Below are 57,165 nucleotides of genomic sequence, written 5' to 3' on the forward strand. Positions count from 1 at the left end.
TGCCCCGGATGCGGGCCATGTGGTGTTCCACCGTCTTGCCGGAGATGAAGAGCTTGCTGCCGGCCTGTTTGTAGGTCAGGCCGTCGACGACGAGGCGGGCGACTTCCAGCTCGCGTTCGCTCAGTGCGCTCAGGCCGGCGCCCGCCGTGGGTTCCGGGACGTGGGACTCGCGGCGGTTCGTGATGCCCTGGAACTGGCGGGCGGCCTCCAGCAGCTGCACCATCGCCTTGCGGTCGGACGTGCGGATCGCCGCCTGGCCCGCCAGGCGCGCCGCGTCCCAGCAGAGGCCCAGCTCGTGCAGCTCGGCGGCGGCCGCGGAGATGGTCTCGGGCTCGAAAGCGCCACTCAGGACGGCCAGCCAGCACGACGCCGCCCGCGCGAGCGCCGACGGGTATCGGCCACAGTCCGCGAAGCCCGCCAGCGCCGTCAGCTGCTTCTCGACGGTGGCGCGATCCTCAAGCGTGATCGCCGCGTGCAGCTCGTGCCAGCACAGCGACACCGTCCACAGTGGAGGGCTGTCGAGGCGGCCGAGCATCTCATGGGCGCGTTCGAGCTGACGGGCGAGCTTCGCGTGCGCGCCGGTGCGCGCGGCGGCGATCGCCAGCTCACCCAGGGGCAGCAGGGTGAACAGGTCGGTCTGCTGCCGCATCGACGCCTGGTATGCGCGGTCCCACGACCGCTGCAGCCCGACGAGGTCACTCGCCCGGCGCGCCAGCCCCAGCTCCAGCGTGGCGAAGAACAGCTCGTCCCTGGCTTCGAGCCGCCCGGACGCCGCGACGGCGTTCCGGTGCTCGTCGGCCGTGGTCAGGTTGCCTGCTGTCATCGCGACCCAGCCGAGCAACAGGCGGTGCCGCGTCGCGAGCAGGTCGCCGCCGACGTTGCTGGCGAGCGCGCGCGTGAGGACGGACTCGGCGAGCCCCAGCTCACCCGAGTGCAGCCCGACGATCGCCGCGAGCGCGGCCGGGCTGTCCGGCAACGGCGCCCCGCCCCCGGACGGCTCCAGCATCGCCGCCGCACCGACCAGCGCCGACAGGCTTTCGGTCCCGTGCCCGGTCACCGACTCGGCGATCCCGTCCGCCGTGCGCCCGGCCGCGCCCGCGAACAACGTCGGCGCCATCCCGGGTGCCGGGGACCGCAGCAGTTCCCGCGCGCCGGCCGGCTCGCCCGTCCCGACGAGCGCGATCGCGGCGAACGCGTTCACCGCGCCCTGGCCCGTCCAGCGGTAACCCTCGCGGGCGGAGTGCGGAGTGCTCGCCGTGCTGGGGTACGTGTCGTGGCTGGTGGTGAAGTCGTCCGGCTGAGTGCCGGGCATGCTTGGGGCGACGCCGTCCTGATTCGGCTCGGCACCGGTACCGCCGCTGGATCCGGCGCCAAACCCATTACCAGCACCAAATCCGACACTGCCAGACAAGCCGTCGCGAGGAGTGGCCTGCACAACCCGAGCGGCTTCCGCGGCGCAGCGGCCCGCCCAGCGGTACAGCTCGGCGCTGCGGGCCAGTTCACCGCGGTGGGCGAGGACGGTGGCGGCGATCTCGGCGCCCGCCGCGCGCGTGTCCAGATCGGCGGCGCTCAGCATGCCGTCGCCGAGGCGGAGGGCGGTGTCGAGGTCACCGGACAGCGCGGCGGCGCGGGCCCAGCCCGTGGTCACCAGTGGGTCGCGGGTGCCGGCTTCCGAAGCGGCTTCGAAGAGGCGCGCGGCCAGCTTCGCGTCGCTCGGCAGGGCTTCGCCCGCGGCGGCGGCGAAGGCGGCGGCCGCGCTGGAGCCGGAGCTTCCCGCGTCCAGCAACGACTTCGCGAGTTCCAGCACCGGCAAACCGTTGCGCAGCTGCAGCTCCACCAGCTGCTGCAACGCCGTCAGCCGCCGCGCCGGGGGGCCGCAGGTGCGCACGGCTTCGGCGGCCACCGGGAGCAGCGCGTCCTCCGCGTCGAGCAGGCCCGTGGCGCGGGCGCCGTCGACGACCTCCGGCAGCCGGTCCGGCGAGCGGCCGAGCAGGGCGCACAGCAGGTCCAGGTTCCGGCCCGCGCCGGCCTCGGCGGCGATGAGGTACCGCAGCACGTCGTCGTCCAGTTCGGCCAGCTCGGCGCGGAAGTCGGCCAGCCGGCCGGTCACCACGCGCTCCACCAGCCGCGGCACGCCGCCGGTGCGGGTGTGCAGCGCGGCGGCCGTCTTCGCGTCGACGGACCGGCCGGTGAGGTGCCGGGCCAGCGCGGCCACCTCGTCGGGGGCCAGCGGCGTCAGCACGATCTGCGGCGCCTGCCGCCCGAACGCCTCGCCGAGCGTGCGCAACGCCTCCGAACCGGCGTTCGGCCGGTGGGCCAGCACGATCGGGCCCTCGGCGGTGGTCGCGAGCGTGCTCAGTCTCGCCAGGTCCTCTTCACCGAGCTGGTCGGCGTCGTCGACGAGAGTCGCCTCGACGCCGGCCGCGCGGTAACCGCGGTCGAGGGCGCCGAGCAGCGCGGTCTTGCCGTAGCCGCCCGGCGCGACGACAACAAGCCGCGCGGGCGCCGCGGGGGTAGCGGCCAGCTCGGCGAGGAGCCGGCGCGCGACGGGGTGGACGGCTTCGGTGCCGGTCTTCGCCAGCAGTGCGTTCAACAGTGACCTTCACCGGTGGGGGCTGCGCCGGGATGGGCGCAGGAGCTCAGAGTGGCGGAGTGGGGCGGGGTGGTCCCCTTGTCCGCGGTGGCTTCGTGGGACGAGAGGGTGGCGATCAGGATGGACGAGCCGATCGCGAGGACCGCGGCCGCGGCGGCGAGCGGGCGCCACCGGCGGAGCAGTTTCGCGGCCCCTTCGGGCTCGGGCAGCTCGAACGGCTTGATGTCGACCGGCGGCCGGGCGGGCCGCTCGGTGAGCTCGGGCGGGTGGTCGACACGGGGCAGCAGGGTGGTTTCGGCGGCCGGCCGCTCCCGCCGCGAGGGCGGGCTCGTCCGTTGGGCGGCGAGGCTACTCGCCCCGAACGCCGCCGTCAGCGCGGGCTGGGGACCGGCGAACACGGGGCAGGGCAGCCGCCCCGGCAGCGCGCCCGGGCCGGGCTCGCCGCAGAACACGATGCCCGCCAACGCATCCGGCATGACCGAAGAGGTGTGCGCGAGCGCGAAAGCAGTGCTCACGGCCGCTGCGGGGGCGACGCCCTCGGTGCTCGTCCGCGCCACCCAGCCGCTCGCGCCGGACGCGGTCGCGAGGGTGACCGTGACGCCGTCGGGCCCGAATTCGCAGACGGCCGCGGTCTGGTCGCCCGCGCCGGGCTCCGGCAGGTGCGCGTACAGCGCCGCGATCGAGCCGGGCAGCAGCGTCACCGCGGCGAACCCCGATTCGGCCAATGCGCGGCGAAGCAGGTCCCGCCGGTAGTCGCCCCAGTCACCGGGGTGGGTCACCACGAGGTGGCGGGGCGCGCCGCCGAACTGCGCGGCCGCGTGCTCCGCGATGCCCTCGACGAGCACGGTGGTCAGCGATTCGGGCGAGAACGCGTCCCCCTCGATCAGCATCGGCACGTCGTCGCCGATCCGCCGGTGGAACCCGGTGAGCAGGCGCGACGGCACCGCGGCCCCGGCGCGCGCGGCGGCGTCGCCGGTCAGCAGGTAGCCCTCGTCGTCGAGGAACAGCGCGGACGCGGCGGCGGGGGTTTGCTCACCCAGCCACAGCGGTTCGGGGACGTCCCAGCCGTCCCCTTGCCGGAGACGGGTGGCGGCGTGGGTCCGGGCGTGGGCGACATCAATGCCGAGCACGTAGGGCAACGCCGCTTCCTCCCTTCGTCGTACAGGGGGGCCGCCAATCGGCCTAAGGGACCACTAGGGGTAGTCCATCCTCACCCGTAAGGGTCATTCGGGCAAGGCGACCGTGGGATTTTGCCCAACATCATCTCGCTCGAACGAGCCCCTAACCCCCTAACGATCTCATATCGACTCCCTAACGGCTGAGCGAGTCGCGACTGGGAGTAAACCCCGATGTAGCCGGGGGTCCGGGGTCCCTACCTTGAGCGCCACCCAGACCGGAGACGGTCGGGTCAATCCCCCGTACAGACGAACAATCTGGAGATCTCCCCATGGACCCGGTGCAGACCCTGCACGATTTCACGCTCAACCTGCTCGGCGACCCGGCCGCGCTCGCGTCGTTCGGCCAGGACCCGCAGGCCGCCCTCGCCGCCGCCGGCCTCGGTGACATCAGCGCCGCCGACGTGCACGAGGTCATGCCGCTCGTGCTCGACTACGTCCCGGTCGACAACCTGACCGCGCTCGGCCACCTGCCCCAGGCCGGCGACCTCACCGGTGTCCTGTCCGACGGCCCGCAGGGTGCCATCGAGCAGCTGCAGGCGCTGACCGCGTCCTTCGGCCTCCCCGCCGTCGGCGCGCCGTCGCTGCCCACGCTGCCGGGTGTCGGCGACCTGCCCGTGGGCGACCTGCCCCTCGGTGACCTGCCCGTCGGCGCGATCCCGGCCCTGCCCGCGCTGCCGACCGTGCCGGGCGCCTCCGTGCCGGCCCAGCCCGGTGTGCCCGCCGTTCCGTCGCTGCCGGGTGTGCCGGCGCTGCCGGGCGTGCCCGCCCTGCCGGGTGTCGGCGAGGTGCAGAACACCGTCGCCGGCCTCACCGCGGTGGCGCAGAGCCCCGCCAGCTCGTTCGCCTTCGGCAACGACCTGTCCCGCGGCCTCGACTCCGACGCCGTCTCGAAGGCCGCCGGGATCGCCAACGGTGCCGTCTCACAGGTCCAGCACCTGGGTGGCGAGGTCACCAGCGCCGTCGAGCACGCGTCCCCGGTGGACGCCAGCGGCCTGACCGCGCAGGTGCCGGACATCAGCGGCGCCACCGCGCCGGTCGGCGACCTCGCCGGTCACCTGACCGAGGCCGGCGGCGGCGTCGCGGGCCACGTCAGCGACCTCACCGGCCAGGTCACCGACCAGGTCGGCAACCTGACCGGGGCCCTCGGCCACGGCGGCCTGCAGCACGCCGCCGCCGGCCTGACCCACGAGGCGCAGTCGGCCGTGCACACGCCGGACCTCGGCGCCGAGCGGGCCGACACCGGCACCGACGCGATCCACAGCGGGACCGACGCGGTCCACAGCGGCACCGACGCCGGTGTCGACGCGGTGCACGACACCGTCTCTTCGGTGACGGCCCCGCTGCACGACGCGGTGGGCGGCCTCGGCCTCCACGCCGGTGTCGAGTCGCAGCACGGTGGCGGCGACCTGCACATTTCCCTCTGAGCAGAGGTTTGACGGAGGTGGCTCCGCGGTCTGGGTGCGACCGCGGAGCCACCACCGGGTTTGGATACTCCGCGTACACGGGGGACACTGCTTCGTCGTGACCGCTCCACCTTGGCTCGAAGTGCTCGACGAGACCTTGGCCGCCTGCCGGACGCACGGCCGCGAGGACCTGGCGTTACGCCTCCTCCGCCGCCGGGACCGGCCGTCCGGGGGGACCCGGGTTGCCGTGCTCGGCTTTCCGAAGCAGGGCAAGGGTTATCTCGTCAACGCGGTGCTCAACGCGCCCGTCTGCGCGGTCGGTGACGCGCCCACCCCGGCGGTGCCGGTCGAGATCGGCTACGCCGCCGAGCCCGCCGCGACGCTCATCGGGCGCTCCGACGAGCGCATTCCAGTCGCCGTCGAGCGGATGACCGGTGAGATCGGCGCGCGGCCCACGGGATCGCTGCGCCGCGTCGAAGTCGGCGTGCCGCGTGAGCTGCTCTCCGCGGGGCTCGTGCTCGTCGACACCCCCGCCATCGGCGATCCCCGCTCGGCCCGCACGGCCGCCGCCCTCGACGTCCTCGCCGACGCCGACGCCGTGGTCCTCGTCTCCGACGCCACCACGCCGCTCAACTCGGCCGAGCTGGCGCTGGCCCACCACGTCCGCACCTGGTGCCCGCACGTGATCCTGGCCCTGACCAAGATCGACGTCTGCCCGAGCTGGCGCGCCGTCGCCGAGAAGGACCGCACGGCGCTGTCCGACGCCGGCATCGACGCGCGGGTGCTGCCCGTCTCGGCCACGGTCCGCCAGGCCGCGGCGAAAACGGGGGACCAGGAGCTGAATGCCCGCTCCGGTTTCCCGGAACTGCTGTCGTGGATCGCCGAACAGGTCGCGCGGCCCGCGGAACGCTCGAGCGCGCTGCTTGCCGCCGTGAGTGTGCGGGCCGCGGCCGCGGAGCTGGTCGAGACGCTGCGCACGCGCGCCGAGGTGGCGGGGCGGGACGCCGGCGTCGACCAGACGACGTTGCTGCACCGCGCCCAGCGCAAGGCCGACGACCTGCGCAAGCGCAACACCCGCTGGCAGAACCTGTTGTCCGACGAGATCGCCGACCTGCTGTCGGACGCCGAGTTCGACCTGCGCGAGCGGACCCGGCACATCGTCGAGGTCATCGACGAGACCTTCGACCGCGGCGACCCGATCAAGGTGTGGGACGAGTTCGGGCCGTGGCTCGGCGACACGCTCACCAAGGCCGTCGAGACCAACTACGCCTGGGCGGCCGAGCGGGCGGAGTGGATCGCGCAGGCCGTCGCGGTGAGCTTCGGGGAGCAGTACGACCAGCCGGACCTGCAATTCGTGGATGCCGACGCCGAGCTGATCGGCGAGGTCCGCCAGCCGCGCATCGAAGGGTTCAAGATCGGCCAGAAGATGTTCACCGGCCTGCGCGGTTCTTACGGCGGCGTGCTGATGTTCGGCCTGATCACGAATATCAGCATGGGGCTGAGCATGTTCAACCCGATTTCGGCGGCCGCGGGCGTGGCGTTCGCCGCCAAGACGATCAGCGACGAGGGCGGCATGCGGCTGCAGCGACGGCAGGCCGTGGCGAAGATGACCGCGCAGCGCCACGTCGACGACGTCTTCCTGCGGTTCAGCAAGGACTGCCGCGACGCGATCCGTGGTGTGCAACGGAAACTGCGCGACCACTTCACCGCGCTCGCGGACGAGCTGTCCGAGCAGCTGGCGAGGGAGCGCGAGACGATCATCGCGGGCTCGGCGGAGCGGGAGCGCCGGACCGTCCGGCTGCGGCGGGAGATCGAGCGGCTGGCCTCGCTGCACCAGCGTGCCGGGGAACTGGGCCTGCTCGCGGGCCGCGCGCCACGGGAGCTGCCCGCGTGACCGAGGACGTCCGCGGCCTGCTGGCCGACGCTTTTTCGCTCTACCGCGGCAGTCCGCGTGCGGCCGGGCTGCTGCGCGAGGCGCTGGACCACCTCGAACAGCCGCTGCGCGTCGGTATCACCGGCGCGGCCGGCACGGGGAAGTCGACGCTCGCGGCGGCGCTCGGCGACTGGCCGACCCGGGCGTTGCGTGATCTCGCGCTGCTCGACGATCCACCGCCGGGCACGCTCACCGACGCCACCGTCCGGCTGTTCCGGCACCTCGAGCCGGACGAGCTGGCGGCCGCGCTCCCCACGCCGCGGTCGGCGTTCGCGCGCCAGACGGCCGTCGACACGATCCTGGTGCTTGCGCGCGCCGACGAGACGGGCGCGGGCCGTATCGACGCCCTTCTCACCGCGAAGCAGCTCGCGCGGCGCGCCTGGCGCGAAGACCCGCTGTGCAGCGGTTCCCAGGGCGTGATCGCCGTCGCCGGCCAGCTCGCGTACGGGGCGCGCGCGTTCGACGACGACGAGTTCGAGCTGCTCGCCGCGTTCGCCGCCGTGCCGCGCGAAGAGCTGGAGCGGTACTTGATTTCGGTGGACTCCTTCACCGATCCGGCGTTCCCGGGCCCGGTGTCGGTGGACACGCGGCGCTCGCTGGTGTCGCGCTTCGGGCTCTTCGGCGTACGGCTGGCCCTCACACTGATCCGCACGGGCTGCGACAGCCGGCTGAAGCTGTCCGCGGAACTGGTGCGCCGCAGCGGGTTGGGCGAGCTGCGCGACACGATCGCCGGCTGTTTCGCCGCGCGCGCCGACGCGTTGAAGGCGCGCACCGCGGTGGTGCGGCTGGAAACCGTGCTGCAGGCCGAACCCCGTCCGCACGGCGACCGGCTGGCCGCGCGAGTGGAGCGTTTCGCCGCCACCGCACACGACTTTCGTGAGCTGCGCCTGATCGCCGATATCCGCGGCGGCCGCACCGCGCTGTCCGGCGACCCGGCGGAGGAGGCGGTGCAGCTGCTGGGCGCGCAGGGCACGGCGCCGGAGGAACGGCTGGGCCTCGCCCCGGACGCCGACCCGCGCGAGGTCTACGCCGCGGGGATCGACGCCGTCCGCCGCTGGCGCCACGAGGCCGAGCGCCCGGACCGTCCGCCGGCCGAGCGCGCCGCCGCACACGTCGTGGTGCGCAGCGCCGAGGGATTGCTGGCGCTGTTCGCCTGAGATGCTTGTGAGTGTTTATGACGGTTCTAACCGTCATAAACACTCACAAGCACTTCAAGCGTTCCCGAGCACGCGCTTGACCGCGATCTCCAGGACCACGCGCTCCGGGTTCGGCTTGGGCTGGCGGTACCGGGCGGCGTAACGGTTCACCGCGTCGTCGACGGACTCCGGGTCGTCCTTGACCGTCATACGTCCCTCCAAAGTGGACCAGCGCGGTCCCTCCAGCTGGCACACGGCCGCGGCGACGCCCGTTTCCCCGGCCGCCCGGACGAGCTTCGCCTTGTGCGAGCCGTCGAACGTGATGACCCGCGCGATGCCCGTCTCGAAGTCGACGGTGACCCCGACGGCGACGACGTGCGGGGTCCCGTCGGGGCGGACCGTGGTGAGGCTGGCGAGACGGCGTTCGGTCCAGAACAGGCGGAAGTCCTCGCCGCGGTCCGTGAGGTCGATCTTCATGAGGCCACGGTATCGGTTACCGCACCTCGGCCGTTTTCGCCTGTGCTGACTGGTTTTCCGCGGTGCGGCCGTGCTCGGAATCGGCGAAGGCCCGGTTGATCAGGGGACGCAGGATCCGGGCTTGGAGGGTGCGCATGACCCAGGCGTTGAACCGGATGCCTAGCGCGGTCTTCGGGGCCGCGGCGGCCACCCGGCCGGGCGGGAGCTTCTGCGCGGAGACGACACGAGGGCGCATCGCCGCTTCGAACGCCGCCAGCGCGGCGGGCACGGGGTCGGCGCCGGACCGAGCGTGGTCGCGCAGTGCGGCGGCCAGTTCGGCCGCGCCGCGCAGGGCCAGCGCGGTGCCGAGGCCGCTCAGCGGGCTGGCGGACCAGGCGCTGTCGCCCAGCAGGACCACGTGACCGTCGTGCCAGCGGGGCACGTGCACCTGGTCGAAGGTGTCCAGCGCGAAGTCGTCGGCCTCGCGGGCCGCGGCCAGGAACTCCTTCGTGCGCCAGCCGACGTCGGCGAAAGTCCGTTCCAGCAAGGCGATCTGAGCTTCGCGGTCGTGCCGTGACGGCAGCGTCCCGGCCGCGAAGGTCAGGCCGACCTCCTGCTGGCCGGGGTGCCCCGGCCGGGCCTCCACCGACCGGCTGCCGGGAGCGTTGTGCATCAGGAACCAGCCGTCCAGGCTGGGGGTGCCGGGCTTTTCGGTGAGGGTGAACCAGGCGTGCGCCAGGCCCAGCGGCTTGCGGTAAGCCGCCTCGGGGCCGAAGCGCAGCGCGCGCACCTTGGAGTGCGAGCCGTCCGCGCCGACCACCAGGTCGAACTCCTCCTCGTCGCCGCTGCGGAACCGGGCCAGCACGCGGTTTCCCTGGTCCAGCAACGCCTCCACCGTTTCGCCGAAGCGGTGCGTCACGCCGGGGCCGGCCGCGTCGTGGATGATCCGGGCTAGGTCGGTGCGCAGCAGTTCCTCCTTCGACACCAGGCCCCGGCCGTCGAACGCCTCGACCGGCATCGCGGCCAGCCGCCGCTCGTCCGCGTCGATCCACGCGGCCCCGGCCTGCGGGATCAGGCAGCCGAGCGCCTGGTCCAGCAGGCCCGCCTGCGCGAGCACCTCGCGGCTGTCCCCGCGCATGTCCACGGTCTGGCCACCCGCGCGCGGAGCCGGGGCGATCTCGGCGACCGTCACCGCCCAGCCGTCCCGCTCCAGCAACAGCGCGAGGGTGTCCCCCGCGATCCCACCACCGACGACAAGTGCACGTGCCACGACATGTCCTCCCTGCTCGCGTAACCCGTCCACATGTCTGATGCGAACGTTTCGCGTTAACGGTAGCCCCGACGGACGTGCTAACGCAAGAGTTTCGCGGTAGTCTGAGGGCATGGCGCAGGCAACAGGGGTGACCCGTCCCGGCGGCCGGACCGCCCGCACTCGCGAGGCCGTGCACGCGGCGACCCGTGAGCTGCTGGCGGAATCCGAGGACGGCACCGTCGAAATCGCCGAGGTGGCGGCCCGGTCCGGGGTGCACGTCGCCACGATCTACCGGCGCTGGCGCACCGCCGAGGGCCTGGTCATCGACACGATCGTGGAGGAACTGGCCGACCGCTCACCGCTGCCCGCGACCGGCGATCTGCGCGCCGACCTGCTTGTCTGGACCACCAACCTGCTCACCGACCTCCACAAGCCGGTCCAGCTGACCCTGGCCCGCGCCATGGTCAGGGCGGGCGACGCCGGTGAACAGGGCTTGGGTGACGTCGCCCGGTTCTCCGAACCCCGGATCCGCGGGATCGAGGCCACGCTGAAGGCCAGCGCCACGACCGCGATCGGCTGGCGGGACGTCTTCGAGATCGTGCTCGCCCCGGCCTACGTCAGCGCCCTGCTGTCCAGCCCCCTGGACCCGGCCGTCGACGGCCCCCGCCTGGTCGACAACCTCATCGCCGTGCGCGACCACCGGGCGGCCACTGGCTGACCGGGTGTCTGGTTACGGCGTGGGAACCCGTGGCTCCAGGCCTGCGGCCCGGTAGATCCCGTCCACCACCGTCATCGTCTCGATGGCGTCTTCCGGCGGCGTGCTCACCGGACCGTCACGCAGCACCGCGTTCGCGAAGGCGTCCAGCTGGTAGTCGTACGACGGCCGGTGCGTGAACCGTTCCACGCGCCGGCCGCCTGGGCCGCGGACCGACAGGCGGTGCCAAAATTGCGGGGACAGCGGGTTGATCGCCCGCAGCTCGCCCCGGGTGCAGGTGACGCGGGCGGCGATACGGATCACGTCGGAGGACCACAGGGAACAGCGCACACGGCCGGTGGCGCCGGTGGGGAACCGCAGCGAGGCCGTCATCGCGCGGTCGACGCCGGGGGAGCGGAGCTTCGCGCTGGCCGAAACCACCGTGGGCGTCGAGGCGGCCAGGACGCGGGCCATGTGGACGGTGTAGCAACCCGCGTCCATCATCGCGCCGCCGGCCAGCGGGAGGCTGTAGCGGATGTCCGAGAAGCTGGGCAGCGGGAAGCTCATCGCGGTCTCGACGTGGAGCACCGTGCCCAGCTCGCCGGAAGCCAGGATCTCCTCCATCCGCAGGGCGAACGGGTGATACCGGTAGTGGAACGCCTCCATTACCACCAAGCCCGATGCCGCCGCGGCCCGCGCGACGGTGGTGGCCTCGTCCGCGTTGGCAGTGAAGGGTTTCTCGCACAGGACGTGTTTGCCCGCCTCCAGCGCGGCGAGCGTCCAGCGGCCGTGGAGGCCGTTGGGGGTCGGGTTGTAGACGGCGTCCAGGGACGGGTCCGCGAGGAGCTCGTCGTACGTCGTGTGCACCTTGGGGATGCCGTGTTTCGCGGCGAATTCGGCGGCGCGGCGCGGGTCACGCGCCGCGATGGCCGCGACCTCCACCTCGGCGTTGCCGCGCGCGGGCTTGACCAGCGCGCTCGGCACGATCCCGGCTGCTCCCAGCACTCCGATCCGCATGCCGGAACCTTAGCGGTCCAGCTGATTTCAACTGACTGTTGACCTCTTCAACAACGAGTTGTAGCGTTCGCGCCATCACGACGTCCTGGAGGTCCCCGATGCCGTCGCCGTCCCGTACCCGCGCCTGGCAGGCCGCCCTGCTCGGCGGGGCGCTTGTCCTTGCCACCACGGCCTGCGGGGGTGGTCCCGACGGTGCCGGTGGTCAGCCGGCCGCGGGGAACGGCCCGTCCGCCATCCCGGACAACGCCGCGCTGATCACTGCCATCAAGGCTGACCCGCAGCTCGCAGGCGCGCTGCCGCCCGCCGTCGCGCAGGCCAAGACGCTGCACCTCGCGTCCAACATCCAGTCCGCGCCGAACAACTTCTACTCGGGCGACGGCAAAACGCCGATCGGCTACGAGGTGGACCTCGCCAAGGCGGTCGGCGCGAAGCTCGGTGTCACGGTGTCGTACCAGGACATGGCGTTCGGCTCGCTGATCACCAGCCTGCAGTCCGGCCGCGTCGACCTGACCATGGCCGCGATGAACGACACGAAGGAACGCCAGCAGCAGATCGACTTCGTCGACTACTTCTCCTCCGGCATCACGATCATGGTCGGCAAGGGAAACCCCGAGGGCATCACCGGCCCGGACACGTTGTGCGGCAAGAACGTCGCCGTCGTCCAGGGCACCAGCCACCAGAAGTTCGCCGCCGCGCAGAGCGCGAAGTGCACGCAGGCGGGCAAGCCGGCGATCGCCGTCACGGCCACCGACAGCGACACGCAGAACCAGAACCAGCTGCGCACCCGCCGCGTCGCCGCGATTCTCAACGACCTGCCCAGCGCCGTCTACATCTCGCGCACTGCGGGCGAGGGCAAGTTCTTCGAGGTCGTGCCCGGTCAGCCGATCGAGGGCGGCCCGTACGGCATCGGCTTCACCAAAGCCAACACGAAGCTGCGCGACGCCGTGAAGCAGGCGCTGCAGTCCCTGATCGCCGACGGCACGTACGGCAAGATCCTGCAGTCCTGGGGTGTCGAGCAGGGCGCGGTGAAGGAGGCGGCCGTCAATGGCGGAAGCTGAGCCGCTGCCGATCATCCGGCTGAAGCACTGGGGGCGCTGGGTCAGCGCCGTAGTCATCGTCGCACTGCTGGTGCTGCTCGGGTTCGCGCTCGCGCAGGCCCAGATCGAGTGGGACTCGGTGCCGGACTTCGTGTTCTACCGCGTGATGGCGCTCGGCCTGCTCAACACCGTGGTGCTCGCGGTGATCTCGCAGGCCGTGGCGATCGTGCTCGGCATCCTGATCGCGCTGCTGCGCCGGAGCGCGAACCCGGTGGCGAAGTGGTTCGCGGCGGCCTACATCTGGCTGTTCCGCGGCTTGCCGGTGCTGCTGCAGATCCTGATCTGGTACAACCTCGCGCTGATCTTCCCGACGATCTCGATCCCGCTGCCGTTCGGCGGCTACCTCCTCCACGAGCAGACGAACGTGCTGATCAGCGCGTTCACCGCGGCCCTGCTCGGGCTGGCGCTGAACGAGAGCGCGTACATGGCCGAGATCGTCCGCGCCGGGCTGAACAGTGTCGACAGTGGACAGACGGAGGCGGCGAAGTCCATCGGCATGACCCCGGGCGCCACGCTGCGCCGGGTGGTGCTGCCGCAGGCGATGCGCGTGATCATCCCGCCCACCGGCAACGACTTCATCAACATGCTCAAGGGCACGTCGATGGCGTCGGTGATCGGCGTGACCGAGCTGATCCACGCGGCCAACAACATCTCGTCCAACAACCTGCTGGTGATGGAGACGCTGATCGCGGCCGCGGTCTGGTACATGGTGGTGGTCACCGTCGCGGGTGTCGGCCAGCATTACCTGGAACGCGCGTTCGGCGCCTCGGACCGGGGTCCGGCGTCGCGCGTGGGCAAGGCGCTGCGGGGAGTACCGCTGGTGAGGAGTGCCCGTGTCTGAACCACTGCTGCGCGCTGTGGGCGTGCGTAAGAGCTACGGGCACACCGAGGTGCTGAAGGGCATCGACCTGGAGGTCCACAAGGGACAGGTGGTCTGCCTGCTCGGGCCGTCCGGCGCGGGCAAGAGCACGTTCCTGCGCTGCCTGAACCACCTGGAGACGATCGACGCCGGGCAGGTGTGGGTCGACGGCGAGCCGATCGGCTTCAAGCTGCGCGGCGGGAAGCTGTACGAGCTGCGGGAGGCCGACGTCGCCCGGCAGCGCCGTGACATCGGCATGGTCTTCCAGCGGTTCAACCTGTTCGGCCACCGGACGGCGCTGGAGAACGTCGTCGAGGGGCCGATCCGGGTGCTCGGGGTGAAACCCGACCAGGCCCGCGCCGAAGCGCTCGAACTGCTCGACCGCGTCGGCCTCGCGCACCGCGCCGACGCGTACCCGGCGCAGCTCTCGGGCGGGCAGCAGCAGCGGGTCGCGATCGCGCGGTCGCTCGCGATGAAGCCGAAGCTGATGCTGTTCGACGAGCCCACGTCGGCGCTCGACCCGGAGCTGGTGGGGGAGGTGCTCGCGGTGATGGGTACGTTGGCGCGGGAGGGGATGACGATGGTGGTCGTGACGCACGAGATGGCCTTCGCCGCCGAGGCCGCCGACGAGGTGGTGTTCCTCGCCGACGGCGTGGTGGTCGAGACCGGCCCGCCGGGCCAGGTGCTGAAGGCGCCGGAGCACGAGCGCACCCGCCAGTTCCTCGCGCGGGTCCTGCCATGACGCGGATCTCGCCCCGGTACCTGCTGCAGTTCGACGAGCCCGCCGGTTACCTGGACTTCGCCCGGTTCGGCCCGCCGTCCCACGCCGTGCTCGACACCACGGCTCGTCTGCTCGAAGACGCCACGGTCGCCGGTCCGTCCACTGTGGATGAACTGATGCGGCAGGAGACGCGCGCCAAGGCGGCGGCCGCGCGGCTGTGCGGCAGCGACACCGACCACACCGTGCTGCTGCCGCACACCAGCCTGGGGCTGTTCCAGGCGGCGTTCAACAGCCCGGGCGGCGAAGTGCTGGTGTCGGCCGCGGAGTTCCCGGCCAACACCTACCCGTGGGCCCGCGCCGAACAGGCCGGGCTGGTCAAGGTGCGACGGCTGGAGGGTGGCCCCGTCACGGCCGACCGGCTGGCCGCGGCGCTGACGCCGGAGATCACCACGGTCTCGGTGAGCGCGGTCGACTTCCGCACCGGCTACCGGGCCGACCTCGCCGCGTTGCGCGAGGTCACGGGCGACCGGCTGCTGGTCGTCGACGGCATCCAGGGCTTCGGCGTGACCGAGGCGCCGTGGGAGGTCGCGGACGTGCTGGTGGTCGGTGGCCAGAAGTGGCTGCGCGCGGGCTGGGGCACGGGGTTCGCCGTGCTGTCCGACCGCGCGCTGGAGCGGATGGACCCGATCCTGTCCGGCTGGACCGGCGCGCGCGACCCCGGCCTGTTCGACAACGAGATCCACCCGGCCGACGCCACGGCGGCGGGCTGGTCGATCTCCAACCTCAGCCCGATCACGTCCGGCGCCTTCGCCGCCGCGCTCGAGCTGGTGGAGGAGGCGGGCGTCGGGGCGATCGCGGGCCGGATCGCCGAGCGCGTCGGCTCGCTGGAGGACGTGCTGCGCTCCTGCGGCGCGGAGATCGTGTCGGCGACCGAACGGCGCGCGGGCATCCTCGCGTTCACGCTGCCCGGTCACCCGGCCGAGCAGGTCGGCGCGGCGCTCGCGTCGGCCGGGATCGCGGCGACGGTCCGGCCCGAGCACGTGCGCCTCTCGCCGCACGCGTCCACTCCGGTGGCCGCCGCCGACCAGCTGCGCACAGCGTTGGAAACCCTTACCCGGCCACGAAAGCCGCTGTCCGTGGTCCCGCCCGCCGCGTCCGGCTCGGCGACGCCGGAGCTGCTCAGCGCGCTGGTCCCGGCCGTCGACGGGCTGGCCGCGATGCTGGGCCCCGGCAACGAGGTGCTGCTGCACGACCTGAGCCGCCTGCCGGACTCGATCGTCGCCATCGCCGGCGACCTGACCGGCCGCACGGTCGGCGGCCCGATGACGGACCTGCTGCTCGGCCTGGTCCGCCGCGGCACCACGCAGGACCTGACGAACTACCGCACCCACGGCCCGGACGGCCGCGCCATCCGCTCGTCCACCCTGTTCCTGCGCGACGCGGCGGGCGTGGCGGTCGGCTGCCTGTGCGTGAACAGCGAACTGCCGGGCGCGGCGCAATCCGAGACGCCCCAGGAGACCTTCCCCCCGGACGTCGACAGCCTGCAGCGCTTCCTGGTGACCCGCGCGATCGGCAAGGCGGGGATTCCGGTGGAGCTGATGAAAAAACGGCACAAGGCCGCGGTGGTCCGCGAGCTGGACGAGGCCGGTTTTTTCCTGATCAAGGACGCGGTCGACCACCTCGCGGGGCAGCTGGACGTCACTCGTTACACGATTTACAACTACCTCAACGAGATCCGCGGCTGAGGGTCCCGGCTGATACGCCCCAATGTGGCGTTGGTTGCGTTGGACGCACCGAACGCCACATTGGGTGCGTTGAGCGCACCGAACGCCACATTGGGGCGCATTCGGCTACTTAAGGAAGGACTCCACCGCGTCGGCGGCAATGGTGACGCCGCCGTTGGTGCGGGCCTCCTGCTTCAGCGCCGCCAGCCGGGCGGCGATCTCCGGGTCCGAGGACACCGCGTCGACCGCTTCACGAAGCGACTCCGCGGTGACCTCGGCGGCCGGCAGGTGACGGCCGATGCCCAGTGAATCCAGCAACGCCGCGTTGCCGAACTGGTCGACGGCCTGCGGGATCGCGACCGTCGGCACGCCGAACCACAGCGATTCCGTGCAGCTGCCCATTCCGGCGTGCGTGATGAACGCCGACGCGGCCGCCAGCACCGCCAGCTGCGGCACGCTTTCGTGCACTTCGAACGAATCCGGCAGCGGGCCGAGGTCGTCGGCCGACACGTGCTTGCCCACCGAGAGCACCACGTGCCAGCCCGAGTCCGCGAACGCCGTGACGCAGGCCCGGTAGACGTCCAGCTGATCGTTGAACGCCGTGCCGAACGACACCAGCAGCACCGGCTTCCCGTCCGCCGGCGGGGTCCAGCTCCGGTCCGCCAGCCGCACCGGGTCCAGGCACGGGCCCACGAACCGCACGGTCGACGGCACCCGCTCCGCGTTCGGCTGCATCGCGCGCGGGATCAGGGAGAGGACCTGCTCGGGCTGGCTGATCCAGTCCCAGCCCTCGGCGATGATGTCGTTTTCCTTCAGCCACTGGGTGTACGTGCGGTTGTAGTCCACTCCGGACGGTGAGGACCGGAGCGGGCCGAGCACCTCGGCCATGTCCTCCTCGTAGCCGTCCCACGCCACCATCGACGGCGACAGCTGCACGGCCGGGACGTCGTAACGCCGGCCGAGCAGCGGCGCGCCGAGGCCGCCGATGTCGTACAGCAGCAGGTCCGGGCGGTCCTCGTCGAACCGCGAGGTGAGCTGCGGATAGATGGTGATCGCCTCGTCGAGGAAGACCCGCATCCCGTCGGCCGGGTCGTCCGGCCACGACGCGGCGTCGCCGATCGGGAAGATCGTCGGGTGGGCCACGACCTCGGCCCCGGTGGGCTCGACGAGGCCGGTGAGCGGCTCGCCGACGACGTAGCTCACCCGGTGGCCGCGCTCGGCCAGCTCCCGGATCAGCGCCAGCGACGGGTAGACGTGGCTGGGCGCACTGCAGCCGACCATGACGATGTGCTTGCGCAATGAACTGTCCTTTCCGGACTCAAACGGAACGGACGGCGCGCAGAAGCGGGGCCGCCCGGTGGCGGGCGGCCCGGAGAGTCACGCCGTCTCAGTACTGGCGAAGGCGCATGAAGTAGGTCATGCGTGCCACGTTAACCGGGCAGCGGGTGGTGATCAACCGGATTTCCGCCGCACACCAGGGCTCGTGAGTGTTTATGACGGTTCTAACCGTCATAAACACTCACGAGCCCTGCGCTGGGACTTTGCAGGGCCGCGAGGTTTGTGTTACAAAGTTCAGGCAAGGTTTGCGAAACAAAGTCCTGGGGGAGCGAAGATGAGCGAGGCGTTCAGCCTACGAGGGTTGACCAAGAGATTCGGCCCGGTGCTCGCGGTGGACGACCTGTCCGTCGAGGTCGGCCGGGGTGAGGTGGTCGCGCTGCTCGGGCCCAACGGGGCCGGCAAGTCGACCACCATCGACATGCTGCTGGGGCTGACCCGCCCGGACGAGGGGTTGGTGCGGGTCTTCGGGGCCGAGCCGCGGGAGGCGGTCGACGGCGGGCGCATGGCGGCGATGGTGCAGAACGGGTTCCTGCTGCGTGACGTCAGCCCGGCCGAGCTGGTCGGGCTGTTGCGCTCGATGCACCGCAAACCGTTGCCGGCCAAGGAGGTCTTCGACCGGGCCGGGATCACCGAGTTCGCGGACCGCCGCTGCGGCAAGCTCTCCGGCGGCCAGCTCCAGCGCGTCCGGTACGCGCTCGCGCTGACCGGCGACCCGGAGCTGCTGGTCCTCGACGAGCCGACGGCGGCCATGGACGTGGACGGACGGCGCGCGTTCTGGGCGTCGATGCGCGAGTTCAGCGCGTCCGGGCGGACGGTCGTCTTCGCGACGCACTACCTCGCCGAGGCCGAGGACTTCGCCGACCGCGTGGTGCTGATGCGCCACGGCCGGGTGGTCGCCGACGGGCCGGTCGCGCAGGTCCGCGCCGCCGTCTCCGGGCGGGTGCTGCGCGCCGTGGTGCCGGGTGCGGACGAGGCCGCGCTGGCCGCGCTCGCCGGCGTCACCACCGCGCGCGTCCAGAACGGGCACGCCGAGCTGGCCTGCGCCGACTCCGACCTCGCGATCCGCGCGCTGCTCACCGCGTTCCCGATCGCCTCCGACATCGAGATCACCGCCGTCGGCCTCGAAGAAGCCTTCCTGGCGCTGACCGCCGACGAGCCGGAAGGAGCGCTCCGATGAACTTCGTGTACCTGCGCCTGGAGATCCTGCGGATCGTCCGCAGCCCGCAGTTCGCGCTCTTCACCATCGTCGTGCCGCTGGGCATGTTCCTGTTGTTCGGCGGCCTTTTCGGGGACCTGGCCGGGCCGGACGGGATCAAGGCGAGCGTCACCACGATGATCAACATGGGCGCGTACGGCTCGATGAGCGGCGCCCTGTTCACCGGCACCCGCGTGGCGACCGAGCGCACCGACGGCTGGCAGCGGCAGCTGCGCCTGACACCGATGCGCGGGCCGGGCTACCTGTTCGTGAAGCTCGCGTCCGCGATGGCGATGGCCCTGCCCGTGGTGCTGGTGATCTTCGTGGCCGGCGCGCTGCGCGGAGTCGACCTGACGGCCGCGCAGTGGGTGCTCAGCGGGCTCTCGCTGTGGCTCGGCGCGCTGCCGTTCGCGGTGCTGGGGCTGCTGCTCGGCCTGTTCGGCAAGGGCGACACGGTCGGCGCGATGACCGGGGCGCTGATGCTGCCGCTGGGCATCTTCGGCGGGCTGTGGATGCCGCTGTCGATCATGCCGGAGTGGATGTCGGCGGTCGCGCACTTCTTCCCGACGTTCTGGCTCGGCCGGGTCGGCACGCTGCCGGTGAGCCACGGGACCGGGCTCGGCCTGGCCGTCGGGGTGCTCGCCGCGTGGCTGGTGGTGCCCGCGCTGGTGGTGGTGCGGCGGTTCCGGTTGGACACGGCCAAAGTGAGCTGACCGCGTAGTCAATGGCAGAGTAACTTCCGTGCTGCATGTGGGGTCAGCACGGTGGGAGGGCGAACCAAGGTGGAAGACGACGAAACACCGCCGCTGTCGGCGGAGGAGTCGCTGAACCTGATCGCCCGGCAGAACGAGCGGATGCGCCGGGAGATGGGGGCGAGCCCGGCGCGGCTGCTCGGGGTATGGGCCTTCGCGTGGCTGATCGGCTGGGGACTCGTTTACCTGGCCGATTCCAGCCACGCGAAGCCGCTTCTGCCCGGCTGGGTCGCCTCGGTGGTGGTGGCCGTGCTGTTCGTCGCCTCGATCGTCTACTCCATCTTCTACGGCACCCGGGTCAACCGCGGCATCCGCGGCCCGTCCCAGCTCGTCGGCGCGATGTACGGCTGGAGCTGGATGCTCTCCTTCGCCGCGCTGACGCTGGTCAACCTCCGCGTGATGGCGGTGGGCCAGCTGGCCCCGGCCACGATCTCCCTGCTGTGGTCGGGCACCTCGCTGCTGGTCACCGGCGCGCTCTACCTCGCGGGCGGCATGCTCTGGCAGGACAAGCTGCAGTACGGCTTCGGCGTGTGGATCATCGTCTGCAGCGGGGCCAGCGTGCTGGTCGGCGTCCCGGGCAATTTCCTCGTGCTGTCCCTGGCCGGCGGTGGCGGGTTCCTGGTCGCGGCGCTCGTCTACTACGTGCGAGAGCGCCGTGGCCGTCCGATCGGGACGAGGCGACGGTGACCGAGTCCGGACTCCCCGGGCTCGACCCGGTCATCCACGCCCAGGCGCGGCTGCGCGTCACGGTCGCGCTGGCCGGCCTGCGCTCGGACGACCAGATCACCTTCCCGCGGCTGCAGCAGCTGCTCGAAATGACGGCGGGCAACCTCTCCACGCACCTGCGCAAGCTCGAAGACGCCGAGTACGTGCAGATCACCAAGGCCTACGAGCACCGCACCCCCGTCACCCTGGTCCGGCTGACGGCCAAGGGCCGCGCCGCGTTCGAGGCCTACACCCAGGCGCTGCACCGGTTGCTGGACGCCACCGGCGGGAGCTGACCTTGCCCCGCTGGGTGATCCACCTCGACCTGGACGCCTTCTTCGCCTCGGCCGAGCAGCTCACCCGGCCCACGCTGCGCGGCCGCTCCGTGGTGGTGGGCGGCACCGGCCCGCGGGGCGTCGTGGCCGGGGCGAGTTACGAATCGCGTGAGTACGGCGTCCGCTCGGCGATGCCGATGTCGCAGGCCCGGCGGCTGCTGCCCGCGGGCGCGGTGATCCTGCCGCCGCGATTCCGGCTGTACGAACGGCTGAGCAAGCGGGTGTTCGACGTGGTGTCCTCCGTCGCGCCGGTGCTCGAACGGATCTCGCTCGACGAGGCGTTCGCGGAGCCGCCGTCCTTGTCCCGCGCCTCGATCGAGGAGGTGACGGCGTTCGCCGAAGACCTGCGCGCGCGGATCCGCGCGGAGACCGGGCTGACGGCGTCGATCGGCGCGGGCACGGGGAAACAGGTCGCGAAGATCGGTTCGGACCGCGCGAAACCGGACGGCCTGCTGGTGGTGGCGCCGGGCACCGAGCGGGAGTTCCTGGCGCCGCTGCCGGTGCGGGCGCTGTGGGGGATCGGCCCGGTGGCCGAGGCGAACCTGCACACCATCGGCGTGAAAACGCTGGGGGAGCTGGCGAACCTCCCGGAATCGGACGCGGTCGCGACGCTGGGCGGTGCCGTCGGCCGTGAGCTGCGCAAGCTCGCGGGCGGCACGGACGACCGGCCGGTGGCCGAGCGCGGGGAGGCCAAGCAGGTCAGCGCGGAGACGACGTTCGACGTCGACGTGGTCGACCTGGCCCGGCTGCGCACCGAGGTCCGCCGGATCGCCACGGGCGCCCACGCGCGCCTGGTCAAGGCCGGCCGCGTCGCCCGCACGGTGGTGATCAAGCTGCGGCACACGGACATGAGCACGGTGACACGGTCGGAGACCACGGCGTCGCCCACCGACGACCTCGACCAGCTCGCCGCCACCGCGGAGCGGCTCCTGCTGGACCCCGCCCAGTTCGGCGGCGTGCGCCTGGCCGGGGTGGCGTTCAGCGGCCTTTCGGTGCCGCACCAGGACGCGCTGTTCACGCTCACCGTGCCCGCCTCGGAACCGGTGGTGACGGCGCCCCCGCCGGAGCCTTCCCCCGGCGGCGCCGCGCCGGTGTCGTCGGGCGGCTGGCGGCCCGGCGACGACGTGGTGCACGCGGAGTTCGGCACGGGCTGGGTACAGGGCGCGGGGCACAACCGGGTGACCGTGCGGTTCGAGACGCTGGCGTCGGGGCCGGGGGTGGCGCGGACGTTCGAGCAGGCCGACCCGGCGCTGTCCCGCGGCGAGCCGTGGGACTGTCTGGAGTAGACGGTTCTCAGTCGCCCTGGGGCAGCTTGAGTGCGGCGGCCACGAACGACGCGACCAGCGGCCGTCGATCCTGCTCGTTCCAGGCCAGCACGAGCCGGCTGGGCGGCGCGTCGGAAACCGGGATGCAGACCAGGCCGGCCTGGACCGGCTCGACCAGCGAACGGGGCAGCACCCCGATCAGCCGGCTCACCGTGATCAGGTGGAGCATCTGGACCACGTCGGCGACCTCGGGACCGGTGCCGTCGCCCCCGGGAGTCCCCTTCCAGCGCGGCAGCACCTCACCGTCCAGATCGGACAGCAGCACCGAAGCGCGCCCGGCCAGCCGGTGCCCGGACGGGACGATGACCACGCGGTCCTCGACGTGCAGCGTCTCGTGGGCCAGCCCGTCGAGGTCTTCGAACGGCGCGTACAGCAGGCCGAGGTCGGCCCGGCCGTCGCGCAGGAAGCCGGCGCCGCCGGAGGGGCTGCTGAACAGGATGTCCACCCGGCGGGCGTCGGGCTGGTGGGAGTACTCGGCCAGCATCCCGGACAGCAGATTGGCGTCGCCGCCGGGTTTGAGCACGAGCCGCAGGTGGGCCTGGGTGTCGCCGGCGCGCCGGGCGCTGCGGACGGCGGCGCTGACCGCGTTGAGCGCGTGCCGCCCGTGCTCCTGCAACGCCTCCCCGGCCGGGGTGAGCGAGACGTGCCGGCTGGAGCGGACGAACAGCGGGACGCCGAGCCGGCTCTCGGTCCGCTGGATCGCCTTCGACAGCGCCGGCTGGGCGATCGAGAGCCGGGCGGCGGCCCGGCCGAAGTGCAGCTCGTCGGCGACCGCGATGAAGTACTCGAGCTCTCGGGTTTCCAGTTCGACCATGCCTCCAGGTTATCGCTGAATAGCGAACTGGTCTTGGACGCCGCGGTCGGATCGCGCCAATAATCGAGGCATGATCAACCACACGATGATCGTCTCCTTCGATCAGCCCCTCCCGGACAGCGAGCTGGATCAATACCTGGCGGACGTGGAACGGGCCACACTCGACACCGGTTTCGCGCAGTCGGTCGTGACCCGGCGCCACCTCCCGATCCCCGGCGAGGAGGCCATCCCGGCGCTGATCGCGACCGCGATCGTGCAGTTCGCCGTGGCCGACACCGAGACGCTGGCGAAGACGTTCACCGACCCCGGCCTGCACGAGGTCATCAAGCGCTGGCAGTCGCGGCACTCGTACAAGGTCGCCTGGGCGAACCACGAACCGCTGTCATGAGCGCCACCCGGAAGACCGGACTGGTCACCGGCGCCGGCAGCGGGATCGGCCGGGCGGCGGCGCTGGAGTTCGCCCGGGGTGGCGCCGCGGTCGCCGTGCTCGACATCGACGAGCTCGCGGCAGCCGAAACCGTTGAGCTGATTGGGAAAGACGGCGGGGAAGCGCTGCCCGTCACCGTCGACATCGCGGACGAAGACTCCGTGAAGGCGGCCATCGAGCGCACGGTCGCGGTGTACGGCGGCCTCGACTTCGCCGTGAACAACGCCGGCATGGCGTCGCACAACCGGCAGCTCGACGAGATGACCCTGGCCGAGTTCGAGCGCGTGCTCAGCGTCAACCTGTCCGGGACCTTCCTGTGCATGAAGTACGAGCTGCCCCTGCTCAAGGGCGGTGGCGCGATCGTCAACGTCGCCTCCAACGGCGGCCTCTACTCGATCCCGCACGCCCCCGCCTACGTGGCTTCCAAGCACGGCGTCGTCGGGCTCACCAAGGTCGCCGCGGTCGACTACGCGCCGGACGGCATCCGGGTCAACGCCGTCTGCCCCGGCCCGACCCGCACCCCCGCGTTCGACCAGGTGGCGGGCGACACCGACATGATCGCGCGGCAGGAGGCGATCACCCCGCTCGGCCGGTTGGCCACGCCCGAGGAAGCTGCGGCGGCCGTGGTCTGGCTCTGCTCGGACGCCGCGGCGTATGTCACCGGGATCGCCATGTCGGTGGACGGCGGGCGCCGGGCATGAGGGTCATCGCGGTCGAGGAGCACCTGTCCACCGAGGCGTTCCTGCGCGTCGCGCACGGCCTGGACGTCGTGGCGGGCGACGAGACCGAGATGGAGCTGATGCGGACGGTCGAGAAAACCCCGGCCTTCCGCACCCGGCTCGTCGACCTCGACGCCCGGCTGCGGGAGATGGACGCGGCCGGCCAGGACCTGGCCGTGCTCAGCCTCGACCCGCCCGGGGTTCAGCCCTACCCGGCCGCCGACGCGGTGCCGCTGGCCCGGGAGTTCAACGACGCGCTGGCCGCGATCGTGCGGCGGCACCCGGGCCGGTTCGGCGGGCTGGCCACGGTGGCGCCGCAGGACCCGGCCGCCGCGGCCGCCGAGGTCGAACGGGCCATGGGTCCGCTCGGCCTCAACGGGATCATGATCAACTCGCACACCGGCGGGCGGTACCTGGACGAGCCGGAGTTCGCGCCGCTGCTGGCGGCGGCCGAGGCGAACCGGGCGCCGATCTACCTGCACCCGCGGGCGCCGAGCGCGCTCGCCGCCTACCGCGACTACGGGATGCCCGGGGCGATCTGGGGCTACCAGGCCGAGGCCGGGCTGCACGCCATGCGGCTCATCCTCAGTGGGACATTCGACCGCTACCCGGGCCTGACCTTCGTGCTCGGGCACCTCGGCGAAGGCATCCCGTACTGGCTGCGGCGGATCGACAACCGGCACGCGTTCGCTGCGCGGACGGCCGGGGCGGCCACGCCGATGCCGCGCCTTTCGCTCACCCCGAGCGAGTACTTCCGGCGCAACTTCGTGCTCACCACCAGCGGCATGGACGATCCGGACGTGCTCGGGCTGGCCCTGCGGGCGGTCGGCGCGGACAACGTCATGTTCGCGATCGACTTCCCGTACGAGGACCCGGCGGCGGCCGTGGCCTTCCTACGGGACGCGCCGCTGACCGACGAGCAGCGGACGGCGATCGGCCACCGCACGGCCGAGCGCGTGTTCCGGATCACCTGAGCCGGCTTGCACCGAACGCCACATTTGGTGCAAGTAGGTCCCTGAAGGCCACCTTCAGGGCATCCTGGTCCCTGAAGGTGGCCTTCAGGGCCTGCCAGGCGAGCGCCACCAACGCCGTAGCCTGGCGGTGTGACCTCTGCTGACGGACCTGGCCGGCTCGCCGAGTTCCTCCGCGCGCGCCGCCGCGCGGTCGGGCCGGTCGACGTCGGCCTCGTTGCCGGCAGCGGCCGCCAGGTTCCCGGCCTCCGGCGCGAAGAGGTCGCGATGCTGGCCGGGGTCAGCACCGACTACTACATCCACCTCGAACAGGGGCGGGAGCGACGCCCGTCCGCCCAGGTGGTCGCTTCGCTGGCCCGCGCCCTTCTCCTCGACCGCGACGCCCATCAGCACTTGGCCGACCTCGCCGCCGCGACCGCCGCTGACCAGACCGACTCCGGGCGCCCGCCGTCGGAGACCTTCGCCGCGCTGATCCGGCGATGGACCACAACCCCGGCCATGGTCGTGACCAGCTGGCTGGAGGTGGTGGCGCGCAACCCGGCGGCCGACGCGCTCTACGGCGGCCTCCTCCACCGGGACAACCTCGCGCGCATGACCTTCCTCGACGCCGGGGCGCGTGAGTTCATCGACGACTGGGCCCAGCTCGCGCACTGCACCGTGGGGACCCTGCGTTCGGCGAGTGACGGGCGCGAACCGGCCGAGCTGACCGAGCTGATCGAGGAACTTTCCTTACACAGCGCGGACTTCCGGCGAGAGTGGGCCCGTTACGACGTCCATCGCAAGCGCAGCGCACTGAAGGTCTTCCACCACCCGATCGGTCGACTGGAGCTGACCCAGCACGTGCTGACCGTGCCGGAACGGCCCGACCTGCAGCTGTGGGTGTACGACGCGGAAGCCGGGTCGGAGCACGAGCGCCGTCTCCACGCCCTGGTCTTCGGGCTCAAGTCCGTTAAGGCCTCCTTACCCGCGTAGGACGCGGGTAAGGAGGCCTTAACGGCCCGGGGTGGTGGTCGCGCACCCACCCCGGACAGCGCGGTTGTTCCTACGGTCGAAGGTGATCGATCGCCGATCGAGGAACAGGAGCAACGATGTTCGTCGTCACAGGGGCAACGGGCCGCACCGGGACCGCGGTGGTGGAGGGCCTGCTGAAGGCGGGCCGCGAGGTGCGCGCCGTCGGCCGGTCGGCGTCGCGCCTGCGTGAGGAAACGCCAGCAGCACAGCCGTTTGTCGCCGAGCCCACCGACCGTGATGCGCTGGCCCGAGCATTCGCCGGGGCCGAGGGTGTGTACGCGATGGTCCAGCCGAACTACATCCCCGACAGCGACGACTTCCCCGGCCACCAGCGCCGGATCGTCGAGGCCATCAGCGGCGCGCTGGGTGACGCGCGGGTCGCCCGCGTGGTGACGCTGAGCAGCTGGGGCGCCGGCAAGCCGGACGGGACCGGGCCGGTGGCCGGGCTGCACCACCTGGAGCAGGCGGTCAACCGGCTCGGCGTCGCGACGACCCACCTGCGGGCGGGCTACTTCATGGAGAACCTGCTCGGCCAAGTGCCCGCGATCCTGGACCGGGGCGTGATGGCGGCGCCGTTCGGCCCGGACGTGCCGATGCCGTTCGTCACCGCCCCCGACATCGGGTACGCCGCAGCCGAGACGTTGCTCGAACCAGGGCCCGCCGGTGACGGCCCGGAGATCCGGGAGATCCAGGGCGAGCGGGACCTGAGCATGTCCGACGTCGTCCGCGTCGTCGCCCGCCTGGCCGGCCGGCCCGAGCTACGTTACGTCCAGCAGCCGATCGAGGAGTTCGCCGCGGACCAGCGGGCGGCCGGGGTCTCGGAGAACGTGACCGCGCTGATGGTCGAGGTCGCGCACGCGATCAACTCCGGGCACACCCGCGCCCTGCAGCCTCGCACCGCGCGCACCAGCACCCCCACCAGCATCGAGCAGTTCGTCACGTCGGTGATGCTGCCCGCACTCGGCCAGAGCTGAGCATGAACGCGACTGACGGAAGGCCGCCGCGGAACCATCGCGGCGGCCTTCCAAGCGGGTCCAAGCGGGTTCAGGCGGCGGGCGGTGCGCAGCCCGGCGTCAGGTCCGCGACCTGCTGACCGGCCAGCAGGAACGCGCCCACGCCGTACGCCGAGGTGTCCGTGGCCTTCGCAGCGCCCGGCCCGGACGCCTCCGGCTGGACGTAGCCCACGAAGCCGTCGGCCCGCTCCGCCTTGGTGGACAAGGCTTTCCACGCGCGGTCGACCACGGGCTTGAACCAGTGCGCGTCCAGCACGCCCGCGTTGACGCCCCAGGCGATGCCGTAGGTGAACAGCGAGGTGCCGCTGCTCTCCGGGCCGGCGTGGTCGAACGGGTTCAGCAGGTTCGTGTTCCAGAAGCCGTCCGGGCGCTGCACCAGGCTCAGCGTCGTCGCCATCTTCTTGAACACGCGCAGGTACTCCGGGCGCCGCGGGTCGTTCGCGGGCAGGGCCTGCAGCACCTTCGTGAGCGCGGCGAGCGCCCAGCCGTTGCCGCGCGACCAGAAGTCCCGCGTGCCCGCGTCGTGGTACCAGAGGCCGGTCAGCTCGTTGAACAGGCCGTGGCCGCCGGCCTGCTTTTCGGTGTAGTGGAAGAGCTTCTGCATCGCGTCGAGCGTCGCCTCGCTCTGGTCCAGCACCCCGATGCGGGCGAACGACGGCATCGCCATGTTCAGCGCGTCCACTTTGTCCCAGTAGCCGGTGTCGCCGGACTGGACGTGCGTCACCTCATCGGCCAGCCGCGCGCGCAGGTCGGCGAGGATCGGCGGGTCGGGGTGGAAGTAGGTGTACAGGTCGAGGTAGGCCTCGCCCGCTGCCTCGTCCCCGGCCGCGAACGGCTGGCCTGGCGTCTTCGGCAGCAGGTACTTGTTCGCCTCGCCCCACGGCAGGGTCTGGTGGTTGGACACGCCGGTGGTGCGGACCACCGCGAGGTTGCCGACGTGGAACGTCGCGTTCTGCCAGTCGGCGGGGGCGAGGTTCGTGCCGTTGGCGACCCAGTAGTCGCCCGCTTTCACCATCGCGTCGGCCACGGCGCACTGCGCTGATGGCGCTGACGGTGCGACCGGCGCGGCCGAAGCCACCGCCGGAGCCAGTCCGCCCGCCGTCACCGCCGCGGCGAGCACAGCGAAGCCACGGATTCCCGGGAAACGCATTTTCGGCGTCCTCCTCAAGAGCTCACGGCGGCGGAGGCCACCGGGTCCGATGGCCTCCCGGGACTATGGTTGTGCCCCACTGGGCGTGTCAAGGTGCCGTTCAGCGGTACTGCGCCAGGGTTTCCAGCAGCCGTGACGCCGCGTGTTCGGCGCCGTCGGCGTCCTTCGCCAGCACCTTGGTCAGCACGCGGGAATGCGCCACGAGCGTTTCGCCCGCCGGCTCCGGCGCCGCCCGCACCGCGGCCAGCACGGGCACCTGCAGCTGGGCGAACAGCGAGTTGCCCGCCGCCCGCACCAGCGCGGCGTGGAACAGCGGGTCGGCCTCGGCGAAGGCCTCGGCGTCGTCCCGTTCGACGGCGTCGGCCATCAGCCCGTAGGCCGCGGCCATCGCGGAAAGCTCGTCGGGCCGCCGGTGCCGGGCCGCGAGCCGAGCGGCCTGCGGCTCCACCAGCCCGCGCAGTTCGAGCAGATCGCCGAGGTGCCGCTGCCCGTCCGGGCCGCCGACCCGCCACGCGATCACGTCCGGGTCGATCGCGTCCCAGCGCTCGGGCGGCTGCGGCCAGGTGCCGACGCGTGGGCGCGCCGCCACCAGGCCCTTGGATTCCAGCACCCGCAAGGCTTCCCGGACCACCGTCCGGGAAGCCGAGAAGCGGCGGCCCAGGTCCTCCGGCACGATCGGCTCGCCCTCGGGGAGGCTGCCCTCGACGATCAGCCGGCCGAGCGCGTCGACGAGGCGGGCGTGCAGGCCCGCTCCTGGCGCCGCCGCCACCTCAGGCCGGGAGACCGACGCGGCGCTCCCCGCTGCGCAGCTGCTGCAGCACCACGGCGACCACGAGCAGCGCGCCGTGCGCCACGTTCTGCCAGAACTGGTTGATGCCCAGCCCGGACATGCCGTTGTCGAGCACGCCGAGGATGAACACCGCCAGCACGGTGGAGACGATGGATCCCTTGCCGCCCTTGAGCATCGTGCCGCCCAGCGCCGCGCCCGTGACGGCCTGCAGCTCCAGGCCCTCCGAGCCGGACGTCGGCTGGCCCGAGCCGGTGCGCGCGGTGATCAGCACGCCCGCGATCGCCGCGACCACGCCGACGAGCGCGTAGACGCCGATGATGTAGCGGTTGATGTTGATGCCCGCCAGCCGTGCCGCCGTGTCGTTGCCGCCGATGGCGAAGATGTTGCGGCCGATGTCGGTGTACTTGAGCAGGAAGTGTAGGATCGCCGCGACGATCAGGAACACCCAGACCAGCGTCGGCAGCCCGAGCACGGTGCCCTTGGCCAGGAAGATGAACAGGTCGTCGGCGCCGGTGTAGCCCTGCGCCTTGCCGTCGGAGACGACCTGCGCGATGCCCTTGTACGTGGCGAGCGTCGCCAGTGTCGCGACCACCGGGTTGACCCGGCCGAAGATGATGATCAGGCCGTTCACCAGCCCGCACGCGATGCCGGTACCGACCGCGGCCAGCACGCCGACCGCGGAGCTGCCGGTGGCCGTGAACGCCATCGCCGAGATCACCGACGCCAGCCCGGCCATGGAGCCGACCGAGATGTCCAGCGCGCCGAGGATGATCACCAGCGTCTGCACCAGCGAGAGCAGGCCCATGATGGTGACCGCGCTGCCGATCAGCAGCAGGTTGTTGGTGCGGAAGAAGTTGTCGTTGAGCGTGGACAGCACGATGATCAGCACCACGAGCGTGATGATCAGGCTGCTGTTCTGCACGCCGATCCCGCTCAGCACGCGGCGGACCGGCGAGACGTGGTCCGGGCCGGGCGCGCCGGGTGTCGGCTGCTCCTGGGCGGGGCTGGGACGGGTCGGGGTGCTCACGCGCCCACCTCCTGGATGTCTTCGGCGGCCGGCTCCGTCGCCGGGATGGCCAAGGTGAGTACGGCTTCTTCGGTCGCTTCGTCGCGGTTGAGCTCGCCCGCGACGTGGCCGGCGCGCATCACCACGATGCGGTCGGCGAGCGACAGGACTTCGGGCAGGTCGGAGGAGATCACCAGCAGCGCGATGCCCTCGGCGGCCAGCCCGTCGATGATCCGGTAGATCTCGGCCTTCGCGCCGACGTCGACGCCGCGGGTCGGCTCGTCGAGGATCAGCAGCTGCGGGCGCCGCGCGAGCCACCGGGCGAGCACGGCCTTCTGCTGGTTGCCGCCGGAGAGCTTGCGGACCTCCTGCTCCATCGACGGCGTCCGCACGCTCAGCTCGCGGATGTACTCCGCGACGAGTTCGCGTTCCTTCGCCCGCCGGATCACGCGGAAGCGGCGCAGCCGGTCGAGCACGGCGATGGAAATGTTGTCGCGCACGGAACGCTGCATCAGCAACGCGTCCGTCTTGCGCTCCTCGGGCGCGAAGCCGATACCGGCCTTCACCGCGTCGCCCGGGGTACGGGCCTTCAGCGGCTTCCCGTCCAGCTCCACCTTGCCCGAGCGCACCGGCAGGTCACCGACGATCGCGCGCGCCAGCTCGGAGCGCCCGGCGCCGACCAGCCCGGCCAGGCACACGACCTCACCGGCGCGGACCTGGAAAGAGATGTCGCTGACGTCGTCGGTGGTCACGTGGTCGAGCCGGAGCACGACCGCGCCGGGCTCCGCGCTCTCGCGGCGCTCCAGCGCGGACAGGTCCCGGCCGATCATCATGCGCACCAACTGGTTCTCGTCGGTCTCGCCCGCCTGCTGGACCCCGATCAGCTTGCCGTCGCGCAGCACGGCCACGCGGTCGGCGAGCTGGAAGATCTCCTTCATCCGGTGGGAGACGTAGACGACGGCCACGCCGGAGTCGCGCAGCCGGCGGATCAGCCGGAACAGCGCCTCCACCTCGTGCTCGGACAGCGACGACGTCGGCTCGTCGAACGCGATCACGCGCGGCGGGGTGGCCGCGGTGAGCACGCGCAGGATCTCGACGAGCTGGCGCTGCGCGGCGGAAAGCCGGCTGCCGAGCGTCGCCGGGTCGAGCACGCCCTCGAAGCCGTACTCGGCCAGCGCCTCGTACGTCCGCTGGTTCAGCGTGCGGCGGTTGAACACCCGGGCGCGCGTGGGCAGCTCGCCGACGAACACGTTCTCCGCCACGGAGACGTGCGGGATGATCTCCGGCTCCTGGTAGATCACGCGCACGCCCGCGGCCATCGCGGCGCGCGGGGTGTCGAACGCGACGGGCTCGCCGTCGATGCGCAGCGTCCCGTCGTCGGGACCCTGGTCGCCGGAGAGCACCCGCAGCAGCGTCGACTTGCCGGCGCCGTTCTCGCCCATCAGCGCGAGCACCTCGCCGGAGCGGAACTCCAGCGAGACGTCGTCGAGCGCCGTCACGCCGGAGAAGCGCTTGCCGATGCCCTCAGCGGTCAGCGCGGTGGAACTGGACATGTCCGACCTTCCTCAGGTCGCGGGAGATGGCGCCGGCTCGCACCGGCGCCATCACCCACGACGTCTCTCAGGTGCAGTTGACGCCGGCCTGCTTGAAGTTGTCCTTGTTCACGATCTGGGTCTTCGCGATGGTCTCCGGCGGCAGCGCCTTGCCGTTCTTCACCTTGTCGAAGAGCACCTGGATCGCGGTGCGGCCGACCTCGGCGCCCGAGATGTAGAGCGAGGACTTGTTGCCGGTGGCCTTGCCCGCCGCCCAGTCCTTGCAGTCGAGGTACGCGCCGAGCCCGACGCCGATGATGTTGCCCGCCGCGACGCCGGAGTTGGCCAGCGCGGTGACCACACCGGTCTCGTTCTCGTCGTTGCAGCCCCACACCACCCAGTGCTTGACGCCCGGGTTCGAGCTGATCACGGCGCCACTGCGGTTCTGCGCGTCGACGGGGGAGTTGTCGGTGCCGACGTCGATCACCGGGACGTCCGCGCCGGCGTCCTTCTGGAAGGCGGCCTTCGCGCCGTTGACCCGGTCCGTGCAGACGGTGAGGTCCTGCTTGTACGCGCTGATGATCTTGGTGTCGGCGGCGGTCCAGCCTGACGCCTTGAACAGCTTCGCGGCCTCCTGGCCGACCGACGTGCCCATCTGCGTGCCGTTGAAGCCGACGAACGCCGCGTTCTGGCCGGAGCCGTCCTTGATCACGTCGTCGGAGGCGACCAGCGGGATGCCCGCGCTCTTCGCCTTGTCGATCACCTGCGGGCCGATCGCCTGGTCGGGCACCACGATCGCGATGCCGTTGGCGCCCTGCGCGACGGCGGCGTCCAGCTCGGTGATGGCCTTGTTGGCGTCCTGGCCGAGGTTCACCACCTTCAGGTCGGCGCCCAGCTCCTTCGCCTTCTCCTGGGCGCCCTGCGCCTGCTCGACGAAGTACTGCTGGTCACCCTGCTTCTGCAGGTAGTACAGCGTGACCTTGCCGTTGGTCGGCGCCTGCTGGGCGGGCGCGGCGGTGTCCTTGCCCGACGAGCACCCGGCCAACACCACTCCGGCAACCAAACAACAACCAACAACGCTCCAGGTGCGCGACCTGTGCGGGTATGTGGACATCGAGCGCTCCCAAGGGGGCCGAGGACGAGTGTTGCGTACGCGTGAACTTCGAGTGACTCGTATTACAAGACACCGGATCGGGTGACGTCAACCACAGGTGGGGCAGCAGTTAGCGGACAGATACCTACGGAGAGTGAGAGTGCCGTTCACGAATGCCAGGGAATTATCGTATTTTTTCCGGCTTGACCAGGGCGGGTCACGGCTCGCAGGTAGGCTGAAGATTCCGGTTGCTGGTGGGTTTTGTTGTTGACTTAGGTTTGATTACCGTCCGCTGTGCCTGGGCCGGGCTTCCTGTCCGGTGGACATGCGGCAGGATGTGCCGCGCAGCCGGACAAAGGGGGCGAACATGGCACACGCGCGCCGGAGCGCGGTACTGGCGGGCGTCGCGCTGCTGCTGGCGGGATGCTCCAGCGGTGGCGCGGTGACCGTGCCGGACACGAAGCCGGACAGCTCGGCGTCGTCCGCACCGGCTCCGCAGGACTCGTTCACGGTCGTGGCGACCGGTGACGTGCTGATCCACCCGAAGCTCACCGACCAGGCCGAGGCCGACGGGAACGGCGCCATCGACTACCGGCCGCTGCTGGCCGGGGTGAAGCCGCTCGTCTCGGGCGCGGACCTCGGGATCTGCCACCTGGAGACGCCGCTGGCGCCGGAAGGCGGGCCGTACAGCGGGTACCCGTCGTTCAGCGCGCCGCCGGAGATCGTGGACGCGCTGAAGGACACCGGCTACGACACCTGCTCCACGGCGTCCAACCACACGCTCGACCAGGGCCAGGCCGGGGTCACGCGCACGCTGGACAAACTCGACGCGGCCGGGATGAAGCACACCGGCTCCGCGCGTTCGGCGAAGGAGGCGGACACCCCGCTGATCCTCGACGTGCACGGGGTGAAGGTGGCGCAGCTGTCGTTCGCCTTCGGCTTCAACGGAATCAAGCGCCCGGCCGGGAAACCGTGGCTGGCCAACCAGATCGACGCCGACGAGATCCTCGCCGCGGCCCGCGCGGCCAAGCAGGCGGGCGCCGAGGTGGTCATCGCGAGCCTGCACTGGGGCGTCGAATACCAGCACGACGTGACCGACGACCAGGAGAAGCTCGCGAAGGAGCTGACCGCCTCGCCGGACATCGACCTGATCGTCGGCCACCACGCGCACGTGGTGCAGCCGTTCGAGAAGGTCAACGGCAAGTGGGTCGCGTTCGGGCTGGGCAACGAAGTCGCCCGCCACGACGAGCCGCGCGGCTCCACCGAGGAGGGCACCGCCGCCCGCTTCCGCTTCACCCGCGCGAACGGGCACTGGACCGTCGACAAGGCGGAGTACGTGCCGACGCTCATCGACCTCGGCCCGCCCATCCGCCTCCGCGACCTGACCGCGGGCCCGGTCACCCCGCGCGGGCAGCAGGCCCTGACCAGCACCGACGAGGTGATCCTCTCCCGCGGCGCCGGTGACCAGGGCCTGACCCGCCCGGGCCGATGACTCGTGCCCTGAAGGCCACCTTGAGGGACCTGGATGCCCTGAAGGTGGCCTTCAGGGACCAGCATGCCCTCATGGTGGCCTTCAGGGACCCTGGGTAGCCACTCACGGGGGGTCAGTGGTCCCGGCGGGTGACCAGCCTGGCGATGGCGGTGAGTTCCGCGGCGGCACGCGGGGTGGGGCCGGCGGCCGCCAGCGCGGACAGGGCGTCGGTGAGCAGGGTGTCGGCCTGGGCGCGGCTCCACTCGCGCCCGCCGGCGGAGTCCACAAGGGACGCGGCCCGCGCCAGTTGCTCCTCGGACAGCGGGGTTTCCTGCTCGTACAGCGAAGCCAGCTCCCGGGCCGCCGGGGTGCCCGACGCCAGCGCCGTCACCACCGGCAGCGACTTCTTCCGGTTCTGCAGGTCCGAGTACACCGGCTTGCCCGTCGCCGCCGGGTCGCCCCAGATGCCGAGCAGGTCGTCGACGTGCTGGAAGGCCAGGCCGAGCGAGTGGCCGAACACGCCGAGCCGCTCCACGTGCTCGCCCCGGCCGCCGACCACCAGCACCCCGAGCGTGCAGGCCACGCCGATCAGCGCGCCCGTCTTGCCCTCGGCCATCCGGACGCACTCCGCCTGCGCGACGTCGTCGCGCCGCTCGAACGCCACGTCCTCGCTCTGTCCCTCCAGCAGGTCGAGCACCGCGCGGCCGAGCAGCCGGGAGGCGTCGGGGCCGTCGGAGGCCAGCACGTCGAACGCGAGTGTCAGCAATGCGTCACCGGCCAGGATCGCCGGGCCGGTGCCGAAGACCGTCCACGCCGTGGGTCGGTGGTGGCGCGTCTCGTCCCCGTCCATCACGTCGTCGTGCAGCAGCGAGAAGTTGTGCACCAGCTCCACGGCGACCGCGGCGGCGGCGGCGTCCGCCGGGTCGCCGCCCGACGCCTCCGCGCTCAGCAGCACCAGCGCCGGCCGCAGCGCCTTCCCGCTGCGCACGTGCACCGGCCGGCCCGTCTCGTCCCACCAGCCGAAGTGGTAACCGGCGATCTGCCGCATCGACTCGGGCAGCCGGTCCACCGCCGCCCGCATCGACGGCTCCCACAGCGCCCGGCTCCAGCCCAGCACCTCGGCGACCTCCCGGCCCCCGGCCCGCGCGTCCACAGTTGTCATCGTCGTCCCCTCACCGGTGCCGGGCTCAGCGCCCGATTTCCACGTCGCCGAGCACACCCAGCGCGTCCGGGACCAGCACCGCCGCCGAGTGGTAGGCACTGACCAGATAGGACGTCACGGCCCGGTCGCCCACGCCCATGAACCGCACGTTGAGCCCCGGCTGGTACTCGTCGGGCAGCGCGGCGGGCCGCAGCCCGATCACGCCGTTGTCCTCCTCCCCGGTACGCAGCACCAGGATCGACGTGGTGCCGCTTTCGGTGATCGGGATCTTGTCGCACGGCAGCAGCGGCACCCCGCGCCACGCGGTGACGCGGCGGCCGTCGACGATGGTGTTCGCCGGGTACAGCCCGAGCGCGGTGCACTCGCGGCCGAACGCGGCGATCGCCTTGGGGTGGGCCAGGAAGAACCGCGACTTGCGCCGGCGGCACAGCAGCTCGTCGAGGTCGTCCGGCGTCGGCGGCCCGGTGCGCGTGGTGATCCGCTGGCCGAGGTCGGCGTTGTGCAGCAGGCCGAAGTCGGTGCTGTTGACCAGCTCGTGCTCCTGGCGCTCGCGCAGCGCCTCCACGGTCAGCCGCAGCTGCTGCTCCAGCTGGTTCATCGGCTGGTTGTAGAGGTCGGTGACCCGGTTGTGGGTGCGCAGGATCGTTTGCGCCACAGCGAGTTCGTACTCACGCGGTGAGGGGTCGTAGTCGACGTAGGTGCCGGGCAGCAGGACCTCGCCGTCGTGCCCGGCGGTCAGGTCGATGCTCGCTTCACCGGCCTTGTTGTGCGACTTCGCCGGGTTCGCCCGCACGTCGCGGATGTGCGCGCGCAGGCTGTCGGCCCGCCCGTTGAGCCGCTCGAACGCCTCGGCCGTCAGCGTCAGCACGATGCAGCGCGTGAGGGCCTTCGCGGTGAACGCCCAGCCGCCCGCGTCGCCACCGAGCAGTTCACCGCCGAAGTGGTCGCCCTCGGTGAGGGTGCCGAGGTGCGCGTCTTCGCCGTACTGTCCCGGCGTGGTCCGGCCGATCTTGCCGAAGGCCAGCAGCTGCACCGAGTCCAGCGGCGAGCCCGCCGTGACGATCGTGTCGCCCGCCTCGTACTCGCGTTGTTCGAACCGCTCCGCCAACGCCGACAGCGCGTCCGCGTCGCCGAAACCGCGCAGCAACGGCAGTTCCGCCAGCTCGGCCGGGATGACCTGCACCCGCGCGCCGGTGTTGAAGAAGCTCACCCGGCCGTCGCCGACGGTGTAGGTGAGCCGCCGGTTGACGCGGTACGAACCGGCGGGCACCTCCACCCACGGCAGCTGCGAGAGCAGCCACCGCGGCGTGATGCCGCGCATCTGCGGCAGCGACTTGGTGGTGGTGGCGAGGGTGCGGGCCGCCCGGGTGGAGAGGCTGAGCGGAACGCGGGGTTCTTCCGTGACGGTCATGCGGGTCCTCGCTTGTCAGGACGGGGTGGCTCGGGGGCTTCCGGCGGCCGCGCGCCGGCGGGCCTCGGCACGATCCGGGCGGCGGTGGTGCCGAGCCCGGTCGGGCCGAAGACCGACGGCGGCAGTGGCACCGGCCCGTGCTGCGGCGGCTGCGGTGCTTGGCCAGGCCGCGGCGGTTGTCCGTGCTGCGGCGGAAGCGGTGCTTGGCCGGGCCGTGGCGGCGGTTGCCGGTGCTGCGCCGAAAGCGGCGCCCCAGGCCGTGGCGGTTCGGCTTCCGCCGGGCGCGGCGGCGTGGTCGGGGTGGCCATGCTCAGTCACCGCGGCCGATCTCGGCGTTCTCCAGCACCGCGAGCGCGTCCGGCACCAGCACGGCGGCCGAGTAGTAGGCGCTGACCAGGTACGACATGATCGCCTGCTCGCTGATGCCCATGAACCGCACGTTCAGCCCCGGCTGGTACTCGTCCGGCAGGCCGGTCTGGTGCAGCCCCACCACTCCCTGCGCCTGCTCGCCGGTGCGCATCAGCAGGATCGAGCTGGTGCGCGTCTCGGTGACCGGGATCTTGTTGCACGGCAGGATCGGCACCCCGCGCCAGGCCGGCACGTGCTGCCCGCTGAAGTCGGCGGCGTCCGGGTAGATCCCGCGGCGGCTGCACTCGCGGCCGAACGCGGCGATCGTCTTCGGGTGCGCCAGGAAGAACCCGGGGTCCTTCCACACCAGGGCGAGCAGGTCGTCGAGGTCGTCCGGCGTCGGCGGGCCGGTGCGGGTGGAGACGCGCTGCGAGAAGTCCGCGTTGTGCAGCAGGCCGAAGTCGCCGTTGTTGACCAGCTCGTGCTCCTGGCGCTCGCGCAGCGCCTCCACGGTGAGCCGCAGCTGCTGCTCGATCTGGTTCATCGGCTGGTTGTAGAGGTCCGCGACGCGGCTGTGCACCCGCAGCACGGTCTGCGCGACGCTCAGCTCGTACTCGCGCGGCGCGGAGTCGTAGTCCACGAACGTGCCGGGCAGCTGCGGCTCGCCGTCGTGGCCGGAGGCGACGTCGATCAGTGCCTCGCCGTGGTCGTTGGCGGCGCCCGCCGCGCCGGCCGCGGTCGTCTCGAGGTGCGCGCGCAGCGTCTCGGACCGGTCCAGCAGACCCTGGAACTCGTTGCGGGGTAAGGAAAGCACGGTGCACGCGGTGATGGCCTTCGCGGTGTACTCCCAGATCCCGTCGTCCGCGGTGAGCACGCCTTCGCCGAAGTAGTCGCCGTCGGCGAGGGTGCCGAGCACGGTCTGGTCGCCGTACGCGCCGGTGCCGATCTTGCTGATCTTGCCGTGCGCGATCAGGAACACCTGGTCGGCCTGGTGGCCGAACTCGACCAGCGCGTCGCCCGGCGCGTACTCGCGCTGCACGAAGCGGCCGGCCAGCTCGATGAGCACGTCCTCGTCGTCGTAGCCACGCAGCGGCGCCAGCTCGCCCAGCTCGGGCGGGATCACGCGCACCTCGGAACCGGTGCTGGTGAAGGTGACCCGGCCGTCGCCGACCGAGTAGCTCAGCCGGCGGTTCACCCGGTACGAGCCGCCGGACACCTCGACCCAGGGCAGCAGCTTGAGCAGCCACCGCGAGGAGATCCCCTGCATCTGCGGGACGGACTTGGTCGTCGTCGCGAGGGTGCGGGCCGCGGCCCGGCTGAGGCTCTGTAACGGTTGTTCCGGGCTCGCGGAGTCCACGGGGTCCGTGACGGTCACAGCGAAAACCACCTATCGTCGATTTTCGGGCAGGGAAGCTCGGGGTGAAATGAAGATCGTCTTTGTTCTGCGATTACCTCGCATCGGCGCACCGGAATGAACATATCAAGCCGACTGGACCCGACAATCACACGATCGTGTTCCTGGAACTAGTTCACCTGTTTGCCGAACAACAATCGGACATTTTTTGACCGTTGCCGGAGCGTTATTTCGGAAATGATCTTTCCGGTCCGGTGGCTCGTCACCGACGGTCCGAGGGCGTCACCCGGTCGGGAACAATTCGGGGAAATCGCCGTACTTTCCCAGGGTGGAGCGGGGCTTCGAGGCGGCCGTGACCGCTTCCGATTGCTCCGTTCCGGCGATTCACAGGGCCGACTGGGGCCACTCGATGGAAAAGGAGAGACTCGCCTTGTCGCCCCCTATTCACCTGACTAGCTTGAGCGGAGCCCGTCCGGGCCCATTCGCCGAATGGTGACGCGGGACAGCGGTGCGAGGGTGAAAGGGTGCGGATGAACGTCTACCTGACCGGGATCTTCTGGGTGGTCGGTGCCGCCGTACTGGCGGCGGTGATCGGCTACCTGGTAAGGCGCTTCGGCTGGGACGAAGGTCGTCGTGACAACAACGACGCGGCCGGGCAGGTGTTCACCATCGTCGGCGGCCTGCACGCCGTGCTCGTCGCTTTTGTGCTCATCTCGCTGTTCGACAACGTCAGCACCGCGCGCGCGGGCTCCTACACCGAGGCTGACGGCCTCGTCGCGATGAGCTGGGCCGCCGACTCGCTGCCCGGCGACACCGGCGCGAAGGTCCATCAGCTGGCCTCGGCCTACGCCACCACGGTCCAGCGCCAGGAATGGCCGCGGCTCGCCGACGGCGGCGCGATGCCCGACACCGGCTGGAACCAGCTCAGCCAGCTGAGCAAGACGATCGCGGGGGCGCAGGCCGGCGACGACTGGGCGAACGACCGTAAAACCGAGGCAGCGAACCAGCTCTGGCAGGTCTACCAGGCGCGCCAGGCCCGGCTCACCGCCTCGGCGGCCAGCGGCGTCGGCTCCGTCGTGTGGTTCGCGCTGATCCTCGGCAGCTTCATCTCCGTGCTGTTGCCCAACCTCTTCGGCGGCACGCGCATGGCCGCGCACCTGGTGATCGTGTCCACCCTGGCCGGCACGATCGCCCTGTTGCTGTATGCGATCTTCCAGCTGCAGAACCCGTTCTCCGGCGGGGCGAACATCCAGCCGGACGCGTTCGCTTCCGCGCTGGCGCGGCTTTCCTGACCGCCGTGCGCCACGCCCGACTCCTGCCCGCGCTGGCCGCCGCCGTCGCCGTATCCGGGCTGCTGGCCGTGTCCGGCCTGCTCAGCCCGCCCGGCCGGACGTCTGCCGCGGCGGACTCCACCTGCGACATCCTGCAGGTGGAGAACGAACTCCCCGGCTCGTCGTCGGCCGTGCGCATCACCCTGCCGTCCGGGGAACGCCGCGAACTCGGCGAGACCGGCTACGCGCTCAACGCGATCGCGTACTCCGCCGAGCAGAACATGGTGTACGGCGTCGCCGACGCCCCGCGCCACGGCCTGTTCCACGACGGCGCCCACGCCGTGGAGATCTCTCGCTCCGGGGACGTCACCGACCTCGGCCCGGTCGGGCGCGAGGGCCGCCGCGGCGGGTGGAGCTGGGCCACCGGCGCGACGGCCGGCGCGATCGACGGCACCACCTGGTACCTGCAGCGCGCCAACAATCTGTACACAGTGGACATCGACCCGGCGAGCCCGGACTACCTCACCGTGACCGGCCGCGTGCAGTTGCGTCCCGTGGTGCTGTCCTCCGGCGTCGACGACTTCGCCTACGACCCGGCGACCGGACTGCTGTACGGCGTCTCCATGTCGTTCGCGGGCCACGGCCGCGTGGTCACGATCGACCCGCGGACCGGGCACGTGGAACCGTTGCCAGGACTGCGTTTCCCTGATGCGAGCGCGTACGGGGCCGTGGTGCTGGGGCCGGACAACGCGCTGTACGCGACCGCGAACCGGATCGGCTACCGCAGCGTCACGTATCGGCTTCCCCTCGACGGTTCCGGTCCGGCGGTGGAGATCGGTACCGGCCCGCCGCTGGTCAGTTCCGACGCGGCGGGCTGCTTGGTGTCCTCACCGCCTCCGCCGTCCTCCTCGACGCCGCCACCTCCGTCGTCGTCGAGCCCGCCGCCGTCGTCCTCTTCGAGCCCGCCTCCGCCACCACCGTCGTCCCCGAGCCCCACGCCGACGCCCGCCCCACTGCCGTTGCCCCCGGTGCCTCCGCCGCCGGACGCGCCGGTGCTCGTGGAGCAGCCGTCGCCGGAACCGCGGCAGGACACCCCGACGCCGTCCGAGTCCCCGGCGCCGGCGCCGGCCGAGCCCCCCGCTCCGAGCCCGACGCCGTCCGGGCGGCCCAAGCCCAAGCCGAGCTCCGCACCGGTCGACAACACCGCGGCCCACGTCAAGGAGCAGCGCCGCTGGGGCCTGACCGTACTGATCCTGGTGCTCGGCACGGGTGCCGCCGTCGGGCATGTGAGACGCGGCCGTTAACCCGGGTTTCGCCTCGAAGACGGCCACCGTCCAACTCGGCCGCGAAGACTCCTCCTCCGGCGTCGCTCGACGCCGGAGGAGGAGAACACGGATGAAGCGCGTGAGATTCGGGGTCGTCGCGGGGCTGCTCGCTCTGCCGTTGGCGGCGACGGGCACGGCGTCGGGTTCGGTGCCGGGCCCGGTTTCGGGCAGTGGCCACCAGCCCACCGCCCGTGACGACCACTACCGGGCGCGGTCCGGGCAGACCCTGCAGGTCCGCGGAGACGGCGTGCTCGGCAACGACGCGCTCGGCTCCCGCGGTTGGCCCGGCACCGAAACACTGGCCTCCGGAGGTTCCGTGGTCCGGCACACCGCGCCCGCGCACGGCTCCCTCACGATCGGCGCCGACGGTGCGTTCCGCTACACCCCCGCGCCCGGCTTCCACGGCCAGGACACCTTCACCTACACGGCGTCGGACGCCGTCCGGCTGTACCCGACGGACCTGCCGCCGCTCGCGACGATCGGCGGCGTGCCCCTCACCGGCGGCGCCTACGGTTCCGCGCTGACGCCGGTGCCGGGGGCGCCCGGCGAGTTCTACGGCCTCACCGACCGCGGCCCCAACGTCGACGCCCCTGACGGGTCCAAAGTGGAGCCGCTGCCCGCGTTCGACCCCTCGATCGGCCGGTTCCGGCTCCGCGACGGGAAAGCCGTGCTGGAGAAGAAGATCCCGCTGCGCGCCGCCGACGGCACGCCGTACAACGGACAGGTCAGCACCAGCGCCGACACCGGCGAGAAGATCATGGACCTCAACGGCAAGCCGCTGCCCGCGTCGCCCGGCGGTTACGACTCCGAGGGCCTGGTGGCCCAGCGCGACGGCACGTTCTGGGTGTCGGACGAGTACGGCCCGTTCATCACGCACTTCCGCGCCGACGGCCGCGCGATCGAGCGGCTCTCGCCCTTCGACGGCTCGCTGCCGAAGGAGCTGAAGTACCGCGTGCCCAACAAGGGCATGGAAGGCCTCGCCGTCACCCCGGACGGCCGGACGCTCGTCGGCATCATGCAGTCCGCGCTGCAGCAGCCGGACCTGACCAAGAAGCCCGGCAACGTCACCACGCTGCGGATCGTCACCGTCGACCTGAAGACGCGCGCGACGCACGAGTACCTCTACCTGCTCGACAACCCCGACGACACGGGCACGGCGGTCAGCGAGATCACCGCGCTGTCGCCGACGAAGTTCCTCGTGGACGAGCGCGACGGCGCGTTCGAGCCCGGCGCGTACAAGAAGCTGTTCGAGATCGACCTGACCGGCGCGACCGACGTCGGGCCGGGGGAGAAGGTGAAGGACGCGCCGTACGACGCGGCGAAGGGCGGCCTGCTCGTCGGCGACGACCAGCGGAGCATCGACGCCTACGTCGGCAAGGACACCACCGACGAGGCCGTGAAGGATCTCGCGAAGGTGGGCGTGCGGCCCGTGTCGAAGAAGCTGTACGTCGACCTCGGCGCGCTGGTCACGAACCTCGACCCGGCCGGCGGCTTCTTCGGCCACGACAAGGTGGAGGGCGTCGCGACCACCGACGGCGGCCGGACCCTGGTGATCAGCAACGACAACGACTTCGGCATCGACGGGGTGGCGAACAGCGCCGCGCCGTACACCCTGCACCCGAAGACGCTGCCGGACGGCCGGACGGACGACGGCGAGTACCTGGCCGTGGACACCACGAAGCTCCCGGCGCGCACCAGCACCGCGACCGTGACGATCGACGTCCGCTAGTACTTGTACTGGTCCACATTGTCCTGGGTGATCCGCAGCGGGTCGCCCAGGAGGATGGTCTTCGCGGTCGCGTCGTACTTCACCGTCGGCAGTTCGAGGCTGACGTTGTTGCTGGGGCCGAGCGGCTTGCCCTGGGCGAGCTGCTCGGCCGTCCACGCGGTGAGGTAGCCGAGTGCCTCGACGTCCCACAGCACCGACATCGAAGACGAGCCGTCGAGCAGGTACGGCTTCATCGTCTGCGGCGTGCCGACGCCGACGGTGTACACCTGACCGATCTTCTGCTGGTCGCGCACGGCCTGCGCGACGCCGGGCGCGGCCGTGGTGCACTGCCCGATCAGCCCGGTCAGGTCCGGGTGCTGGATGAGGACCTGCTTCGCGAGCGTCGTCGCGGCTGCGGTGTCCTCGCCGGCGTAGACGGTATCGACGATCTGTGCTTTGGGGTAATGCTCCGCGGTGTAGGCCTTCTCGACGGCGGTCCACGCGTTGAGGTTCGCCGCGGTCGCCCCGCACGAGACGATGGCGAACTTGCCGGCGCCGCCGGTCTTGGCCATCAGCGCGTCGACCAGCGCGGTGCCGACCCCGTCGGCGGTGGCCTGGTTGACGAACACCTCACGCTGCGAGCCCGCCGCGTCGGTGTCGGTGGTGAGCACGTGGATGCCCTGCGCCCGCGCGTCCGCGATCACGGGCGCGAGCGAGGCGGGGTCGTTGGGCGCCACGGCGATCACGTTCACGTGCTCGGTGATCAGGTCACGCAGGATGGCCGTCTGCGCCGCGGGGTCGACCGTCGCGGGCCCGCGGGTGATCCACTGCGCGCCCAGCTGCTGCGCCGCGCTCAGCCCGCCCGCGTTCATCGCGTCGAAGTACGGGATGCCCGCGACCTTCGGCACGAACGCGATCTTGACCGGCGCGTCCGGCGGCGCCTGCCCGAGCCCGCTCGAGCAGCCCACGAGGATGGCCACCAGCCCGAGCAGCGCCACGACGCCCAGCACGAGCGTCTTCGTCGGCCCTCGCATCCCCACCATTCCTTCTGCTCACGGTCTGCACGGTGGAGACCTGCAGGCAGAAGGTAGGGGAGACCGTTCACGGGGGTCAACCGGTTGTGTGCAAAGGGTTACTGAAGTGAGTTCATCGCGACGACGGCGCACCTGGTACCCGTTCGGGGTATGGGGTTAGTCTGTTTGCGATGACACTCCGTCCGGCTGCTCCCGGTCCGGGCCCCGCTCGGGTCCCGGCCGCGTTCCTGGCGCGCTGGCTGTTGCTCAGCGCGGTGGTCCTGGGCGTCGTCACCATGCACCACGTGGCGGCGCCGGACTGTGCGGTGGCCGGTGTCTCGATGACCCACGCGTCCCACGCGGATGAGACGGCCGCACCGGCCGGGATGGACGGTGCGTCGCACTCGATGCTGCACCTCTGCCTGGCGGTCTTGCTGGCTGTCGCGGGACTGCTGCTGGCCGTCGCACTCGCGTGGCGGGCTGGGCGAGGACGTCCGGCAGTCGCGGGGCGGCCGGGCTCGGCGGGCGGCGCGCGACCACCGCCCTGGCGGAGCGGCAGAGAACTCCTCACCGCCTCCTGCGTGCTGCGGATCTGAGTGGACCGGGTTTCCCGTGTCCATTTGATTCGCCGTACCCAGTGAGGAAGAGAAACCATGAAACGCAAGTTCCTGGCGGGCTTCGTGCTGCCCGTGATCGCCGTTGTACTGGTCGGGTGCTCGGGCTCGCAGCAAGGCTCGTCACCGGGCTCGCAGCCGGGCCACAATGCCGCGGACGTCGCCTTCGCGCAGGGCATGGTCCCGCACCACCGGCAGGCCGTCGAGATGGCCGCGCCCGTGCCGCAGCACACCGCGAACCAGCGGGTGATCGGGCTCGCGAAGCAGATCCAACAGGCCCAGCAGCCCGAAATCGACCAGCTCACCGGCTGGCTGAAGACCTGGGGTGCGGCGCCGGCTGCCACCGCGGATGGCATGGGGGGTATGAGCGGCATGGACCACGGCGCTTCCCCGTCTGGCATGCCCACGTCCGGTGCGCCCATGCCGGGCACGTCTGCGCCGGGCACGTCCGGTGCGCCCATGTCCGGCATGGTCGACACCGCGGGCTTGGATCAGCTGCGCGACCAGGCCTACGACCGCAAGTGGCTGGAGCTGATGATCCAGCACCACGAGGGCGCCATCACCATGGCGCGCACCGAGCTGGCCCAGGGCCAGGACGCCGGCGCGAAGGCCATGGCCCAGCGCATCACCGACACCCAGCAGACCGAGATCGCCACGATGAAGTCCCTGCTCGGCAGCTGATTTCGAGTGGTTTCCCCTGGCGGCCGCCTCGGTGAAACCCCGGCGGGGAGCGGCTTCGCGGAGTTCGATCCGGACTCCGCGAAGCCGTCACCAAGCCGGGGCCAGGCCGCGATGAAGCCGCCACCGGTCCGTCACCAGACCCGCTGCGCCACGAAGTCCGGCTCTGCCCCTAGCCCAGCCAGACCTCGCGACCCAGGCGTGCTTCGTCTCACCACGCACTGCAACAAATACCCCATAGGGGTATGGTCAACCTCATGACCACACACCAGCACGGCGCGTCCTGGTCCACCGCGGCCCAGGCGACGCTGCACTGCCTCACCGGTTGTGCCATCGGCGAGGTGCTCGGCATGGTCCTCGGCACCGTGTTCGGGCTGCACAATGCGGCCACGGTGGTGCTGTCGATCGTGCTCGCGTTCGTTTTCGGGTATGGGCTGACCATGCGCGGGGTCCTGAAGTCCGGGCTGGCGCCGGCGGCCGCGTTCAAGGTCGCGCTCGCGGCGGACACGGTGTCGATCGCGGTGATGGAGATCGTCGACAACACCGTCGTGGTCGCCATTCCCGGCGCGATGGACGCCGGGCTGGCGAGTCTGCTGTTCTGGCTGTCGCTGCTGATCTCGCTGGCGGTCGCCTTCGTGATCACGGTGCCGGTGAACAAGTGGATGATCGGCCGCGGCCGGGGGCACGCCGTCGTCCACGGTCACCACTGAGGCGCTCGACATTGGGCGCCACTATGGGAAAAAGGCCGCCTCCCGCGAAGTCCGGTCCAGCCCTTTTGCGTCCTGCGGTACGGGATGCACACCACGACGTGTAGCCATGTGGGTGACGACCATACGTTCGATTCGCCGGTATTCTTGCTGGGTGAGTACCACCACGGGCACCCGCGAGGTGTGGCAGCTTCCGGATGCGGAACTGGCCACGCTTCTCCTGGCGTGCGAGGAAAAACTGCGCCGCGGTCAGGCGGAAATGCTCGGCCTCGTCGGCGAGGCCGGGCGGCGAGGGCTGGGCAAGACGCTGGGGTTCAAGGACACCACCGCGCTGCTGCGCGAGACGCTGCGGATCTCGTCCCGCGAGGCCGCCACCCGGATCGCCCACGCACACGCGACCACACCATCCACCTCACCAACCGGGACGCCACAACCAGCCTCGCTGGCAGCGACCGGACAGGCCCTCGCCGACGGCGTGATCAACCGCGAACACGTCCAGATCATCGTGACCCTGTTCGCCGGCTGCCCGGCCGCGATCGACGCCGAAACCCGCGCCACCGACGAAGCCACCCTGATCGCACTGGCCACCCACGCAGCCCCCGAAGCCCTGCGAACCGCCGGACGACGCCTGCTGGCCTACTGGGACGACCACACCACCCCACCCGATGACCGGCAACGCCGCGACCTGCACCCGACGCGACGACTGCACATCACCCACCGCCCCGACGGCAGCGCCCGCTTCACCGGCGAACTCGACCCCGACACCACCGCCGTCCTCGACGGCCTGCTCGGCCCCCTGGCCAAACCCCGCCCCAACCCCGACACCCCCCACCCCGGCACCCACGGCCCCGACCCGCGCAGCACGGCCGAACGCCGCGGCGACGCCCTCGCCGACATCCTCGAACTCGCCGCCCGCTGCGACGACCTGGCCGTGCAAGGCGGCGAACGAGCCGTGATGATCGTGACCGTCACCCTGGCCGACCTCGAAAGCCGCCTCACCCACACCCTGTCCACCACCCCCGGCATCGGCACCCCCGACGCACTACGCCGACACGCCTGCGAAGCAAAAGTCGTACCCGCCATCTACGGCACCGACGGCCAGCCCTTGCACCTCGGCCGCACCACCCGACTGGCCACCCCCACCCAACGCCACGCCCTGACCCTGCGCGACAAAGGATGCGCCCACCCCGGCTGCGACCGCAGCCCGAAATGGTGCACCGTCCACCACGTCATCCCCTGGGCACAGGGCGGACCCACCGACCTCACCAACCTCGTCCTGCTCTGCCCCACCCACCACCGGCTCATCCACCACAGCGGCTGGACCATCCAGATGCACCACGGAATCCCCGAATTCCTCCCACCACCCTGGCTCGACCCCCACCGCACACCCCGACGCAACCACATCCACGACACCACGACACCACGCCACCGACCGACCCAGCACACCTGGCACCGGAGAATCCACTACGGACGGACAACCGACCCCTCGCAGACACCCACGAGGACGCAATGAACCGCCGAGCCAACCCCACCGGCAGCCAACCCCACCACCGGGAGCCAGGACGTCCACGGCGACCTGCCGCCGTTCATCGGCGCCCGCGGCCCTCAGCACCCTGCCCACTGCCCACGGCGACCGGAAAGGCCCAACGCGACGCCACCATGCATGCCACTCCAAGGCCACACCGCGGAAACAGCCGACCCCGGTCGCCGCAGCTATGAGAGAGCGCGTCCCGCGCGGCTGGGTGACCGGCGGACCTCCTCAGGGCCGGTCAGACGCTGGACAGGTCGATCGCCTGGCTCAGCTCGCGTGGCTTGAGCACTCGCAGGATGCCTTCGAGCAGGTAGTAGTCCGCGTACGGCAGGGAGACCTCGATGCCGTCCTCGGACGGCCGGTTGCGGGTGCAGCGGGCGACGACGGCGTCGGCGCGGGTGGACTTCGTGGTGAGGCAGGTCTTCGCCGTTGCCTCCAGGAGTTTCAGGCCCGCGTCGCGGTACTTCGGCTGCTTCGAGGCCGTCGCCAGGTCCAGCAGGCCGCACGCCGTGACGACGCCTGCGGAGGCGTCCTTGATGTCGTTCGGCGCCTGTGGTGCGAGGTAGTCCCACACCGGCACGTGGTCCGGCGTCAGCGCGCCGAGCGCGTAGTCGGCCAGCCGGCGCGCGGTGGTGAGGAACTGCTTGTCGCCGGTGCGGCGGTAGATCGTGGTGAAACCGTAGATGCCCCAGGCCTGCCCGCGCGACCAGCACGACGCGGGGCTGTAGCCCTGCACGGTGCCGGGGCCGATCTCGGCGCCGGTGGCCGGGTCGAAGTCGAACACGTGCGGCGTGGAGCCGTCCGGGCGCAGGAAGACGCGCTGCGCCGTTTTCGCGTGCTCGACGGCGATGTCGAGGTACTTGCCGTCACCGGTCTGCTGGGTCGCGAAGTCCAGCAGGTCCAGGTTCATGATCGTGTCCATGATGATCCGGCCCGCGTCCTTCGGGTCGGTGAGCGCGCCCCAGGCCCGGATGAAGTGGCCCTTCGGGTTGTAGCGCTGGATCAGCGACGAAGCCGCCTTGACCGCGCCGGCCCGCCACTTGTCGTCGCCGGTGATTCGCCACGCCGTGACCCACGACGGGTAGAAGAGGAAACCGAGGTCGTGGGTGCTGGTGTCGGTCTGCCGCGGCGCGAGTTTTTCCGCCGAAGCGAGCGCGAGCGTGCGGAATTGTTCGTCGCCGGAGTGCAGCCACGCCATCCAGAGCGTGCCGGGCCAGAATCCGCCGACCCAGTCGCCATTCTGCGAATACGCCCATTTCTCGAACTTCGTCCCGGTCGGAAAGGCCGTGACGGTCGGTGCCACCGCGCGCAGCTTCCGCACCGCGTAGTCCGCCGCCGCGCGGAACGTCTCCGTCTGGCTCGCCGAATGGGATACCGCCTGGTCGGAGGCTACTGCCGGGATGGTGCTGCTCGCGGTCACCGCCACCGCGGCACCGGCCGCGGTGGTCAGCAGGGTTCGCCGGGAAACGCTCACGGGGGCCCGCCATTCACAGTGGGGAATTGCATCACGGGAAGGTCGGCAAAGTTTTACACGACCGACACGTGCTTGTACACCCGCCGAATCGGCTATTCACGGTTGTGAATTGTTCACGGATGTGAACTCGCCATTCTTGGCCCTTCGCGGGGTTACCGCGTGAGCGCTGACTCGTCGTCGACAACGAGCGGGCAGAGCGGGTTCGGCGCCTGCGAAACGTCGATGACGGCCTCAAGCCGGTCACGCGTGTGCTGCAGCTCGGCGATACGCGCGTCAAGCCGGGCCTTCTCGGCGCGGAGCCGGGCGCGTGACGCCGGGGTGCTCTCGCCGGCGTCCACATGGGGCAGCAGGTCCTTGATGGTGGGACTGGACAGTCCGGCCGCGTAGAGCTGCTGGATCAGTTCGACCCGGGTGACGGCGTCGTCGGGGTAGCGTCGCTGGCCCCCGCTGGTGCGGGTCGAGGCCAGCAGGCCCTGCTGCTCGTAGTAGCGCAGCGCCCGCACGCTCACCCCGGCCCGCTCGGCGACTTCCCCGATACGCATTGTTTGCTCCCTGGCCCGGTTACGACACGAACTTTACGCGCGAATCAGCCCGGGCTTCCGTGACGCCATGGGGTGTGACCTGCGAGACAACCGCTTGAACCTGACGTTGGCGTCAGGGACCAGGCTCGGCGTCAGCACCTCATGCCGACAGGAGACGACAATGCAGATCGCAGGCTCGACCGCACTGATCACCGGCGCCGGCCGCGGGCTCGGGCGCCACTTCGCCCAGGCCCTGCTCGACCGGGGCGCCGCCAAGGTCTACGCCACGGCCCGCCGCCCCGGGTCGATCGACATCGCGGGCGTGACGCCGCTGGCCCTGGACGTCACCGACCCCGACTCGGTCCGCGCCGCGGCCGCCGCGGCCCCGGACGTCGACCTGCTGGTCAACAACGCCGGCTTGGCCGCCTACACCGACCTGGTCACCGGCGACCTCGACGACATCCGCCGGGAGATGGAGACCAACTTCTTTGGCCCGCTCCACGTCGTCCGCGCCTTCGCCCCGGTACTGGCCGGCAACGGCGGCGGAGCCATCCTGAACGTGCTTTCCGTCCTGTCGTGGATCTCCTACCAGGGTTCGGCCGGCTACGCGGCCGCCAAAGCGGCGGCGTGGAGCATGACCAACGGGGTCCGCCTCGAGCTGTCGGCCCAGCGCACCCAGGTCGCGGGCCTGGTGATGGCCAGCACGGACACCGACATGATGGCCGGGTTCGACGTCCCGAAGAACGACCCCGCCGACGTGGTCCGGGCCGCCCTCGACGGCATCGAGGCGGGCGAGATCGAGATCATCGCCGACGCCGACAGCATCGCGACCAAGGCCGCGCTCGCCGAGCACCCGTCCGCCCTCTACCCGGCCGTGTCCACGGAACGGGTTTGATGAGCGGCCGGTGACGGCTCAGGAGCCAGGAGCAGTTCAGGAGCAGTTCAGAAACAGAGCGGCGCGACCGGCTGGTCCGATCCGGTCCGGACGTAGGCGTCGGAGATGTAGTGGCCCGGCCCGATGCGGTCCCAGATCGTGCTGGTGCCGAGCTTGCCGGTGACCGAGTCGCCGTTGACGTAGCACTCGATGGGGACCTTGGCGTAGTTCGCGGCGAGGCCCTTGATCGCGGCGGAGGTGCTGGCGCTCTCGCGGATGTTCATCGGGTCGCCGGCGGTGCTGACGGTGCCGGTCGCGGCCGACGAGCCGGTCCAGAGATAGGTGACGTTCACGTAGCCGTTGTCGCTCAGGCCGAGGCCGTCCCAGAAGACGCCGTCGGCGAGGTCGATGCCGGCCGGGTTCTGCACCTTGCGGCCGCTGTCGTCCTTGCCGCCGTTGAACCCTCCAGGTACGCGGCCTGCGCCCCGGGCTTGCCCTGCGGCAGCGTCTTGTACTCGGCCCGGATCGACGACGGGCCGACCTCCCAGACCGGCGCGTACTCGCAGCGGCTGCCGTCGGTCTTGCACACCTTCGCGGTGTAGGTGCCGGTTCCCTTGGCGGACAACGACTTCGTCGACGGGAACGACACGAAGGATCACCTCGCGCACGGGCGGCTGGAGGCCGTCCGCGTTGCTGGACAAGGAGATCCGCACCTGCACCACGCTCACCGCGCGGTCGAACGTGGCGGGCTGGGTGCCGGCGGGGGTCCACTCTGTCCAGTCGTCGGAGCCGGAGCCGGAGCCGGAGCCGGAGCCGGAGCCGGTGCCGGTGCGGCCGCGGACGTCGACCTCCACCGTGGTGCCCGCCGGACGGTCCGCGGCCACCTGCGCGGTGACGCGGTTCGCGGCCGAGGCCAGCCGGTGCTCGGTCGTGATCAGGGAGCCCTGACCACCCGTTGGTCGAAATACGGAAGGAAGTCTGGGCACCGGCCGTACACGATCCGTGCAAGTCGGTCATCCGAGCAGTTAACGCCCCAACCCGCGCGTCAGGCGGACGCGATGCGGTGCTCGTCCGCCCCCTGCATCCGGTTCTGCAACGCCGATTCCTGCGGACGCGCGGACAGCTCCCGCCAGATCACCAGCGCCCGCTCGGAGTAGGTGCGCGAACGCTCCGGCTGGCTCAGTGCCGAGTGCAGCTCGCCGAGCAGCTGCGACACCTCCGCCTCCGAGCGCCGGTCGCCGTTGCGGCGGTGCACGCTCAGCGAGTTGACCAGCAGCAGCTGCGCGTGCGCGAAATCCCCGCTGTACAGGCAAAGTTCGCCGAGTGCCTGGTTCGCGTAGCCGACGCAGTGGTCGTCGCCGAGGTCGGTGAAGATGGCGATGGCGCGGGTGACCTGCTCGCGGGCCTGGCCGAGGTTGCCCTCGTGCTGGTGCAGCAGGCCGAGCCGCTGCAGCGCGTGCGCCTCGCGGTGCCGGTCGCCGATCTCGGCGGACAGCTCCAGCGCGTCGGTGAACCAGCGTTTCGCTGATGCGTAACACTTCTGGGCCAGCCAGATCGTCCCGGCGGCGACCCGCACCACGGCCTCGCCGTGCCGGTCCCCGGCTTCGGCGAAGAGCTTCAGCGCCTCGTGGCAGCGCTCCAGCGCGCGGTCGTTCGCGCCCTCGATACGCAGGATCGTGCCGAGCCCGGCGAGCGCCGTGCCCATCCCCTGCGCGTCGCCGATCTGCTGGTAACGGGCGTACGAGGCTTCGAACGCCACCAGCGCTTCGGTGTAGCTGTCCTGGTAGAGGTGGATCTGGCCCAGGTTGCGCTGGATGATCGCCTCGCCGTGCGCCGACCCGGCACGCCGCGCCGCGGCCAGGGCCAGCGCGTGGGTGCTGTGCCAGTCGTCCTGGTGCCCGCGCAGGTCGAAGTACGGGGTGAGGGCGGCGGTCAGCTGCCAGGTCAGGTCGTCGAAACCCAGCTCGGCGGCCAGATTCACCGCGGCGACGGTGGTGTGCCGTTCCGCGGCGAACCAGGCGGCGGGGTCCGCCAGCAGCCGCTCGGTTTCCGGCGGCAGCTCCGGCAGCTTCGCGGCTTCGTCGCGGTACTGGCCGAAGAAGTGGATCGGCATCCGGTCGGCCGCCTCGACGGCCAGCGCGAGGTAACCCTCCAGCACGCGCCGCGCCGCCGCTCGCGTCTTGCCCGGCCCGTCGCGCTCGGCCAGCTCCGCCGCGTACACGCGGAGCAGGTCGTGCAGCCGGTATCGCGGCTGGCCCGTGGCGTCGGAGGCGACGAGCTCGACGAGGTGGGCGTCCACCAGCACGTCGAGGACGTCGTCGGCCGACGGACGGCCCAGCGCCGCGGCGACGACCCACGCGGGGAACTGCACGGGGCCGAGCGCGCCGAGCCAGCGGAACGCCGCGGCCGCGGACATCGGCAGCAGGTCGTAGCTCAGGGTCACGCTGGCGCGCACGGCGAGGTCGCCGACGCGCAGTTCGTCCAGCCGCCGCCGTTCGTCGTGCAGCCGGTCGGCGAGTACTCGCAGCGACCAGCTCGGCCGGTTGGTCAGCTTCGCCCCGGCCACGCGGATCGCCAGCGGCAGGTGGCCGCACTGGCGCAATATCGCCGCGGCGTTCTCCGGCTCGGCGGCGACGCGCTCGGCCCCGACGATGCCCTGCAGCAGCCGGGCCGCCTCGGGTTCGGGCAGCAGGTCGACGTCCACGGACACGGCGCCGTCGAGATCCGGCAGGCGGAGGCGGCTGGTCACCAGCACCGCGCACGCACCGGTGCCCGGCAGCAACGGCCGCACCTGGGCCGCGCTGCCCGCGTCGTCCAGCACCACGCACATCCGCTTCCCGGCGAGCCGGGAGCGCAGCAGCGCCGAGCGCTCCGGCAGGTCACGCGGCAGGCCCGCGTCCGGGATTCCCAGCGCCCGCAACAGCTCGGCCAGCACACCCATCGGCGCCCGCGGCGACGACGAGGTGCCGGCCAGGTCGACGTGCAGCTGGCCGTCGGCGAAACCGTCACGCACGGCGTGCGCGACCCGGACCGCGATCGCGGACTTGCCGACCCCCGGCGCGCCCGACAACACGAACACCGAGGGCTGCCCGTGCCCGCCGCGCTCGCGCAGCCGCTCGACGATCCGGTCGACCACTTCCTCACGGCCGGTGAAGTCCGGCAGGTCGAGGGGCAGCTGGCAGATCGGCAGCTCGGCGGCGGGTCGTTTGATCTGGACTTCGGCGGGCAGCACGGGCAGTTTCGGCGGCTTGGCGGACGGCACGGTTTTGGCAGACGGCACGGCCAGCGTGGCCCGCAGCTCGCGCAACCGCGCCCCGGGTCTCGCGTCGAGTTCCTCGTCGAGGGTCCGCTCCGCCAGCTGATAGGCCTCGACGGCCTCGTCGGTCCGGCCGCCGTCGCGCAGGGCGGTGACCAGCTGCTCCCAGAGTTCCTCGCGCAGCGGGTGCTCGGTGACCAGGCCCCGCAGCTCGGCGATCGCCTCGCCGTGGCGGCCCAGCTCGATCCGGGCCTTCAGCCGTTGCTCCTGGACCGACAGCCGCAGCTCGGCCAGCCGGGCGACGGCCGCGCCCCAGCCGTGGTCGTGCGGCAGGCCTTCCAGGACCTCGCCGCGCCACAGCGCGTCCGCCTGCTCCAGCAAAGCGAGTGCCGCTTCCGCGTCGCCGCGATCGAATGCTTTCTGCGCTTCGGCGGCGTGCTCACTGAAAACGACATGATCCAGTTCTTCCGGCGCGGCGGTCAGCAGATATCCGGACGCGCGACTGCTGATCCGGTCGCCCAGTTCGGGCGCCGTTTCGGCCAGCCGCCGGCGGAGCGAATGGACGTAGGTCCGGATATTCGCCGCCGCGGAACGGGGCGCGGTACCCGGCCAGAGCACCTCGACCAGCACCTCGGTGGACACCACGACATTCGGCTGCAACGCCAGCGCGGCCAGCAGCAACCTCGGTTTCGGTCCGCCCAGCGGGACGGCCCGGCCTTCGGCGACGACCTCCAGCGGCCCGAGAATCCGGAAAGCCAATGAGGTCAGCATTTTTTTACCCCCCTTGGTGGCAAGGTCCCCATGACCGCGCATCGTAGGAGCGTTCGAGCGGCATAGCTAGATCCATTCGGAGGGCAACGCACCCTAATTCGCTTTTGTACGAGTTGTGTACAGGACGGCGCCACTCTGTGGCCATGAAGCGTTCGAACCTCCGGCGTTGGGCCGGTTCAGGGGTTGTCCTGGCCTCGATCGGCGCGTTCGCCCTCGCCGCTGCGGTGCCCGCGTCCGCGGCGACGACCGGGACGGTGCAGACTGCGGGTGACCCGCTCAACGTCCGCCGCGCGCCGAACACGGCGGCGACGGCCGTGAAGACGGTGGCCAACGGGGCTTCGGTGAGCATCGAGTGCCAGACGACCGGGAACTCCGTGGCCGGCCCGCTCGGCACCACCACCATCTGGGACTACGTGCCCGCCCTCGGCGGCTACCTCTCCGACGGCTACGTCAAGACCGGCTCCGACGGCCGGATCGCGCCCGACTGCGGGACCGGCACCGGCAGCGCCCAGTGCGCCTCCGCGTGCGCCGCGGAGGGCCAGTTCCGCTCGTCGGACGCGCATTTCGTGGTTTACGACACCAACGCGGACGGCAGTTCCGGGGTCGTGCAGTACTGGCTCGCGACCGGCGCCGGCCCGTTCTACGTCTGGGCCTCCGGCGGCCAGGGCACGTCCGTGGACAAGGCGGTCGCGGTGCCGAAGGGCTCGTGGGTCTACTACAAAACCTGCACCGGCCACAACACCTCGCCGCCGACCTTCGCCGGCTGCAGCGCCGGCCTCACCGATTTCGCCGCCTGAAGCCGTTCCCTGGCTGAACTCCCCACCCCTACTTCCGGAAGGACCCCTAGCCATGGGCCAGGTGAACCGGCGCTCGGTGCTGCTGGGCGGACTCGCCGCGGTGACCGCGGCCACGGCTTCGACGGCGCTCCCCGCATGGGCGAACGCGCGGACCGCGGCGGCCGTCGCCCCGGTCATCCACGACCCGTTCCAGCTCGGCATCGCCTCGGGTGATCCCCTTCCCGACAGCGTGGTGCTGTGGACGAGACTCGCGCCGGCGCCGTTGAACGCCGACGGCTTCGGCGGCATGCCGGACGCGACCTACGCCGTGGACTGGGAGCTGGCGACCGACGAGAACTTCGCCTCGGTGGTGAAAAGCGGTTCGGTGAACGCCGTTCGCGCGTCGGCGCACAGCGTGCACGTCGAGCCTGCGGGCCTCGACCCGGCGCGCGAGTACTTCTACCGCTTCAAGACCGCCGGTTACATCTCGCCGGTCGGCCGCACGCGGACCGCGCCTGCCGCGGGCGCCGCGGTGAACCAGCTGAAGTACTGCTTCACGTCCTGCCAGCACTGGGAGGAGGGTTGGTACCACTCGTACAAGGGCGTGGTGCGCGACGACCCGGACCTGGTGCTGTTCCTGGGCGACTACATCTACGAGAAGCCTTCCGGCCGGGTGAAGTCCGAGCTGAACCCGCGGCGGCTGGCGGTCCCGCAGGACACCACCACGCTGGCGCTCTACCGGGCGCGCCACGGCCAGCACAAGACCGACGTCGACCTCAAGGCCGCGCACGCGCTCGCCCCCTGGCTGGTCGTATTCGATGATCATGAAGTCATGAACAACTGGAACGGCACCACGAGCCCCGCGTCGGCAGCGCGCAAGACCGCGGCGTTCCAGGCGTTCTACGAGCACATGCCGATCCGCTCGACCGCGAAGCCGAACGGCGCGTCGATCCAGCTGTACCGCCAGTTCCTGTGGGGCGACCTCGCGCGCTTCCACATGATGGACACCCGGCAGTTCCGCAGCGCGCAGGTGAGCGGCACGGCGTGCGGCCCGTACCGCGACACCTCGCGCACGCTCACCGGCACGGCGCAGGAACAGTGGCTGCTCAAGGCGTTCGAGACGCACCCGGCGACGTGGGACTTCCTGGGCCAGCAGGTGTTCTTCGCCCAGCGCGACGGCGACGGCAAGAACACCACCTGCGAGAGCCCCGACTCGTGGGACGGCTACCAGGCCTCGCGTGACCGCATCACGCAGGGCTGGATCGACCGGAAGGTGCCGAACCCGGTGGTGCTCACCGGGGACGTGCACCGGCACTGGGCGGCCGACCTGCGCAAGGACTACTACGACCACAGCGACCCGATCGTCGGCTCGGAGCTGGTGACCACGTCGGTCACCTCGAACAGCGACGGGGCCGCGCCGCCGAACGCCGCGTGGTACGCGAACAACCCGCACGTCAAGTACTGCCAGGGCGAGCGCGGCTACGTCCGTGTGACGGCGACGCCCGCGCAGATGCTGGCGGACTTCGTGGTGGTGTCCGACACGAGCGTCAACGATCCGGCGAAGCTGGTCATCAAGACCGACAAGAGCTTCGTGGTGAACGCGGGTTCGAAGGGCCTGCAGGCGGTCTGAGCCGTTCCGTCCTCAGAGGACAGTCGGCTCCGTCACAGAACCGTGCGGAACTGTCGATCAGCAGTCGCGGCAGGCGCGTGATCCGCTCCTAGCTTGGGTCCCAAGTGATCTTGGGAGGACCAGGCGATGACAACCCAGCTCGAAGAACGCCGGCCACCGGCTCCGGCTCCGGTGAAGTCCGGGAAGGCTGCACAGTGCCTCACCACGGCGTTGTTCGCGGTCGCCGTGGCCCTCGCGGGGTACACCGGGTTCCGGTGGCCGGGGGAGTACGTGGCGACCCTGGAAGCCACCTCCCTGAGCGGGGGCTTCCACCGGCGTTTCCTGGTCGGCACCCTGCTGCACCCGTTCGCCGTCGCGACCGGGTACGACTACCGGGTCTTCGCGATCGCGGGTTTCGTGGTGCTCGCCGGGCTGCTGACGGCCGTGGCGATCGCGTTCTTCCGCAGCCCCAGCGGGAGCAGGCGGATGGTGATCATCGCCTGGCTCCTGCTGCCGACCGGCGGCTACTTGTTCCACGAAGTGGGGTACTACGACCAGGTTCTGTACCTGCTGCTGTTCGGCGCGCTGTGGGCACTGCATCGGAACCGGCCGGGGATCGCGAGCGCGCTGATGGTGCTTTCCGTGACGGTGCACGAGATCGCGCTGCTCACCGTGCTCCCGGTGTTCGGCTTCATGGTGCTCCGGAAGTTCCCGTTCCGCCGGGCCTGCGCGTTCCTCGCCCCGCCCGCCGTGGCCGGTCTGGTGATCCTGGCGGTGTCACCGGCCGCGCCCGGTGCCGCCGGCCGGCTCGGGCAGACGTTGGCGGGCGCCGACTTCCGCTACCGCACCGACGCGCTGGGCCTGTTCGAGCGCAGCCAGTCCCAGAGCTGGGCGATCTACTCGATCACCGACGTCCTGCTGTACCTGGTGCCGATCGCGGTCGTGGTGATCGGCGGATTCCTGGTCCTGCACCGGCCCTCGGGCGCGGCGGTACTGCCCGTCGCCGCGATCGCCGCCCCGCTGCTGCTCGCCCTCGCCGGCTGGGACGAAGC

General features: G+C 71.4%; 49 protein-coding genes and 1 pseudogene (2 of these 50 running past the window's edge). 30 read left to right on the forward strand and 20 right to left on the reverse strand.

Features of this window, described 5'->3' with window-relative positions; all coding sequences use genetic code 11:
* Both OG943_RS45155 and OG943_RS45160 read right to left on the reverse strand, forming a co-directional pair.
* Positions 1-2,593: the 5' portion of a helix-turn-helix transcriptional regulator gene (locus tag OG943_RS45155; RefSeq protein WP_328607002.1), read on the reverse strand. The gene continues 74 nt to the left of window position 1, outside the view; only the first 2,593 of its 2,667 coding nucleotides appear in the window; its start codon is at positions 2,591-2,593; the stop codon falls past the left edge of the window.
* Positions 2,590-3,732 (reverse strand): molecular chaperone DnaK, encoded by a 1,143-nt coding sequence (locus tag OG943_RS45160; RefSeq protein WP_328607003.1) that lies wholly within the window; start codon positions 3,730-3,732, stop codon positions 2,590-2,592. Before OG943_RS45160 ends, OG943_RS45155 begins: the two co-directional genes overlap by 4 nt.
* Before the next feature lie 308 nt (positions 3,733-4,040).
* On the opposite strand from OG943_RS45160, the gene OG943_RS45165 reads away from it, so the two are divergent.
* The 3 genes from OG943_RS45165 to OG943_RS45175 all read left to right on the forward strand — a co-directional run bounded on the left by OG943_RS45165 (position 4,041) and on the right by OG943_RS45175 (position 8,264).
* Positions 4,041-5,195, forward strand: coding sequence for an IniB N-terminal domain-containing protein (locus OG943_RS45165; RefSeq protein ID WP_328607004.1), 1,155 nt, complete (start codon positions 4,041-4,043; stop codon positions 5,193-5,195).
* Between the two features lie 97 nt (positions 5,196-5,292).
* Positions 5,293-7,068 (forward strand): dynamin family protein, encoded by a 1,776-nt coding sequence (locus OG943_RS45170; protein ID WP_328607005.1) that lies wholly within the window; start codon positions 5,293-5,295, stop codon positions 7,066-7,068.
* Positions 7,065-8,264, forward strand: a complete 1,200-nt coding sequence (locus OG943_RS45175; RefSeq protein WP_328607006.1) for a GTPase — start codon at positions 7,065-7,067, stop codon at positions 8,262-8,264. Before OG943_RS45170 ends, OG943_RS45175 begins: the two co-directional genes overlap by 4 nt.
* Positions 8,265-8,318: 54 nt before the next feature.
* Here the strand turns inward: OG943_RS45175 and OG943_RS45180 are convergent, their stop codons facing one another.
* Positions 8,319-8,720, reverse strand: a complete 402-nt coding sequence (locus tag OG943_RS45180) for a TIGR03618 family F420-dependent PPOX class oxidoreductase (RefSeq protein WP_328607007.1) — start codon at positions 8,718-8,720, stop codon at positions 8,319-8,321.
* Between the two features lie 16 nt (positions 8,721-8,736).
* On the reverse strand, positions 8,737-9,969 hold the full coding sequence (locus OG943_RS45185) for an FAD-dependent monooxygenase (RefSeq protein WP_328607008.1): 1,233 nt from the start codon (positions 9,967-9,969) through the stop codon (positions 8,737-8,739).
* A 112-nt stretch (positions 9,970-10,081) separates the two neighbouring features.
* Between OG943_RS45185 and OG943_RS45190 the strand changes: the two genes are divergently transcribed.
* Positions 10,082-10,669, forward strand: a complete 588-nt coding sequence (locus OG943_RS45190) for a TetR/AcrR family transcriptional regulator (RefSeq protein WP_328607009.1) — start codon at positions 10,082-10,084, stop codon at positions 10,667-10,669.
* Positions 10,670-10,681: 12 nt separating this feature from the next.
* On the opposite strand, the gene OG943_RS45195 is transcribed toward OG943_RS45190, so the two are convergent.
* Positions 10,682-11,662, reverse strand: a complete 981-nt coding sequence (locus OG943_RS45195) for a Gfo/Idh/MocA family protein (RefSeq protein WP_328607010.1) — start codon at positions 11,660-11,662, stop codon at positions 10,682-10,684.
* Between the two features lie 98 nt (positions 11,663-11,760).
* Here OG943_RS45195 and OG943_RS45200 point away from each other — a divergent pair, with 98 nt between their 5' ends.
* The 4 genes from OG943_RS45200 to OG943_RS45215 are packed head-to-tail and all read left to right on the forward strand — an operon-like array spanning position 11,761 to position 16,084.
* Positions 11,761-12,720, forward strand: coding sequence for an ABC transporter substrate-binding protein (locus OG943_RS45200; RefSeq protein ID WP_328607011.1), 960 nt, complete (start codon positions 11,761-11,763; stop codon positions 12,718-12,720).
* Positions 12,707-13,600 (forward strand): amino acid ABC transporter permease, encoded by an 894-nt coding sequence (locus OG943_RS45205; protein ID WP_328607012.1) that lies wholly within the window; start codon positions 12,707-12,709, stop codon positions 13,598-13,600. Before OG943_RS45200 ends, OG943_RS45205 begins: the two co-directional genes overlap by 14 nt.
* Entirely contained in the window at positions 13,593-14,360 is a 768-nt protein-coding gene (locus tag OG943_RS45210) for an amino acid ABC transporter ATP-binding protein (RefSeq protein WP_328607013.1), read from the forward strand. Before OG943_RS45205 ends, OG943_RS45210 begins: the two co-directional genes overlap by 8 nt.
* On the forward strand, positions 14,357-16,084 hold the full coding sequence (locus OG943_RS45215; RefSeq protein ID WP_328607014.1) for an aminotransferase class V-fold PLP-dependent enzyme: 1,728 nt from the start codon (positions 14,357-14,359) through the stop codon (positions 16,082-16,084). Before OG943_RS45210 ends, OG943_RS45215 begins: the two co-directional genes overlap by 4 nt.
* A gap of 105 nt (positions 16,085-16,189) precedes the next feature.
* Here OG943_RS45215 and OG943_RS45220 read toward each other — a convergent pair whose 3' ends face one another.
* Positions 16,190-17,362 (reverse strand): macrolide family glycosyltransferase, encoded by a 1,173-nt coding sequence (locus OG943_RS45220; RefSeq protein WP_328607015.1) that lies wholly within the window; start codon positions 17,360-17,362, stop codon positions 16,190-16,192.
* 313 nt (positions 17,363-17,675) lie between these two features.
* Between OG943_RS45220 and OG943_RS45225 the strand changes: the two genes are divergently transcribed.
* The 5 genes from OG943_RS45225 to OG943_RS45245 all read left to right on the forward strand — a co-directional run bounded on the left by OG943_RS45225 (position 17,676) and on the right by OG943_RS45245 (position 21,674).
* Complete coding sequence (locus OG943_RS45225; RefSeq protein ID WP_328607016.1) at positions 17,676-18,578, forward strand: ABC transporter ATP-binding protein; 903 nt, start codon at positions 17,676-17,678, stop codon at positions 18,576-18,578.
* Complete coding sequence (locus OG943_RS45230) at positions 18,575-19,309, forward strand: ABC transporter permease (RefSeq protein ID WP_328607017.1); 735 nt, start codon at positions 18,575-18,577, stop codon at positions 19,307-19,309. The genes OG943_RS45225 and OG943_RS45230 overlap by 4 nt, the downstream gene beginning before the upstream one ends.
* Before the next feature lie 69 nt (positions 19,310-19,378).
* Positions 19,379-20,035, forward strand: coding sequence for a hypothetical protein (locus tag OG943_RS45235; RefSeq protein ID WP_328607018.1), 657 nt, complete (start codon positions 19,379-19,381; stop codon positions 20,033-20,035).
* The gene (locus tag OG943_RS45240; RefSeq protein ID WP_328607019.1) at positions 20,032-20,349 is read left to right on the forward strand and encodes a winged helix-turn-helix domain-containing protein; all 318 of its coding nucleotides are present in this window, start codon (positions 20,032-20,034) and stop codon (positions 20,347-20,349) included. Before OG943_RS45235 ends, OG943_RS45240 begins: the two co-directional genes overlap by 4 nt.
* Before the next feature lie 2 nt (positions 20,350-20,351).
* A complete protein-coding gene (locus OG943_RS45245; protein WP_328607020.1) occupies positions 20,352-21,674 on the forward strand; it encodes a DNA polymerase IV in 1,323 nt (440 codons plus the stop codon).
* 7 nt (positions 21,675-21,681) lie between these two features.
* On the opposite strand, the gene OG943_RS45250 is transcribed toward OG943_RS45245, so the two are convergent.
* On the reverse strand, positions 21,682-22,527 hold the full coding sequence (locus tag OG943_RS45250) for a LysR family transcriptional regulator (protein WP_328607021.1): 846 nt from the start codon (positions 22,525-22,527) through the stop codon (positions 21,682-21,684).
* Positions 22,528-22,597: 70 nt separating this feature from the next.
* Between OG943_RS45250 and OG943_RS45255 the strand changes: the two genes are divergently transcribed.
* The 5 genes from OG943_RS45255 (at position 22,598) to OG943_RS45275 (ending at position 26,629) form a co-directional block, all read left to right on the forward strand.
* Positions 22,598-22,915: a hypothetical protein gene (locus OG943_RS45255; protein WP_328607022.1), complete on the forward strand. Its 318-nt coding sequence runs from the start codon at positions 22,598-22,600 to the stop codon at positions 22,913-22,915.
* A complete protein-coding gene (locus OG943_RS45260) occupies positions 22,912-23,655 on the forward strand; it encodes an SDR family NAD(P)-dependent oxidoreductase (protein WP_328607023.1) in 744 nt (247 codons plus the stop codon). The genes OG943_RS45255 and OG943_RS45260 overlap by 4 nt, the downstream gene beginning before the upstream one ends.
* Positions 23,652-24,647, forward strand: a complete 996-nt coding sequence (locus OG943_RS45265) for an amidohydrolase family protein (protein ID WP_328607024.1) — start codon at positions 23,652-23,654, stop codon at positions 24,645-24,647. Before OG943_RS45260 ends, OG943_RS45265 begins: the two co-directional genes overlap by 4 nt.
* Before the next feature lie 129 nt (positions 24,648-24,776).
* Positions 24,777-25,616, forward strand: a complete 840-nt coding sequence (locus OG943_RS45270; protein WP_328607025.1) for a helix-turn-helix transcriptional regulator — start codon at positions 24,777-24,779, stop codon at positions 25,614-25,616.
* 116 nt (positions 25,617-25,732) lie between these two features.
* The gene (locus OG943_RS45275) at positions 25,733-26,629 is read left to right on the forward strand and encodes an NmrA family NAD(P)-binding protein (protein ID WP_328607026.1); all 897 of its coding nucleotides are present in this window, start codon (positions 25,733-25,735) and stop codon (positions 26,627-26,629) included.
* A 70-nt stretch (positions 26,630-26,699) separates the two neighbouring features.
* Here the strand turns inward: OG943_RS45275 and OG943_RS45280 are convergent, their stop codons facing one another.
* The 5 genes from OG943_RS45280 to OG943_RS45300 all read right to left on the reverse strand — a co-directional run bounded on the left by OG943_RS45280 (position 26,700) and on the right by OG943_RS45300 (position 32,197).
* Positions 26,700-27,818, reverse strand: coding sequence for a glycoside hydrolase family 88 protein (locus OG943_RS45280; protein WP_328607027.1), 1,119 nt, complete (start codon positions 27,816-27,818; stop codon positions 26,700-26,702).
* Between the two features lie 100 nt (positions 27,819-27,918).
* Positions 27,919-28,587 carry a FadR/GntR family transcriptional regulator gene (locus OG943_RS45285; protein WP_328607028.1) on the reverse strand — a complete coding sequence of 223 codons (669 nt, stop codon included), beginning with the start codon at positions 28,585-28,587 and terminating at the stop codon, positions 27,919-27,921.
* A 1-nt stretch (position 28,588) separates the two neighbouring features.
* Positions 28,589-29,635: an ABC transporter permease gene (locus OG943_RS45290; protein ID WP_328607029.1), complete on the reverse strand. Its 1,047-nt coding sequence runs from the start codon at positions 29,633-29,635 to the stop codon at positions 28,589-28,591.
* On the reverse strand, positions 29,632-31,167 hold the full coding sequence (locus OG943_RS45295) for a sugar ABC transporter ATP-binding protein (RefSeq protein WP_328607030.1): 1,536 nt from the start codon (positions 31,165-31,167) through the stop codon (positions 29,632-29,634). The genes OG943_RS45290 and OG943_RS45295 overlap by 4 nt, the downstream gene beginning before the upstream one ends.
* Positions 31,168-31,234: 67 nt before the next feature.
* Positions 31,235-32,197: a substrate-binding domain-containing protein gene (locus tag OG943_RS45300; RefSeq protein ID WP_328607031.1), complete on the reverse strand. Its 963-nt coding sequence runs from the start codon at positions 32,195-32,197 to the stop codon at positions 31,235-31,237.
* Between the two features lie 409 nt (positions 32,198-32,606).
* Between OG943_RS45300 and OG943_RS45305 the strand changes: the two genes are divergently transcribed.
* Entirely contained in the window at positions 32,607-33,731 is a 1,125-nt protein-coding gene (locus tag OG943_RS45305) for a CapA family protein (RefSeq protein ID WP_328607032.1), read from the forward strand.
* 112 nt (positions 33,732-33,843) lie between these two features.
* Here OG943_RS45305 and OG943_RS45310 read toward each other — a convergent pair whose 3' ends face one another.
* The 3 genes from OG943_RS45310 to OG943_RS45320 form a co-directional block, all read right to left on the reverse strand.
* Entirely contained in the window at positions 33,844-34,872 is a 1,029-nt protein-coding gene (locus tag OG943_RS45310; RefSeq protein ID WP_328607033.1) for a family 2 encapsulin nanocompartment cargo protein polyprenyl transferase, read from the reverse strand.
* Between the two features lie 25 nt (positions 34,873-34,897).
* Positions 34,898-36,283 carry a family 2B encapsulin nanocompartment shell protein gene (locus tag OG943_RS45315; protein ID WP_328607034.1) on the reverse strand — a complete coding sequence of 462 codons (1,386 nt, stop codon included), beginning with the start codon at positions 36,281-36,283 and terminating at the stop codon, positions 34,898-34,900.
* A 310-nt stretch (positions 36,284-36,593) separates the two neighbouring features.
* Positions 36,594-38,006: a family 2B encapsulin nanocompartment shell protein gene (locus OG943_RS45320; protein WP_328607035.1), complete on the reverse strand. Its 1,413-nt coding sequence runs from the start codon at positions 38,004-38,006 to the stop codon at positions 36,594-36,596.
* A gap of 509 nt (positions 38,007-38,515) precedes the next feature.
* On the opposite strand from OG943_RS45320, the gene OG943_RS45325 reads away from it, so the two are divergent.
* The 3 genes from OG943_RS45325 (at position 38,516) to OG943_RS45335 (ending at position 42,310) form a co-directional block, all read left to right on the forward strand.
* Positions 38,516-39,277 carry a bestrophin-like domain gene (locus tag OG943_RS45325; RefSeq protein ID WP_328612341.1) on the forward strand — a complete coding sequence of 254 codons (762 nt, stop codon included), beginning with the start codon at positions 38,516-38,518 and terminating at the stop codon, positions 39,275-39,277.
* Positions 39,278-39,282: 5 nt separating this feature from the next.
* Positions 39,283-40,560 (forward strand): DUF6923 family protein, encoded by a 1,278-nt coding sequence (locus OG943_RS45330; protein ID WP_328607036.1) that lies wholly within the window; start codon positions 39,283-39,285, stop codon positions 40,558-40,560.
* Positions 40,561-40,651: 91 nt separating this feature from the next.
* Entirely contained in the window at positions 40,652-42,310 is a 1,659-nt protein-coding gene (locus OG943_RS45335) for an esterase-like activity of phytase family protein (RefSeq protein WP_328607037.1), read from the forward strand.
* On the opposite strand, the gene OG943_RS45340 is transcribed toward OG943_RS45335, so the two are convergent.
* Entirely contained in the window at positions 42,307-43,323 is a 1,017-nt protein-coding gene (locus OG943_RS45340) for an autoinducer 2 ABC transporter substrate-binding protein (protein ID WP_328607038.1), read from the reverse strand. The genes OG943_RS45335 and OG943_RS45340 overlap by 4 nt on opposite strands.
* 170 nt (positions 43,324-43,493) lie before the next feature.
* Between OG943_RS45340 and OG943_RS45345 the strand changes: the two genes are divergently transcribed.
* The 4 genes from OG943_RS45345 to OG943_RS45360 all read left to right on the forward strand — a co-directional run bounded on the left by OG943_RS45345 (position 43,494) and on the right by OG943_RS45360 (position 46,814).
* Complete coding sequence (locus OG943_RS45345) at positions 43,494-43,898, forward strand: hypothetical protein (RefSeq protein ID WP_328607039.1); 405 nt, start codon at positions 43,494-43,496, stop codon at positions 43,896-43,898.
* Positions 43,899-43,955: 57 nt separating this feature from the next.
* Positions 43,956-44,597: a DUF305 domain-containing protein gene (locus OG943_RS45350; protein WP_328607040.1), complete on the forward strand. Its 642-nt coding sequence runs from the start codon at positions 43,956-43,958 to the stop codon at positions 44,595-44,597.
* Positions 44,598-44,851: 254 nt separating this feature from the next.
* Positions 44,852-45,304, forward strand: a complete 453-nt coding sequence (locus OG943_RS45355) for a DUF4396 domain-containing protein (protein WP_328607041.1) — start codon at positions 44,852-44,854, stop codon at positions 45,302-45,304.
* Between the two features lie 151 nt (positions 45,305-45,455).
* The gene (locus OG943_RS45360; RefSeq protein ID WP_328607042.1) at positions 45,456-46,814 is read left to right on the forward strand and encodes an HNH endonuclease signature motif containing protein; all 1,359 of its coding nucleotides are present in this window, start codon (positions 45,456-45,458) and stop codon (positions 46,812-46,814) included.
* A gap of 256 nt (positions 46,815-47,070) precedes the next feature.
* Here the strand turns inward: OG943_RS45360 and OG943_RS45365 are convergent, their stop codons facing one another.
* Positions 47,071-48,306: a glucuronyl hydrolase gene (locus OG943_RS45365; protein WP_328607043.1), complete on the reverse strand. Its 1,236-nt coding sequence runs from the start codon at positions 48,304-48,306 to the stop codon at positions 47,071-47,073.
* A gap of 152 nt (positions 48,307-48,458) precedes the next feature.
* Entirely contained in the window at positions 48,459-48,848 is a 390-nt protein-coding gene (locus OG943_RS45370) for a MerR family transcriptional regulator (protein ID WP_328607044.1), read from the reverse strand.
* Between the two features lie 160 nt (positions 48,849-49,008).
* Between OG943_RS45370 and OG943_RS45375 the strand changes: the two genes are divergently transcribed.
* Positions 49,009-49,722, forward strand: a complete 714-nt coding sequence (locus OG943_RS45375) for an SDR family oxidoreductase (RefSeq protein ID WP_328607045.1) — start codon at positions 49,009-49,011, stop codon at positions 49,720-49,722.
* A 47-nt stretch (positions 49,723-49,769) separates the two neighbouring features.
* Here OG943_RS45375 and OG943_RS45380 read toward each other — a convergent pair.
* Both OG943_RS45380 and OG943_RS45385 read right to left on the reverse strand, forming a co-directional pair.
* Positions 49,770-50,654, reverse strand: a pseudogene (locus OG943_RS45380) (hypothetical protein); the annotation flags it as partial.
* Positions 50,655-50,746: 92 nt separating this feature from the next.
* Positions 50,747-53,728: an AfsR/SARP family transcriptional regulator gene (locus OG943_RS45385; protein ID WP_328607046.1), complete on the reverse strand. Its 2,982-nt coding sequence runs from the start codon at positions 53,726-53,728 to the stop codon at positions 50,747-50,749.
* A 143-nt stretch (positions 53,729-53,871) separates the two neighbouring features.
* On the opposite strand from OG943_RS45385, the gene OG943_RS45390 reads away from it, so the two are divergent.
* The 3 genes from OG943_RS45390 to OG943_RS45400 all read left to right on the forward strand — a co-directional run.
* Complete coding sequence (locus OG943_RS45390) at positions 53,872-54,525, forward strand: hypothetical protein (protein WP_328607047.1); 654 nt, start codon at positions 53,872-53,874, stop codon at positions 54,523-54,525.
* A 52-nt stretch (positions 54,526-54,577) separates the two neighbouring features.
* Positions 54,578-56,134: an alkaline phosphatase D family protein gene (locus OG943_RS45395; protein ID WP_328607048.1), complete on the forward strand. Its 1,557-nt coding sequence runs from the start codon at positions 54,578-54,580 to the stop codon at positions 56,132-56,134.
* A 126-nt stretch (positions 56,135-56,260) separates the two neighbouring features.
* Positions 56,261-57,165 carry the 5' portion of a hypothetical protein gene (locus OG943_RS45400; RefSeq protein ID WP_328607049.1) on the forward strand. It continues 211 nt past the right edge of the window, so 905 of the gene's 1,116 nt are visible here — the first part of the coding sequence; the start codon lies at positions 56,261-56,263; its stop codon lies off the right edge, out of view.

The organism is Amycolatopsis sp. NBC_00345 (assembly GCF_036116635.1).
Classification (GTDB): Bacteria; Actinomycetota; Actinomycetes; order Mycobacteriales; family Pseudonocardiaceae; genus Amycolatopsis.

What these genes read in the sequence shown, in the direction of transcription:
- OG943_RS45165 (WP_328607004.1), top strand. Translation starts at nt 4,041, where the DNA reads ATGGACCCGGTGCAGACCCTGCACGATTTCACGCTCAACCTGCTCGGC.
- OG943_RS45180 (WP_328607007.1), bottom strand. Translation starts at nt 8,720, where the DNA reads ATGAAGATCGACCTCACGGACCGCGGCGAGGACTTCCGCCTGTTCTGG.
- OG943_RS45190 (WP_328607009.1), top strand. Translation starts at nt 10,082, where the DNA reads ATGGCGCAGGCAACAGGGGTGACCCGTCCCGGCGGCCGGACCGCCCGC.
- OG943_RS45195 (WP_328607010.1), bottom strand. Translation starts at nt 11,662, where the DNA reads ATGCGGATCGGAGTGCTGGGAGCAGCCGGGATCGTGCCGAGCGCGCTG.
- OG943_RS45200 (WP_328607011.1), top strand. Translation starts at nt 11,761, where the DNA reads ATGCCGTCGCCGTCCCGTACCCGCGCCTGGCAGGCCGCCCTGCTCGGC.
- OG943_RS45205 (WP_328607012.1), top strand. Translation starts at nt 12,707, where the DNA reads ATGGCGGAAGCTGAGCCGCTGCCGATCATCCGGCTGAAGCACTGGGGG.
- OG943_RS45215 (WP_328607014.1), top strand. Translation starts at nt 14,357, where the DNA reads ATGACGCGGATCTCGCCCCGGTACCTGCTGCAGTTCGACGAGCCCGCC.
- OG943_RS45225 (WP_328607016.1), top strand. Translation starts at nt 17,676, where the DNA reads ATGAGCGAGGCGTTCAGCCTACGAGGGTTGACCAAGAGATTCGGCCCG.
- OG943_RS45230 (WP_328607017.1), top strand. Translation starts at nt 18,575, where the DNA reads ATGAACTTCGTGTACCTGCGCCTGGAGATCCTGCGGATCGTCCGCAGC.
- OG943_RS45250 (WP_328607021.1), bottom strand. Translation starts at nt 22,527, where the DNA reads ATGGTCGAACTGGAAACCCGAGAGCTCGAGTACTTCATCGCGGTCGCC.
- OG943_RS45255 (WP_328607022.1), top strand. Translation starts at nt 22,598, where the DNA reads ATGATCAACCACACGATGATCGTCTCCTTCGATCAGCCCCTCCCGGAC.
- OG943_RS45260 (WP_328607023.1), top strand. Translation starts at nt 22,912, where the DNA reads ATGAGCGCCACCCGGAAGACCGGACTGGTCACCGGCGCCGGCAGCGGG.
- OG943_RS45265 (WP_328607024.1), top strand. Translation starts at nt 23,652, where the DNA reads ATGAGGGTCATCGCGGTCGAGGAGCACCTGTCCACCGAGGCGTTCCTG.
- OG943_RS45275 (WP_328607026.1), top strand. Translation starts at nt 25,733, where the DNA reads ATGTTCGTCGTCACAGGGGCAACGGGCCGCACCGGGACCGCGGTGGTG.
- OG943_RS45280 (WP_328607027.1), bottom strand. Translation starts at nt 27,818, where the DNA reads ATGCGTTTCCCGGGAATCCGTGGCTTCGCTGTGCTCGCCGCGGCGGTG.
- OG943_RS45295 (WP_328607030.1), bottom strand. Translation starts at nt 31,167, where the DNA reads ATGTCCAGTTCCACCGCGCTGACCGCTGAGGGCATCGGCAAGCGCTTC.
- OG943_RS45305 (WP_328607032.1), top strand. Translation starts at nt 32,607, where the DNA reads ATGGCACACGCGCGCCGGAGCGCGGTACTGGCGGGCGTCGCGCTGCTG.
- OG943_RS45310 (WP_328607033.1), bottom strand. Translation starts at nt 34,872, where the DNA reads ATGACAACTGTGGACGCGCGGGCCGGGGGCCGGGAGGTCGCCGAGGTG.
- OG943_RS45315 (WP_328607034.1), bottom strand. Translation starts at nt 36,283, where the DNA reads ATGACCGTCACGGAAGAACCCCGCGTTCCGCTCAGCCTCTCCACCCGG.
- OG943_RS45325 (WP_328612341.1), top strand. Translation starts at nt 38,516, where the DNA reads ATGAACGTCTACCTGACCGGGATCTTCTGGGTGGTCGGTGCCGCCGTA.
- OG943_RS45335 (WP_328607037.1), top strand. Translation starts at nt 40,652, where the DNA reads ATGAAGCGCGTGAGATTCGGGGTCGTCGCGGGGCTGCTCGCTCTGCCG.
- OG943_RS45340 (WP_328607038.1), bottom strand. Translation starts at nt 43,323, where the DNA reads ATGCGAGGGCCGACGAAGACGCTCGTGCTGGGCGTCGTGGCGCTGCTC.
- OG943_RS45345 (WP_328607039.1), top strand. Translation starts at nt 43,494, where the DNA reads ATGACACTCCGTCCGGCTGCTCCCGGTCCGGGCCCCGCTCGGGTCCCG.
- OG943_RS45350 (WP_328607040.1), top strand. Translation starts at nt 43,956, where the DNA reads ATGAAACGCAAGTTCCTGGCGGGCTTCGTGCTGCCCGTGATCGCCGTT.
- OG943_RS45355 (WP_328607041.1), top strand. Translation starts at nt 44,852, where the DNA reads ATGACCACACACCAGCACGGCGCGTCCTGGTCCACCGCGGCCCAGGCG.
- OG943_RS45370 (WP_328607044.1), bottom strand. Translation starts at nt 48,848, where the DNA reads ATGCGTATCGGGGAAGTCGCCGAGCGGGCCGGGGTGAGCGTGCGGGCG.
- OG943_RS45375 (WP_328607045.1), top strand. Translation starts at nt 49,009, where the DNA reads ATGCAGATCGCAGGCTCGACCGCACTGATCACCGGCGCCGGCCGCGGG.
- OG943_RS45385 (WP_328607046.1), bottom strand. Translation starts at nt 53,728, where the DNA reads ATGCTGACCTCATTGGCTTTCCGGATTCTCGGGCCGCTGGAGGTCGTC.
- OG943_RS45390 (WP_328607047.1), top strand. Translation starts at nt 53,872, where the DNA reads ATGAAGCGTTCGAACCTCCGGCGTTGGGCCGGTTCAGGGGTTGTCCTG.
- OG943_RS45395 (WP_328607048.1), top strand. Translation starts at nt 54,578, where the DNA reads ATGGGCCAGGTGAACCGGCGCTCGGTGCTGCTGGGCGGACTCGCCGCG.